At 60.0% G+C, this 54,521-nt stretch carries 62 protein-coding genes and 1 tRNA gene (1 of these 63 cut by a window edge); 32 read left to right on the plus strand and 31 right to left on the minus strand.

Annotated elements, in window-relative coordinates:
* The first annotated feature begins 268 nt into the window (after positions 1 to 268).
* The 4 genes from SYN9616_RS0109980 to SYN9616_RS0109995 all read left to right on the plus strand — a co-directional run bounded on the left by SYN9616_RS0109980 (position 269) and on the right by SYN9616_RS0109995 (position 2,384).
* Positions 269 to 532 (plus strand): hypothetical protein, encoded by a 264-nt coding sequence (locus tag SYN9616_RS0109980; RefSeq protein WP_028952946.1) that lies wholly within the window; start codon positions 269 to 271, stop codon positions 530 to 532.
* Positions 474 to 1,226, plus strand: a complete 753-nt coding sequence (locus tag SYN9616_RS0109985; RefSeq protein ID WP_028952947.1) for an ABC transporter ATP-binding protein — start codon at positions 474 to 476, stop codon at positions 1,224 to 1,226. The genes SYN9616_RS0109980 and SYN9616_RS0109985 overlap by 59 nt, the downstream gene beginning before the upstream one ends.
* A 16-nt stretch (positions 1,227 to 1,242) precedes the next feature.
* Positions 1,243 to 1,314, plus strand: a tRNA-Asn gene (locus SYN9616_RS0109990).
* A gap of 278 nt (positions 1,315 to 1,592) precedes the next feature.
* Positions 1,593 to 2,384 (plus strand): response regulator transcription factor, encoded by a 792-nt coding sequence (locus tag SYN9616_RS0109995; protein ID WP_028952948.1) that lies wholly within the window; start codon positions 1,593 to 1,595, stop codon positions 2,382 to 2,384.
* A 25-nt stretch (positions 2,385 to 2,409) separates the two neighbouring features.
* On the opposite strand, the gene SYN9616_RS0110000 is transcribed toward SYN9616_RS0109995, so the two are convergent.
* Genes SYN9616_RS0110000 through SYN9616_RS0110010 form a run of 3 tightly spaced genes read right to left on the minus strand, consistent with a single transcriptional unit; the run spans position 2,410 to position 6,268 of the window.
* A complete protein-coding gene (locus SYN9616_RS0110000; RefSeq protein ID WP_028952949.1) occupies positions 2,410 to 3,348 on the minus strand; it encodes a DNA polymerase III subunit delta' in 939 nt (312 codons plus the stop codon).
* Positions 3,345 to 3,974 (minus strand): dTMP kinase, encoded by a 630-nt coding sequence (gene tmk, locus SYN9616_RS0110005; protein WP_028952950.1) that lies wholly within the window; start codon positions 3,972 to 3,974, stop codon positions 3,345 to 3,347. The genes SYN9616_RS0110000 and tmk overlap by 4 nt, the downstream gene beginning before the upstream one ends.
* On the minus strand, positions 3,971 to 6,268 hold the full coding sequence (locus SYN9616_RS0110010; RefSeq protein WP_028952951.1) for a cation-translocating P-type ATPase: 2,298 nt from the start codon (positions 6,266 to 6,268) through the stop codon (positions 3,971 to 3,973). The genes tmk and SYN9616_RS0110010 overlap by 4 nt, the downstream gene beginning before the upstream one ends.
* A gap of 125 nt (positions 6,269 to 6,393) precedes the next feature.
* On the opposite strand from SYN9616_RS0110010, the gene SYN9616_RS0110015 reads away from it, so the two are divergent.
* Positions 6,394 to 6,864: a photosystem I assembly protein Ycf3 gene (locus SYN9616_RS0110015; protein ID WP_369791942.1), complete on the plus strand. Its 471-nt coding sequence runs from the start codon at positions 6,394 to 6,396 to the stop codon at positions 6,862 to 6,864.
* 103 nt (positions 6,865 to 6,967) lie between these two features.
* Here SYN9616_RS0110015 and SYN9616_RS0110020 read toward each other — a convergent pair whose 3' ends face one another.
* Both SYN9616_RS0110020 and radA read right to left on the minus strand, forming a co-directional pair.
* Positions 6,968 to 7,486 carry a hypothetical protein gene (locus SYN9616_RS0110020; RefSeq protein WP_028952953.1) on the minus strand — a complete coding sequence of 173 codons (519 nt, stop codon included), beginning with the start codon at positions 7,484 to 7,486 and terminating at the stop codon, positions 6,968 to 6,970.
* Positions 7,487 to 7,839: 353 nt separating this feature from the next.
* Positions 7,840 to 9,234, minus strand: a complete 1,395-nt coding sequence (radA, locus tag SYN9616_RS0110030; protein ID WP_028952954.1) for a DNA repair protein RadA — start codon at positions 9,232 to 9,234, stop codon at positions 7,840 to 7,842.
* 90 nt (positions 9,235 to 9,324) lie between these two features.
* On the opposite strand from radA, the gene rpaB reads away from it, so the two are divergent.
* From rpaB to SYN9616_RS0110055, 5 genes are read left to right on the plus strand one after another with little or no spacing between them, the layout of a single operon-like run.
* Complete coding sequence (gene rpaB, locus SYN9616_RS0110035) at positions 9,325 to 10,071, plus strand: response regulator transcription factor RpaB (RefSeq protein WP_028952955.1); 747 nt, start codon at positions 9,325 to 9,327, stop codon at positions 10,069 to 10,071.
* Positions 10,052 to 11,368 (plus strand): phosphate acyltransferase PlsX, encoded by a 1,317-nt coding sequence (gene plsX / locus SYN9616_RS0110040; RefSeq protein WP_028952956.1) that lies wholly within the window; start codon positions 10,052 to 10,054, stop codon positions 11,366 to 11,368. Before rpaB ends, plsX begins: the two co-directional genes overlap by 20 nt.
* Positions 11,369 to 11,395: 27 nt before the next feature.
* Entirely contained in the window at positions 11,396 to 12,415 is a 1,020-nt protein-coding gene (locus SYN9616_RS0110045; protein ID WP_028952957.1) for a beta-ketoacyl-ACP synthase III, read from the plus strand.
* Between the two features lie 28 nt (positions 12,416 to 12,443).
* Positions 12,444 to 13,337, plus strand: a complete 894-nt coding sequence (gene fabD / locus SYN9616_RS0110050; RefSeq protein ID WP_028952958.1) for an ACP S-malonyltransferase — start codon at positions 12,444 to 12,446, stop codon at positions 13,335 to 13,337.
* Positions 13,334 to 13,996, plus strand: coding sequence for a 1-acyl-sn-glycerol-3-phosphate acyltransferase (locus SYN9616_RS0110055; protein ID WP_028952959.1), 663 nt, complete (start codon positions 13,334 to 13,336; stop codon positions 13,994 to 13,996). The genes fabD and SYN9616_RS0110055 overlap by 4 nt, the downstream gene beginning before the upstream one ends.
* Here SYN9616_RS0110055 and SYN9616_RS0110060 read toward each other — a convergent pair.
* The 3 genes from SYN9616_RS0110060 to SYN9616_RS0110070 are packed head-to-tail and all read right to left on the minus strand — an operon-like array spanning position 13,959 to position 15,399.
* The gene (locus SYN9616_RS0110060; protein WP_028952960.1) at positions 13,959 to 14,534 is read right to left on the minus strand and encodes a YdcF family protein; all 576 of its coding nucleotides are present in this window, start codon (positions 14,532 to 14,534) and stop codon (positions 13,959 to 13,961) included. The two genes, SYN9616_RS0110055 and SYN9616_RS0110060, sit on opposite strands and share 38 nt — an antisense overlap.
* On the minus strand, positions 14,534 to 15,151 hold the full coding sequence (tsaB, locus tag SYN9616_RS0110065; protein ID WP_028952961.1) for a tRNA (adenosine(37)-N6)-threonylcarbamoyltransferase complex dimerization subunit type 1 TsaB: 618 nt from the start codon (positions 15,149 to 15,151) through the stop codon (positions 14,534 to 14,536). Before tsaB ends, SYN9616_RS0110060 begins: the two co-directional genes overlap by 1 nt.
* On the minus strand, positions 15,148 to 15,399 hold the full coding sequence (locus SYN9616_RS0110070; RefSeq protein WP_028952962.1) for a Ycf34 family protein: 252 nt from the start codon (positions 15,397 to 15,399) through the stop codon (positions 15,148 to 15,150). The genes tsaB and SYN9616_RS0110070 overlap by 4 nt, the downstream gene beginning before the upstream one ends.
* Here SYN9616_RS0110070 and SYN9616_RS0110075 point away from each other — a divergent pair.
* Together SYN9616_RS0110075 and SYN9616_RS0110080 are read left to right on the plus strand one after the other, a co-directional pair.
* On the plus strand, positions 15,392 to 16,624 hold the full coding sequence (locus SYN9616_RS0110075; RefSeq protein ID WP_369791929.1) for a CCA tRNA nucleotidyltransferase: 1,233 nt from the start codon (positions 15,392 to 15,394) through the stop codon (positions 16,622 to 16,624). The genes SYN9616_RS0110070 and SYN9616_RS0110075 overlap by 8 nt on opposite strands.
* Positions 16,625 to 16,688: 64 nt before the next feature.
* Positions 16,689 to 17,111 carry an RNA-binding protein gene (locus tag SYN9616_RS0110080; protein ID WP_028952964.1) on the plus strand — a complete coding sequence of 141 codons (423 nt, stop codon included), beginning with the start codon at positions 16,689 to 16,691 and terminating at the stop codon, positions 17,109 to 17,111.
* 35 nt (positions 17,112 to 17,146) lie between these two features.
* On the opposite strand, the gene SYN9616_RS0110085 is transcribed toward SYN9616_RS0110080, so the two are convergent.
* Together SYN9616_RS0110085 and pds are read right to left on the minus strand one after the other, a co-directional pair.
* A complete protein-coding gene (locus SYN9616_RS0110085) occupies positions 17,147 to 18,055 on the minus strand; it encodes a phytoene synthase (RefSeq protein ID WP_028952965.1) in 909 nt (302 codons plus the stop codon).
* Positions 18,056 to 18,058: 3 nt separating this feature from the next.
* Positions 18,059 to 19,477, minus strand: a complete 1,419-nt coding sequence (pds, locus tag SYN9616_RS0110090) for a 15-cis-phytoene desaturase (RefSeq protein WP_028952966.1) — start codon at positions 19,475 to 19,477, stop codon at positions 18,059 to 18,061.
* Between the two features lie 103 nt (positions 19,478 to 19,580).
* Here pds and SYN9616_RS0110095 point away from each other — a divergent pair, with 103 nt between their 5' ends.
* Both SYN9616_RS0110095 and SYN9616_RS0110100 read left to right on the plus strand, forming a co-directional pair.
* On the plus strand, positions 19,581 to 19,928 hold the full coding sequence (locus tag SYN9616_RS0110095; protein WP_028952967.1) for an NAD(P)H-quinone oxidoreductase subunit M: 348 nt from the start codon (positions 19,581 to 19,583) through the stop codon (positions 19,926 to 19,928).
* Positions 19,925 to 20,632 carry a DUF3172 domain-containing protein gene (locus SYN9616_RS0110100; protein WP_028952968.1) on the plus strand — a complete coding sequence of 236 codons (708 nt, stop codon included), beginning with the start codon at positions 19,925 to 19,927 and terminating at the stop codon, positions 20,630 to 20,632. Before SYN9616_RS0110095 ends, SYN9616_RS0110100 begins: the two co-directional genes overlap by 4 nt.
* On the opposite strand, the gene SYN9616_RS0110105 is transcribed toward SYN9616_RS0110100, so the two are convergent.
* Entirely contained in the window at positions 20,629 to 21,582 is a 954-nt protein-coding gene (locus SYN9616_RS0110105; protein ID WP_028952969.1) for a LysR family transcriptional regulator, read from the minus strand. The genes SYN9616_RS0110100 and SYN9616_RS0110105 overlap by 4 nt on opposite strands.
* Before the next feature lie 78 nt (positions 21,583 to 21,660).
* Here SYN9616_RS0110105 and SYN9616_RS0110110 point away from each other — a divergent pair, with 78 nt between their 5' ends.
* The 6 genes from SYN9616_RS0110110 (at position 21,661) to SYN9616_RS0110135 (ending at position 28,807) form a co-directional block, all read left to right on the plus strand.
* Positions 21,661 to 22,395, plus strand: a complete 735-nt coding sequence (locus tag SYN9616_RS0110110) for an NnrU family protein (RefSeq protein WP_028952970.1) — start codon at positions 21,661 to 21,663, stop codon at positions 22,393 to 22,395.
* 35 nt (positions 22,396 to 22,430) lie between these two features.
* Positions 22,431 to 24,440: an NAD(P)H-quinone oxidoreductase subunit 5 gene (locus SYN9616_RS0110115; protein ID WP_028952971.1), complete on the plus strand. Its 2,010-nt coding sequence runs from the start codon at positions 22,431 to 22,433 to the stop codon at positions 24,438 to 24,440.
* Positions 24,441 to 24,527: 87 nt separating this feature from the next.
* A complete protein-coding gene (locus SYN9616_RS0110120) occupies positions 24,528 to 26,162 on the plus strand; it encodes an NAD(P)H-quinone oxidoreductase subunit 4 (RefSeq protein ID WP_028952972.1) in 1,635 nt (544 codons plus the stop codon).
* Positions 26,163 to 26,243: 81 nt separating this feature from the next.
* A complete protein-coding gene (locus SYN9616_RS0110125) occupies positions 26,244 to 26,612 on the plus strand; it encodes a lipopolysaccharide assembly protein LapA domain-containing protein (protein WP_028952973.1) in 369 nt (122 codons plus the stop codon).
* 70 nt (positions 26,613 to 26,682) lie between these two features.
* Entirely contained in the window at positions 26,683 to 27,585 is a 903-nt protein-coding gene (locus SYN9616_RS0110130; protein WP_028952974.1) for a segregation/condensation protein A, read from the plus strand.
* Between the two features lie 43 nt (positions 27,586 to 27,628).
* Positions 27,629 to 28,807 (plus strand): NDP-sugar synthase, encoded by a 1,179-nt coding sequence (locus tag SYN9616_RS0110135; RefSeq protein WP_028952975.1) that lies wholly within the window; start codon positions 27,629 to 27,631, stop codon positions 28,805 to 28,807.
* On the opposite strand, the gene SYN9616_RS0110140 is transcribed toward SYN9616_RS0110135, so the two are convergent.
* Positions 28,788 to 29,681 (minus strand): methylenetetrahydrofolate reductase, encoded by an 894-nt coding sequence (locus SYN9616_RS0110140; RefSeq protein WP_028952976.1) that lies wholly within the window; start codon positions 29,679 to 29,681, stop codon positions 28,788 to 28,790. The genes SYN9616_RS0110135 and SYN9616_RS0110140 overlap by 20 nt on opposite strands.
* 82 nt (positions 29,682 to 29,763) lie before the next feature.
* Here SYN9616_RS0110140 and SYN9616_RS0110145 point away from each other — a divergent pair, with 82 nt between their 5' ends.
* Entirely contained in the window at positions 29,764 to 30,042 is a 279-nt protein-coding gene (locus tag SYN9616_RS0110145) for a LuxR C-terminal-related transcriptional regulator (RefSeq protein WP_028952977.1), read from the plus strand.
* Here the strand turns inward: SYN9616_RS0110145 and SYN9616_RS16560 are convergent.
* From SYN9616_RS16560 to SYN9616_RS0110190, 10 genes are all read right to left on the minus strand, one after another.
* On the minus strand, positions 29,999 to 30,151 hold the full coding sequence (locus SYN9616_RS16560) for a hypothetical protein (protein ID WP_232200313.1): 153 nt from the start codon (positions 30,149 to 30,151) through the stop codon (positions 29,999 to 30,001). The two genes, SYN9616_RS0110145 and SYN9616_RS16560, sit on opposite strands and share 44 nt — an antisense overlap.
* Before the next feature lie 95 nt (positions 30,152 to 30,246).
* Positions 30,247 to 30,753, minus strand: coding sequence for a CYTH domain-containing protein (locus SYN9616_RS0110150; RefSeq protein ID WP_028952978.1), 507 nt, complete (start codon positions 30,751 to 30,753; stop codon positions 30,247 to 30,249).
* 2 nt (positions 30,754 to 30,755) lie between these two features.
* Positions 30,756 to 31,706 carry an NAD(+) kinase gene (locus SYN9616_RS0110155; RefSeq protein WP_028952979.1) on the minus strand — a complete coding sequence of 317 codons (951 nt, stop codon included), beginning with the start codon at positions 31,704 to 31,706 and terminating at the stop codon, positions 30,756 to 30,758.
* 18 nt (positions 31,707 to 31,724) lie between these two features.
* Positions 31,725 to 32,054, minus strand: coding sequence for an NADH-quinone oxidoreductase subunit NuoK (nuoK, locus tag SYN9616_RS0110160; RefSeq protein ID WP_028952980.1), 330 nt, complete (start codon positions 32,052 to 32,054; stop codon positions 31,725 to 31,727).
* Between the two features lie 16 nt (positions 32,055 to 32,070).
* On the minus strand, positions 32,071 to 32,673 hold the full coding sequence (locus SYN9616_RS0110165; protein WP_028952981.1) for an NADH-quinone oxidoreductase subunit J: 603 nt from the start codon (positions 32,671 to 32,673) through the stop codon (positions 32,071 to 32,073).
* Positions 32,670 to 33,317: an NAD(P)H-quinone oxidoreductase subunit I gene (gene ndhI / locus SYN9616_RS0110170; RefSeq protein WP_028952982.1), complete on the minus strand. Its 648-nt coding sequence runs from the start codon at positions 33,315 to 33,317 to the stop codon at positions 32,670 to 32,672. The genes SYN9616_RS0110165 and ndhI overlap by 4 nt, the downstream gene beginning before the upstream one ends.
* Positions 33,318 to 33,390: 73 nt before the next feature.
* Complete coding sequence (nuoH, locus tag SYN9616_RS0110175) at positions 33,391 to 34,509, minus strand: NADH-quinone oxidoreductase subunit NuoH (protein WP_198015171.1); 1,119 nt, start codon at positions 34,507 to 34,509, stop codon at positions 33,391 to 33,393.
* A gap of 27 nt (positions 34,510 to 34,536) precedes the next feature.
* A complete protein-coding gene (locus tag SYN9616_RS0110180) occupies positions 34,537 to 35,727 on the minus strand; it encodes a citrate synthase (protein ID WP_028952984.1) in 1,191 nt (396 codons plus the stop codon).
* Between the two features lie 38 nt (positions 35,728 to 35,765).
* Positions 35,766 to 36,251, minus strand: a complete 486-nt coding sequence (sixA, locus tag SYN9616_RS0110185) for a phosphohistidine phosphatase SixA (RefSeq protein WP_028952985.1) — start codon at positions 36,249 to 36,251, stop codon at positions 35,766 to 35,768.
* Positions 36,229 to 37,818 (minus strand): DUF3352 domain-containing protein, encoded by a 1,590-nt coding sequence (locus SYN9616_RS0110190; protein WP_028952986.1) that lies wholly within the window; start codon positions 37,816 to 37,818, stop codon positions 36,229 to 36,231. The genes sixA and SYN9616_RS0110190 overlap by 23 nt, the downstream gene beginning before the upstream one ends.
* A gap of 53 nt (positions 37,819 to 37,871) precedes the next feature.
* Here SYN9616_RS0110190 and SYN9616_RS0110195 point away from each other — a divergent pair, with 53 nt between their 5' ends.
* Positions 37,872 to 38,225, plus strand: a complete 354-nt coding sequence (locus SYN9616_RS0110195) for a rhodanese-like domain-containing protein (RefSeq protein ID WP_028952987.1) — start codon at positions 37,872 to 37,874, stop codon at positions 38,223 to 38,225.
* Entirely contained in the window at positions 38,225 to 39,205 is a 981-nt protein-coding gene (hrcA, locus tag SYN9616_RS0110200) for a heat-inducible transcriptional repressor HrcA (RefSeq protein ID WP_028952988.1), read from the plus strand. The genes SYN9616_RS0110195 and hrcA overlap by 1 nt, the downstream gene beginning before the upstream one ends.
* A 25-nt stretch (positions 39,206 to 39,230) precedes the next feature.
* Here the strand turns inward: hrcA and trpB are convergent, their stop codons facing one another.
* A complete protein-coding gene (trpB, locus tag SYN9616_RS0110205) occupies positions 39,231 to 40,487 on the minus strand; it encodes a tryptophan synthase subunit beta (protein ID WP_028952989.1) in 1,257 nt (418 codons plus the stop codon).
* A gap of 21 nt (positions 40,488 to 40,508) precedes the next feature.
* Positions 40,509 to 41,468: a class I SAM-dependent methyltransferase gene (locus tag SYN9616_RS0110210; protein WP_028952990.1), complete on the minus strand. Its 960-nt coding sequence runs from the start codon at positions 41,466 to 41,468 to the stop codon at positions 40,509 to 40,511.
* Between the two features lie 28 nt (positions 41,469 to 41,496).
* On the opposite strand from SYN9616_RS0110210, the gene SYN9616_RS0110215 reads away from it, so the two are divergent.
* Both SYN9616_RS0110215 and cysC read left to right on the plus strand, forming a co-directional pair.
* Entirely contained in the window at positions 41,497 to 41,820 is a 324-nt protein-coding gene (locus tag SYN9616_RS0110215; protein WP_028952991.1) for a translation initiation factor, read from the plus strand.
* A 78-nt stretch (positions 41,821 to 41,898) separates the two neighbouring features.
* Entirely contained in the window at positions 41,899 to 42,519 is a 621-nt protein-coding gene (gene cysC / locus SYN9616_RS0110220) for an adenylyl-sulfate kinase (protein WP_028952992.1), read from the plus strand.
* Here the strand turns inward: cysC and SYN9616_RS0110225 are convergent.
* Positions 42,479 to 43,555, minus strand: a complete 1,077-nt coding sequence (locus SYN9616_RS0110225) for an AI-2E family transporter (RefSeq protein WP_028952993.1) — start codon at positions 43,553 to 43,555, stop codon at positions 42,479 to 42,481. The genes cysC and SYN9616_RS0110225 overlap by 41 nt on opposite strands.
* A 10-nt stretch (positions 43,556 to 43,565) precedes the next feature.
* The gene (gene purE / locus SYN9616_RS0110230) at positions 43,566 to 44,126 is read right to left on the minus strand and encodes a 5-(carboxyamino)imidazole ribonucleotide mutase (protein WP_232200318.1); all 561 of its coding nucleotides are present in this window, start codon (positions 44,124 to 44,126) and stop codon (positions 43,566 to 43,568) included.
* A gap of 56 nt (positions 44,127 to 44,182) precedes the next feature.
* On the opposite strand from purE, the gene SYN9616_RS0110235 reads away from it, so the two are divergent.
* The 3 genes from SYN9616_RS0110235 (at position 44,183) to SYN9616_RS0110245 (ending at position 46,490) form a co-directional block, all read left to right on the plus strand.
* Entirely contained in the window at positions 44,183 to 45,334 is a 1,152-nt protein-coding gene (locus SYN9616_RS0110235) for an N-acetylglucosamine-6-phosphate deacetylase (protein WP_028952995.1), read from the plus strand.
* Positions 45,335 to 45,361: 27 nt separating this feature from the next.
* A complete protein-coding gene (bchM, locus tag SYN9616_RS0110240; RefSeq protein WP_028952996.1) occupies positions 45,362 to 46,075 on the plus strand; it encodes a magnesium protoporphyrin IX methyltransferase in 714 nt (237 codons plus the stop codon).
* 178 nt (positions 46,076 to 46,253) lie between these two features.
* Complete coding sequence (locus tag SYN9616_RS0110245; protein WP_156918759.1) at positions 46,254 to 46,490, plus strand: S8 family serine peptidase; 237 nt, start codon at positions 46,254 to 46,256, stop codon at positions 46,488 to 46,490.
* Positions 46,491 to 46,587: 97 nt separating this feature from the next.
* Here the strand turns inward: SYN9616_RS0110245 and SYN9616_RS15675 are convergent, their stop codons facing one another.
* From SYN9616_RS15675 to SYN9616_RS0110260, 3 genes are read right to left on the minus strand one after another with little or no spacing between them, the layout of a single operon-like run.
* A complete protein-coding gene (locus SYN9616_RS15675) occupies positions 46,588 to 47,547 on the minus strand; it encodes an RNA pseudouridine synthase (protein ID WP_084218339.1) in 960 nt (319 codons plus the stop codon).
* Positions 47,544 to 48,275, minus strand: a complete 732-nt coding sequence (locus SYN9616_RS0110255; RefSeq protein ID WP_028952998.1) for a response regulator transcription factor — start codon at positions 48,273 to 48,275, stop codon at positions 47,544 to 47,546. The genes SYN9616_RS15675 and SYN9616_RS0110255 overlap by 4 nt, the downstream gene beginning before the upstream one ends.
* A gap of 39 nt (positions 48,276 to 48,314) precedes the next feature.
* Entirely contained in the window at positions 48,315 to 48,812 is a 498-nt protein-coding gene (locus tag SYN9616_RS0110260) for a hypothetical protein (RefSeq protein WP_369791943.1), read from the minus strand.
* 35 nt (positions 48,813 to 48,847) lie between these two features.
* Here SYN9616_RS0110260 and SYN9616_RS0110265 point away from each other — a divergent pair, with 35 nt between their 5' ends.
* Both SYN9616_RS0110265 and SYN9616_RS0110270 read left to right on the plus strand, forming a co-directional pair.
* Complete coding sequence (locus SYN9616_RS0110265; protein ID WP_255326795.1) at positions 48,848 to 50,026, plus strand: cysteine desulfurase family protein; 1,179 nt, start codon at positions 48,848 to 48,850, stop codon at positions 50,024 to 50,026.
* 33 nt (positions 50,027 to 50,059) lie between these two features.
* Positions 50,060 to 50,863, plus strand: coding sequence for a hypothetical protein (locus SYN9616_RS0110270; RefSeq protein ID WP_028953001.1), 804 nt, complete (start codon positions 50,060 to 50,062; stop codon positions 50,861 to 50,863).
* 4 nt (positions 50,864 to 50,867) lie between these two features.
* Here SYN9616_RS0110270 and SYN9616_RS0110275 read toward each other — a convergent pair whose 3' ends face one another.
* Together SYN9616_RS0110275 and rsmH are read right to left on the minus strand one after the other, a co-directional pair.
* Positions 50,868 to 51,377 carry a DUF456 family protein gene (locus SYN9616_RS0110275; protein WP_028953002.1) on the minus strand — a complete coding sequence of 170 codons (510 nt, stop codon included), beginning with the start codon at positions 51,375 to 51,377 and terminating at the stop codon, positions 50,868 to 50,870.
* Positions 51,367 to 52,266, minus strand: a complete 900-nt coding sequence (gene rsmH / locus SYN9616_RS0110280; RefSeq protein WP_037990945.1) for a 16S rRNA (cytosine(1402)-N(4))-methyltransferase RsmH — start codon at positions 52,264 to 52,266, stop codon at positions 51,367 to 51,369. Before rsmH ends, SYN9616_RS0110275 begins: the two co-directional genes overlap by 11 nt.
* Before the next feature lie 52 nt (positions 52,267 to 52,318).
* Here rsmH and SYN9616_RS0110285 point away from each other — a divergent pair, with 52 nt between their 5' ends.
* Together SYN9616_RS0110285 and SYN9616_RS0110290 are read left to right on the plus strand one after the other, a co-directional pair.
* Entirely contained in the window at positions 52,319 to 53,503 is a 1,185-nt protein-coding gene (locus SYN9616_RS0110285; protein ID WP_028953004.1) for an NAD(P)H-quinone oxidoreductase subunit H, read from the plus strand.
* Positions 53,504 to 53,589: 86 nt separating this feature from the next.
* On the plus strand, positions 53,590 to 54,521 hold the 5' portion of the coding sequence (locus SYN9616_RS0110290; protein WP_071991448.1) for a glycosyltransferase family 2 protein. The gene runs 271 nt beyond the window's last position; only the first 932 of its 1,203 coding nucleotides appear in the window; the start codon lies at positions 53,590 to 53,592; its stop codon lies beyond the right edge, outside the window.

The raw sequence follows: 54,521 nt of genomic DNA on the forward strand, positions 1-54,521 counted from the left end.
GAAGGATGCCGGACCAGCCGACAAAAACGAAGCGGTCGCGCTTGAGCCAGTCATCGAGGACGTCGAACCATCCCCGCTGTGGCGCGCGTCCTACAGCGATCGTCATGAGACGTGCTTCATGAAGCGTTACATCGTGAGCTTAGGGAGTGAATCGACCAATGGGGCGGCTCTCCGAACCTAGAGACGCAGGATGAGTAGAAATGCCCAGTTGAATCACGCCTCTATCTATCGTGCTCCGCGAAGATGGCCCTGCATTGATGAATCTGCCGTGTACATCGTCGAACTGGCCCTACGGATGAGCCCCGTTCCGGTGTCTGTACAACGCAAGGAAGCTGATGATGCCGAAGCGCTCTACCAGCAGATCCGCCAGGCGATCGAACAGAGCCAACCCCGACTCCTGGAGCTCACCTGCGAGAAGGTGGAAGGCAAGAAGGTCACGGTTCTGATCGGTGAGGTCCTGGCTGTTCAGCTTTATGAAAAAGCTTCAGCAACGGGCGGCAGCAAACGGCCTGGCTTTTCCGTTGATTCTTGATCAAGGCGGGGATGTTCGGGCAGGTGGAGAACTCAACCTCCAGCAGCTCTGCTACCGCTGGCCGAACGGCAACCAAGCCCTGCGGAACTGCAACCTGACCATCCCAAAACCAGGTCTCTGGATGCTGGTCGGCAGCAACGGCAGTGGCAAAAGCACGCTGTTTCGATTGATCTCCGGCCTGGTCCAACCGCAAAGCGGCTCGATCAGCACCCCTCACCGGGTGGCCATGGTGTTTCAGAACCCCGATCACCAGCTGCTGCTTCCAAGTTGCAGCTCGGACCTGCTGCTCGGCCTTACAAACTCCTCCACAAACAACAATCGAATCCGCTGCGTCGACGACCTGCTCGATCAACTGGGACTGAACGGTCTGGCGACGCGGCCGATTCATACCCTCAGTGGCGGCCAGAAACAACGACTGGCCATCGCTGGAGCTCTCGCAAGCGATGCCGGTCTTCTGCTGCTTGACGAACCCACCGCCCTGCTGGACCCCGAGAGTCAGCGCACGGTTCTCGATGCTGTCCACACGCTCTGCCAAAAGAGAGATCAGCCCCTAACGGCCCTCTGGATCACCCATCGCCTCGAGGAACTCGACCGGGCCGATGGAGCGGCGCGCATGCAGGACGGTCGGATCGAACCATGGCAGGACGGACCATCCCTGAGGAAGCGCTTGCAGTCCGGAAGGTCCGGCAGGTAAGTTCTCGAAGTCACATTCCTCGGTAGCTCAGCGGTAGAGCGGTCGACTGTTAATCGATTGGTCGCAGGTTCGAATCCCGCCCGGGGAGCTTCAAAACCACAGCATTAGCTGTGGCTTTTTTTTTGACAACCGAAGAAATTTGTGAATTCGGATGTCCGGAAGCGGAAGACTTCCTGAACAGCTCAAGGACGCGATTAAAGCCTGTTTCCGCGAATTCGACTGCGCGCCAGTGGATTACAGAAACGTCGAGACGACGTCACCATCCACACAAAATCTGCAGAGAGAAGAAAAGCTTGAGAGAATCCGTGCAGTGTTGAATCGTTGGCTCCCGCTCTCCGTTCTTCCTTTCACCCCGCCTTCTCATCGATGAAGCCCTGCATCCTGCTAATCGAAGACGACCGGGACATGAGAGACCTGGTGAGCGGCCACCTCGAGCACAGCGGTTTTGATGTTCAGCGCGCTGATGATGGGATCAAAGGCCAAGCTCTGGCGTTGCAATACACACCGGATCTGATCCTTCTCGATCTGATGCTTCCCAAAGTTGACGGTCTCACGCTCTGTCAACGACTGCGCCGTGATGAGCGCACAGCCAGCATTCCGATCCTGATGCTGACCGCTCTTGGCGGAACCAAGGACAAGGTGAGTGGTTTCAACTCCGGTGCTGACGATTACTTGACTAAACCCTTCGACCTCGAAGAACTTCAGGCACGCGTGAAAGCTCTGTTACGTCGCAGTGACAGAGCACCTGTTGGATCCAGCAATCACAACGAAATCCTCAGTTACGGCCCGCTCACCCTTGTCCCTGAACGCTTCGAAGCCATCTGGTTCGACAGCCCTGTTCGACTGACCCATCTCGAATTCGAACTCCTGCACTGTCTCCTGCAGCGTCATGGCCAGACCGTGGCACCGTCGCTGATTCTCAAAGAGGTCTGGGGATACGAACCGGATGACGACATCGAAACCATCCGGGTTCACGTTCGTCACCTGCGCACGAAACTCGAGCCGGATCCACGCAAGCCACGCTTCATCAAAACGGTATATGGAGCTGGCTACTGCCTGGAACTTCCCACAGGAGGCCAGCTTGATGGTCTTCAGGATGCGGTTGCCATGGCCCGGGAAGAACGGAACCTTCAGCAGGGCGATCGCGCCAGCGCCTGAGAGGCATTTTGGTTGAACTGATTCATCACTCAGTTCTCAAATCCAGCAACGCCACCTCCCAGGCCAGACGTGGTTGAACAAAGGAAAGGAGATGGCGTCTGAGGGTTTCCAGACGTCTTAAGGGCTGCTCACCAGCCCCTGAAGTCCAGAGCTGCTGTTGCCACCAGTCAATCAGCCAAAGCTGCTGCTCACCATCCAACGTCTCGCAGAGATCCCTAGCCAGAGCAAGAGCCTCCATGGGTTGATCTGGACGCTGCTTCAGACGCTGGGTGAGATCCTCGGGAAGCGCTGACCAACGCTGGCGATGATCCAGCAGGGCGCCTGGAGAGCCGGCAGCGAGCGCCAGGAGCTCTGGAGAGTCTTCAGCGAGAGCACCACATCGCTCCAGAACCTGATGCATGGCCGCTGAATCCAGTCGCAGGAATCGGATCAACTGGCAGCGGGAACGAATCGTGCTGAGCAAACGCTCGGGTGAGGCTGTGAGCAGGATCAGCAGTCCATGCCCCGGTTCCTCCAGGGTTTTGAGCAAGGCATTCGCTGCGGCTTCAGCCATGGCCTCAGCCGCCTCGATCACCACCATGCCGCGGGCGGACTCCACCGGTTGACGCGCCAGAAAGCGAGCCACTCCTCGAATCTGCTCCAGTCGCAACTGCGGTGGGGTACGGCGACTCACGCCGGCCTCCTCAGCCTCGGCCCTGGAGAGCAGACGTCCCTGATGCTGAAACGTCGGTTCCACCCAGAGCAGATCGGGATGATTGCGTTCGACAAGGCGACGGCGCTCCCGTGACGATGATCCGCCTGCCGCGAGAACCCCTTCTAGAAAGCGCAGGGCAGTCAGTCGACGCCCCACGCCATCTGGACCAGCAAAGAGATAAGCGGGAGCAAGGCGTTGCTGATCAAGAGCCGCCTCCAGAAGATCCACGGCAAGAGGCTGGCCGATCAGGTCCCCAAACAGTCCCGTCATCCGAAGCGCTGATGCAGGGATTGCTCGAGTGAACTGGTCACGTCAACGGATGCACGACTCGCATCGATCCGACACCAATCGCGCTGACCAGCCAACGTTTCGAAACCGGCGGCGACACGCTCAAGGAACGGCCGCCCCTCGGCTTCAATCCGATCGTCTTCAGACCCATGCCGTCGACGGATGCTATCTATGACGGGAAGAGCAAGCCAGAAGGTGAGATCTGGGACCAGACCAGCGGTGGCGATCCGCTCCAGCTGCTGGATCAGAGCGACATCGAGCCCCCGTCCATAACCCTGGTAAGCCAGGGTTGAACCGGAAAAGCGATCGCTCAGAACCCAGTCGCCACGGTCAAGAGCCGGACGAATCAAGGTGTCGACATGCTGTGCGCGGTCAGCGGCATAGAGCAACAACTCGGCCCTCGGGCAGGGAACCTGCTCATCGACGGTATGAAGCAGAAGCTGCCGAACCGCCTGCCCCAGAGCTGTTCCACCAGGCTCACGGGTGAGAACCAGGCCGGCACCGACGGGCATCAAACCACTGCCAGGCAACCAATCGGCAAGACGTCGAAGCTGCGTTGATTTGCCACAGCCATCGATCCCGTCGAGAACGATCAGACGACCCGTCATGCCGGGCGCAGAGCCAGAGCATTGACCACGACGGTGATCGAACTGAGCGCCATCAACAACGCCGCTAGAGGTGGTGACAGCAGCAGGCCATGGCTTGGCAGCAAGACGCCAGCGGCGATTGGAAGCGCAATCAGGTTGTAACCAAAGGCCCAGAACAGGTTCTGACGGACTTTCGCGAGGGTGCGTCGAGCCAACCGCAAGGCATCCGGAAGATTGTCAAGACGATCACCGAGAAGAACCATCCCTGCAGTGTCCTGGGCGATCTGGGTGCCAGTGCCGATGGCAATCCCGAGGTCTGCCGCCGCGAGGGCCGGGGCATCGTTGATGCCATCCCCCACCATCGCCACCGGCTGCTCAAGGCGAAGCTGCTCAAGTCGCGCCAGCTTCTGCTCCGGGCGCATCTGCCACCCGAGTTCCTCCTCGGAAAATCCAAGGCTCTGGCCGAGGCGGCGCACCGCTGACTCCCGATCACCACTGAACATCGCCAATTGCATGCCCTGGTCCCGCAATTGCTGCAGAGCCATGGACACATCGGAACGCAGTTGATCTTCAATCTCGACAAATCCGAGAATCTGGGTCCCCTCCGCAACCGCCACAACGGTGCCGCAAACCTCCTGATGCATTGAGGAATCGGCGGCATTCCAGACCAGTCCCTGGCTGGTCAACCACTCGGGACGGCCAACACACACCTCCAGATCACATCCCTCGACAACACCTCTCAGGCCTTCGCCGGCCACAGTGCGCACATCAGACACCGGAAGCAGGTCGATTTCACGGCGCTGGGCTTCCTGCAACAGGGCATAGGCCAAGGGATGTCGGCTGTTGCATTCCAAACTTGCGGCCAACCGGAGCAGATGATTCGGATCCGCAGCATGCACTGCGGTTACAAGAGGACGGCCGAGGGTCAGCGTGCCGGTCTTGTCGAAGACAACCTGCTTGACAGCTGCTGCCGTTTCAATGACATCACCACCGCGATAGAGCCAACCGCGGCGGGCCGCCAAACCCGTGGCAACGGTGATCACCGTCGGCGTCGCCAGACCCAGGGCACAGGGACAGGCCACAACCAACACGGCGATGGCGAGTTGGAGAGCGAGGCCGATGGGGGTCTCCGCACCGCTGCCCAGACCGGCGTGATGGCCATGGCCGTGAACCATGCCCGGTGACGAGGCATGCAGAACCTGAGGCCAGAGCTCAGCGCCGATCAGCCACCAGAACAAAAAGGCGGCGACGGCAAAGGCAATGACGCCGTAACAGAAACGGCCCGCCACGCGATCGGCGAGTCCCTGAATCGGAGCCCGTCGAGCCTGAGCCTGCTCCACCAAGCGGATGATCCTCGCCAGAGCGGTCTCGGAGCCCACCCTCGTGACCTCGATCACCAACGTCGACTCCAGATTGAGACTTCCCGACGCCAGCTCCTTTCCTGGCGCGGCATTGAAGGGAAGGGGCTCACCGGTGAGGCTCGACACATCCACGGCCGAGCATCCCTCCGTCACCACACCATCGACGGGGACGCGATCGCCGGCGAGGAGCTGAACGTGCTCCCCGGGACGCAAAGCACCAACGCGCACCTCACGGATGACACCATCCGCCATCAACAGCCGTGCCGTATCGGGCTGCAGCTGGGCCAGCTGCTGCAGCGCCTGACCGGTTCGAAAACGTGCCCGCTCCTCAAGGAAGCGACCGAGCAACACAAAGCCCAGCAGCATGACGGGCTCATTGAAAAAACAAGGCCAGCCAACGGACGGCCAGATCAGGGCTGCAAGGCTGGCCAGATAGGCGCTGCCAACCCCCAGTCCCACCAGCGTGTCCATGCTGGGCGCCGCAGCGCGGGCTGCTTTGAAGCCTCCGACCAGGATCGGGCGACCCGGCCCGATCAGCGCAACCGTCGCCAGGGTGGCGTGAAACGGCAGGCGACCGATCACAGGGAGAGAGAGATGGCCTGCCTCACTGAGGTGACCAAGGACAGACAGCAGCAGCAAGACAAGTGCCACCATCAACTGGCGCCACTGACGCCACCAGTTCAGCCCTTTGACATCCCCAGCAGCCACGGGGCTTGCAAGGGATTCGAGAGAGCGTTCACGGGCTGGGAACCCCCGATCGGCAAGCGCTTTCAGCACTGCTTCGACGCTCCCTTCTGAATCAGCGAGATCCAGCCAGGCGGCCCGACTCACCAGATTCACATCAGCCCTCTCGACACCAGGCTGCTCCAGCAAGGTGCGTTCCACGGAACGAACACAACCTCCGCACTTCATGCCCTCCACATCGAGGACAACCGTCTGAAGCACCGGGCTCACGAGCGAACCATGACTTCCTCAAGGCTAAGTCCGGCCACAACAGCGTCAGGATGGAGGTCAGCTAGCAATGCACCGTGCCTCGCAGCAACCGAAACGACAATTTCATCGACAAGAGCTTCACGGTAATGGCAGACCTCATCGTCAAGCTGCTGCCGATCAATGCCCGCTCCAAGGAGGCTTACGTCTATTACCGAGACGGATTGTCTGCCCAGAACGACGGGGACTACGCCGAGGCCCTGGAGAACTACGAAGAGAGCCTGAAGCTCGAGGACAACCCGACCGATCGAGGGGAAACCCTGAAAAACATGGCGATCATCTACATGTCCAACGGGGAGGAAGATCGAGCGATCGAGACCTATCTCAAGGCTTTGGAGGAAAACCCCAAGCAACCTTCATGCCTCAAAAACATGGGGCTGATCTTCGAGAAACGCGGACGAATTGCAGAAGAGGAGGGTCGACAGGACGATGCCGACCGCTGGCTGGACCAGGCAGCCGATGCCTGGACCCAGGCAGTTCGACTGAATCCTGGTGGTTACCTGGACATCGAAAACTGGTTGAAATCGAGCGGCCGCAGCAGCGTGGATGTTTACTTCTAACCAAATAGATCAGTAAAATCACTTTTAAAGCGATAATTTTTGAAGGCCGCAATAAAATTTTTGCCAAACTTGCAGATCGAGACCGACTGCAAGACCCCCGCGATTAAAGGCCCAGCTGCTTCAGACGACTTGGGTGATAAAGCCTTTTGTGATCCTCATAGATGTTCACGTCTTTCGGCGCTGTGCATATAAAACCGGACTCTCTTTGGTCATCCGCAAGATAAGACAAAATGAATAATTCCTGAGATCGCGGATCAAAGCTTTCGATTGCTTTCTCACGCTCTACAGACGAGACAAAGCCATAACCACCGTACTTCCAAAGCACATCAACATCATGATCATAATTAACATACCTGAGACCACCCAATGTCATACTCGGAATATTTAAAAAATAAACCCTCGATCCCTGATACATTAACACAATTTCCTCAAAATATAATTCGCTATAAAGCCCAATATCTGCATTTTTATCAAAGCGCAAATGCCATGAGCTAAGGGCACGAATTTTCGCATCAGGATCCGATGTCAATTCAGGCAGAACATCGACAGACCCATCAGCCTGTCTTAAATAACGGCACTCATACTGATAACTGGATTCCTGCACTGACAACTCCAAAAACATTCGATGCTCATCATTGGGCTTGATCGTTTTGAAGAGCCCAAGAATCCAGGTTCTAAGCCGAATATCGTCGTCAGTAAGAGGTGGATTAGCATCCAGATCAACGGGGGAACCTGCCGATCGGGCAGCCGAACCAAACCATGTAGCCGAACTGAATAGTCCAGATAAAAAAGAGCAAGATACAACACAAACATCTTAGAATGTTGTTGAAAAAACAACTTAATCGCAGCCACCAATCACTACACAAAACCCATGCTATTCAGCGCCTCGACATTCGCCCATGGACGCTGAGGCAGGACCATCAGATGGGTGAAGTCGGCCTCCAGATTCTGACTCGTGCGCACCAGAACAACTGATCATCCATCCGCCCTCACCTGCTCACCCAAAGCCAAGACCAACGCTTCACTGACACTCTCGGCCTCCAGCAAGGCCAGATCCAAACCTGCCGCCAGAGGTCCCAGACCACTGCCCTTGGGAACGACAGCGCGTTTGAACCCCAACCGCGCCGCTTCCTGGAGACGAAGCTCGAGCTGACCGACAGGGCGCAACTGGCCTCCCAGTCCCAGTTCACCAATCAGAACGGTGCCCGCCGGCAGGGTGAGATCGCGAAAACTGGCCACCACAGCCGCGGCCACGCCGAGATCGGCCGCCGGTTCCTCCACCTCCAATCCGCCGGCCACAGCCAAATAGCAGTCGAAACGTGACAACGGCAGACCCATGTGCTTTTCCAGCACGGCCAGGATCTGATGCAGACGATTGGTGCCGATCCCTGTGGCTGTGCGTCGCGGGCTGGCGTAGCTGGTGACGTTGACCAACGCCTGGAGATCAACCACCAACGAGCGGGTGCCCTCACAGGCAACGATTGTGGCCACCCCAGAGGCACGGGCATCACTGAGGAACAGTTCGCTGGGGTTGCCAACCTCAGCCAGTCCCCCTGCCTGCATCTCAAACAGACCCAGCTCATGGGTGGCACCGAAGCGGTTCTTCACCGCTCTCAGCAGCCGATGACTGGCAAAACGATCGCCCTCGAAGGTGAGCACCGCATCCACGAGATGCTCAAGCACTTTCGGCCCGGCCAGCATTCCTTCTTTGGTGACGTGACCCACCAACAACAGTGAGATGTTCTGGCGCTTGGCCAACCTTTGCAGCGCCGCCGCACATTCACGCACCTGACCAACCGACCCTGGAGCACTGGTCAGATTGGCGTCGTGCAACGCCTGAATGCTGTCGATGATCGCCACGGCTGGGCGGAGCGCCTCAAGCTCCTCAAGCACCAGTTCAAGATCGGTTTCAGCCAGCAACTGCAGCTCCGATGCCCCAGCGGCGAGCCGCTGCCAACGCAGTTTGACCTGCTGGGCTGATTCCTCGGCACTGACGTACAGCACCGAGCTCTGGGCCGCCATGGCCGATGCGCTCTGAAGCAACAAGGTGCTTTTGCCGATTCCTGGATCACCGCCCACCAACACCAGAGAACCGGGCACCAGACCGCCTCCGAGCACCCGGTCGAACTCCTCCGAGCCAGTCGCCATCCGCTGCAGTGGACGATCGTCCAGAGAGGCCATGGCGGTGGATCGCCGCGGAGCGGCTGCCTGGGCAGGATCTGGGCTCTCTCGACGGCGACGACCGTCCTCGCTGGGGATGGTCTGCTCCACCAACGTGTTCCAGCTGCCGCACTCCGGACAGCGTCCGAAGAACTGACGTGTCTTGGCACCACAGGCCTGACAGACGAAAAGGGAGCGGGAGCGGGGCACTGAGAACTATGAAGAAAGTTGCTGTTGAGTGAACAGAACGGGGGAACAACCTTTTATGTGTGGCGAGAAGCACTAAGCGCCACAGGCGTTATGACCACCACGGCTCCCTCTAAGGAAACAATCCTCGTGGTTGATGACGAGGCCTCGATCCGACGGATTTTGGAAACGAGGCTCTCGATGATCGGATACAACGTCGTTACCGCCTGCGATGGCACAGAAGCCCTGGAGCTATTCCCCCAGTGCGCTCCAGACCTGGTGGTGCTGGACGTGATGATGCCGAAGCTCGATGGCTATGGCGTCTGTCAGGAGCTGCGCAAGGAATCGGATGTACCGATCGTGATGCTCACCGCCCTCGGAGACGTGGCGGACCGGATCACCGGCCTGGAGCTCGGCGCCGACGATTACGTCGTTAAACCGTTCAGTCCGAAGGAACTGGAAGCCCGTATCCGCTGCGTGCTTCGCCGGGTGGAAAAGGAGCAGGTGGCAGGAATCCCCAACTCCGGCGTGATTCAGGTGTCGGATCTGCGCATCGACACCAATAAGCGGCAGGTGTTCCGTGGTGATGAACGGATCCGGCTCACCGGAATGGAGTTCAGCCTTCTGGAACTCCTGGTCAGCCGATCAGGCGAACCGTTCAACCGCGGAGAGATTCTCAAAGAGGTTTGGGGGTACACGCCGGAACGACATGTCGATACCCGCGTGGTTGATGTTCATATTTCACGTCTTCGCTCCAAACTGGAAGACGATCCGGCCAACCCCGAGCTGATCCTCACAGCCCGCGGCACCGGTTATCTGTTCCAGCGCATCATCGACTCCGTTGCCTCCGAAGGGTCCTGAGAACTCCCCGGCCGACTGGTCGCGGGGCAAAAACAGCCGGCCACGGGCCATTCGCCGCCTGGTGATCTGGTATCGGCGCAATGCCGCCGTGACCACGCTCGTCGATAGCGCCACCAGCTCGGCCACCGCGGCCGGCAATGTGGCCGGCAATGTGGCCGAAACGATGGTTTCGGGCGCGGGGACCGTCGCCAGCAGCGTTCTGCAACCGCTGGTGTTTGATCCCCTGCGCCGGCTTCAGGGCGGCAGCATCGACTCCATCGACGAGCGCGACAGGCTCTGGGTTGCCGTGGATGGCATGGGTGGTGACCATGCTCCGGGTTCCATCCTTGATGGCTGCCTGCAAGCGATTGAGCGACTACCGCTGAAGATCAAATTCATCGGCGAACGCGACAGGGTTCTGGCCGCCGCCGAGACACTGCAACTGCGTGATCAACTTCAAACGGCGATCGACAACGGTCACCTGGAACTGGTCGCCAGCGGTCCCTCGATCGGGATGAATGAAGAAGCGACAGCCGTCCGGCGCAAACGGGACGCCAGCATCAATGTCGCCATGGACCTGGTGAAGAAAGGCCAGGCTCTGGCGAGCTACTCGGCTGGCAACTCCGGAGCTGTGATGGCATCAGCCATCTTTCGACTGGGACGGCTCAAGGGAATCGATCGTCCCGCCATCGGGGCCCTTTTCCCGACCAAGGATCCCGGGCAGCCGGTGCTGGTGCTGGATGTGGGAGCCAACATGGACTGCAAGCCCGCCTACCTGCACCAGTTCGCATTGCTGGGCAACATCTACAGCCGTGACGTGCTGCAGGTGCGTCGCCCCCGCATCGGCCTGCTCAACATCGGTGAGGAGGAGTGCAAAGGGAATGACCTGGCTCTCCGCAGCTTTGAACTCCTGCGTGACGAAAAGCGTTTGCACTTCGCAGGCAACTGCGAAGGCAGAGATGTGCTGTCCGGGGAATTTGATGTTGTTGTCTGCGACGGATTCACCGGCAATGTTCTGCTCAAGTTCCTGGAATCCGTGGGCAGCGTGCTGCTTGGGGTCCTGCGGGCTGAGCTTCCTCGAGGACGTCGGGGCAAGGTGGGCTCGGCCTTCCTGCGCAGCAATCTCAAGCGCATTAAAAAGCGGCTGGACCATGCCGAGCATGGAGGCGCTCTGCTGTTGGGAGTGAATGGCATCTGCGTGATCGGCCATGGCAGCAGCAAATCCCTGTCGGTCGTCAGCGCTCTGCGACTGGCCCACTCCGCCGCCAGTCATGGCGTGATGGACGACTTGGCGGAATTGCAGAGTTGCTGTGGTTGACTGACGCCACACGTACCCATCTCCTCTTTGGTCGCGCAGCCGTTCAGGTCCGCTGGTGTGCTGCTGAGGGGCTGTGGCAGCGCCACCCCGTCCCGTTCGATCAGCAACGCTGACCTTGGCCAACGGGTCGAAACAAGCGACAGCTGGATCCGCAGCCGTACCGGAATCGCCGCGCGACGGGTGCTCGGGCCGTCGGAATCCCTAATTGATCTGTGCGCTGCGTCTGCATCCAGCGCCCTGACCATGGCGGGCTGGGAGCCCGACAGCCTCGACCTGATCCTGCTCGCCACCTCAACACCGGACGACCTGTTCGGATCCGCCCCACGACTCCAGAGTCGACTCGGTGCACATCGCGCTGTTGCCTTCGACCTCACCGCAGCCTGCAGCGGCTTCCTGTTCGCCTTGATCACCGCCGCTCAGTACCTGCGCAGCGGGGCCATGCGGCGGATCCTGGTGGTCGGTGCCGACCAGTTGAGCCGTTGGGTGGACTGGGATGACCGACGCTCCTGCGTTCTCTTCGGAGATGCCGCAGGTGCTCTGGTGATGGAAGCCTCCCCGGATGATCGGGACGACCTCAACGGCTTCCTGATGCGATCAGACGGCAGCCGTGGCGATGTTCTGAAACTGCCGCAGATCGACGAGCGGGCTCCCCTTGTGGGTGATGCAAGTCACCCGCAGGGAGGATTTCAACCGATTCAGATGAATGGCCAGGAGGTTTACAAATTCGCGGTTCGCGAGGTTCCTGGAATCCTGGACGAACTCCTGCAACAGGCCGATCTGGGAGCGGAACAGCTGGACTGGCTGCTGCTGCATCAGGCCAACCAACGCATCCTCGATGCTGTGGCTGAACGTTTCGCCGTCCCTTCAACCAAGGTGCTCAGCAACCTGGCGAACTACGGCAACACCTCAGCAGCGACGATTCCACTCATGCTCGATGAAGCGGTGCGGGACGGACGGATCCAGGCTGGCCATCGCATCGCCAGCAGTGGTTTTGGAGCCGGCCTGAGCTGGGGTGCGGCCCTGTTGCGCTGGAGCGGGCCGGCGTAACCTCCGGCACTTCTGCTGCTACGAACCGATGACGATCGCCTGGGTGTTCCCTGGTCAGGGATCTCAGAAGGTGGGGATGGCAGACCCGCTTATGGATCTCCCGACAGCGTTGGAACGCTTCAGCATCGCCTCGGAACTGCTTGGCAGGGACCTGCTGGCCATCTGCCGTGGCGTGGCCAGCAGCGCTGAAGTCAATGATCTCAACGACACCCGCAACACCCAGCCGGCCCTGTTCGTGACGGAGTCGCTGCTGGTGGACAGCCTGATCAACCAGGGGCGGGAGGCGGAGCTTCTGGCAGGGCACAGCCTCGGCGAGCTGGTGGCTCTCTACGCAGCCGGTGTTTTTGATCTGGAGACAGGTCTGAAGCTGATGAAAACCCGTTCTGAACTGATGGCCAAGGCGGGCGGTGGTGCCATGACGGCCGTGATCGGCTTCGATCGGAACCAGCTGAACGACCTGGTGGCCTCCAGCGAGGGTGTTCACATCGCCAACGACAACAGCGATGCCCAGGTTGTTCTCTCGGGTCAGCCCGATGCCCTGGACGGCATCTGCGCGAGCTTGCGCTGCAAACGTGCGATTCCTCTCGCTGTTTCAGGAGCCTTCCACTCCCCATTCATGCGTGATGCAGCCGATCGCTTTGCCAGCGAGCTGGACAAGGTTGCCTTCCAGGACGCCCGAATTCCGATCCTGAGCAACAGTGATCCAACGCCAAGCAGCAGCGGAGAGGTGCTGAAACAGCGCCTGAAGCAGCAGATGACCACCGGCGTGCGTTGGCGCGAAACGATGCAGCACTTCCAGGATGCAGGCGTCGAAACGCTGGTGGAGATCGGACCGGGCAACGTGCTGAGCGGCCTGGCCAAACGCTCGATGGCAAGCGTCACCCTGGCGCAAATCGCGAGTGCGGCGGACCTGGGGCTGTGAGCGAACCGCGTTCTGCCCTGGTCAGCCAGACCCCGAAACCGAGCCTGACGTACCAACTCGTGAGCAACTTACTGGTGTTCCCGGTCTTCCGAGGGCTGTTCCGGGGCTCGACCAGGGGGCTTGAGCATGTTCCGAGTCAGGGGCCGCTTGTGGTGGTGGCCAACCATGGCTCCCACCTCGATCCCCCACTGTTGGGCCATGCCCTCGGCAGGCCAGTGGCCTTCATGGCCAAGGCTGAACTCTTTGACGTGCCCATCCTTGGCGCAATCATTCGTGCCTGTGGGGCCTACCCCGTGCGCCGCGGCGCCAGTGACCGAGAAGCGATCCGCACCGCAACAGCAAAGCTTGAGGACGGCTGGGCCACAGGCGTGTTCCTCGATGGCACGCGTCAGGCGGATGGTCGGGTGAATCAGCCATTGCCCGGAGCCGCCCTGTTGGCGGCTCGTTCCGGTGCGCCCCTACTGCCTGTCGCCATCATCAACAGCCACCGTGCACTTGGCTCGGGCAGCTCCCTGCCTCGGCTGGTGCCAATCCAGCTGCGGGTCGGCGAACCTGTCCCCGCTCCGAGCGGCCGACGACGAGTCGATCTGGATGCCACCACTGCGGAACTGCAACGACGGATCAATTCCCTTCTGGATCAGGGACTGCTGCGTCCTTGAGATCACGACCGGTGATCACCCAGGCCACCGCCCGCAGCCAATCCCCCCAGCGTTTAACCCAAGTCTCCTCTCTGCAACTGGGCTTGCAGTCCACGGGGACGCCCGTGAGATGGATGCCGCGGCTTCCGGCCACCACCTGACCAACCGCCATCGATCGGGACAGGTGATCGGCACTGGTGACGAGCAGAACATGGCGCACATCGCGCTGCTGCAGCTCATCCACAAGGGACGTGAAATTGCCAAGCGTGTCCTGGGCCCTGTAGTCCAGCTGAACCCGCTGCGGTTCGAGCCCCTCTTCCTGCACCAGCCAGGTCGCGTACTCGCGATTGCTGCCGCCACTGATCAACAGGGGCAAATCCAATTCACCGGCGAGCTTGGCTCCCATCCGCTCGCGATCCACGTCACCACCCAGAACCAGCACAAGCTGCGGTGCACTGCGATCCAGCAATGCCTGGCGATAGGGCGCCAACGGACCCGAACTCACCATCCAGAACATCAGCCCGCCGCCGAGAAGAACGCCGGTTCGCACACCTGCCATCAGACCACTCCCACCGGCGAAGTGGGGTAGATCGGCAAGACGCTCTGCCAGGGGCAGGCCTGCCCGCGAGCGAGGGCCGTCTGCAGTCGATTCAGCAGACAGATCACATCCGCTTCGACATCGTCGTGCGCCTCCAGCACCATCGGACCAAGAGAACGACCTGGTTGGAGCAGGTGCGGGGGCTCCAGCTCCTCAACGGCGCCGTCGTTCAGCTGATATGCGCCGCCCACCACGCCGCGACGGGGGAGCTCTCGGGTGATCCAGAAACGATCACTGGGATCGGAGAGGCGCCCGCAGAGGCGTGCGGCCATCAGAGCAAAACTGCTGACGCCAACAAGAGGCACCCGAAGCTGCTGCGCAAGCGTGCGGGCCATCACCACCGTCAGCCTGGTCCCGGTGAACCCACCAGGGCCAGTCGCCACAGCGAGCCCTTGCAGGCCAGACCAACGCGGTGCTGGCAGGACGGATTCAACCCGCTTCAACAGCGTGTTTGAGAGGGCGCGACCGTCATCAAACACAGCTGGCTGAGGTAAATCGCCAACACTGGGATCCAGAACCGCCACGCCGAAACGTTCGGTTGAACTGTGAAGGGCCAACAGCAGGGAAGGGGCGCTCATCCCGGCACGGGTTCGCCTGGCCTCAACCTCAGCCAACGGCCATGATCCGGCGCAAAACTCTCACACCCGCGCACGTCCCACTCGATCCCTGCACCCCCTTCTGGCAGATCCAAAACGGACACATGAATCCGAGGAGAGGACGGCTGAAAATCGGGTGATTCATTGAGATGAACGGCCCCATGCTGGCGCTCGACCGCGTGATAGGCCTGACAGCGGTCGACCCAGCGGCAGTTCACGCAGATGCACATGCCTCCTGAAGCCGCTTCGTCCAACATTCTGGAACCAAGAGACGCGGCCAGCATTGTTTGGCAACGTCTGAACCCTGGGCAATGGCCATTGCGGCTGGAGGTCCTGCCCGATGGCACAGCCCTCGTCGGGGGCGCGGTGAGGGACGCTTTGCTCGATCGCCTGCCCAGCTGCCCCGATCTGGATCTGGTGGTCACCGGCAAAGCGTTGGCACTCACCCAACAGCTGGCGGCCTCGCTTGGTGGAACGGCCGTTGTCCTGGACGAGCGGAGGGACATTGGTCGCCTGGTGCTGCGCGGCTGGACCATCGACATCGCCCGACAGGAGGGCCAGAGCCTCCTGGAGGACCTTCGGAGACGGGACTACCGGCTCAATGCCATGGCCTTGCCGCTGCACCCCGGCGGAGAGCTTGTGGATCCCACCGGCGGCCTGCGGGATCTGCGGGAGGGCCGACTTGTCGCAGTCAGCGAAGACAACCTCAAGGACGATCCCCTGCGGCTGTTGCGAGGGCTGCGGCTGATGGCGGAGATGCGCCTCGCGTTGGACCCGCAGACCCAGATCTGGATCCGCTGCCACCGCAACCTTCTCGGCCAGTCGGCTCCGGAGCGGATCCTGGCTGAACTGGAACGGCTGGTGCGGGCGCCTCACGCTGATGGAGTTCTGCCGCTCCTTGAGGAACTGGAGCTTCTGACCACGTGGTCCGATCCCGCTGGCCAGCAACGGCCCATCCCCGGGATCAACGAGAGCGAAGGAATGACGCCTGATGAACGGGACCGAGCCCTGCCCCTGTCTCGTCTGATGCACATGCTGGGAGATCTGGGTCTGGAACAGCTGCGGGCAAGCCGACAGCTGCGTCAGCGCTGCCGAACCCTGCGTCGCTGGGTCCGTGATCTTCCGGCCGATCCCGAAACCCTCGATGAGACGAGCCGTTATCGGCTTCATTGCGAACTGGAGCAGGATCTGCCGGCCCTGATCCTTCACCTGTCGTCCAGCCAGCGGATGACCTGGATGCAGCGTTGGCGGGACCCGGATGATCCCTTGTTTCATCCAGTGGCCGCCGTCGATGGTTTAACCCTGCAGCGCGAATTGGGCATCAAACCCGGGCCGGCAGTTGGCCTTCTGCTGCAGCATCTGAAGCGAGAGAGGGCCTTCCTGCGCATCGGCAACCGTGCTTCATCCCTTAAGGAAGCGCAACGCTGGTGTGAGTCACACAGCGACCTGCTGTGATTAACTCTCTAGGTGTCAACGCTGACAGTCCGACACCGACAGATCGCAATCACCCCCTCCCTTCATGAGCATCCGCCTGTACATCGGCAACCTGCCGCAGACCTTCGACGAAAAGGAGCTGGATGCTCTGATTAAGAGCGCAGGGGAGGGAATTCGCTTCAAGGCGGTTCTCGATCGTGAAACCGGGAGCTGCCGCGGATTCGGGTTCGCCAATGTTGATGACCCGAAAGTTGCCGATGCCTTGATCGAGCAGCTGAACGGAAAAGATTTCGGCGGCAACGCGCTTCGGGTTGAACGCTCCGAACGCAAGGACAGCAGCGGCGGCAACCGTCGTGGTGGGGGTTCCGCTGGGCCACTGGTCGGTCGCAAGGCCGCGAACAAGGTTGTTCACAGCGATGCCCCTGCCGAGGAGGCACCTGACCCGCGCTGGGCTGGCGAACTCTCCAAGCTGAAGGATCTGCTGGCCAATCAGAAAACCCCGGTCTGAACCGGGCTTTTTTCAATCGATTTGAACCCGATCCCTTATCTGGACTGAGCCAGTACGAAGGATCGGGGAAGATCGGCGAATTTCGCCAGTTTGCTGACGTAGGCCCGGTGGTTGAAGACGTCGTAATCAATTCGCTCGATCGCGTCGAGAATTCCGCGATACAACCGCAGTGACGTCCAAACAGGCCAGCGGGCGTCCCTGGAGAGCCAGCGCACCCCTGCTTCCGAACGGGCAAACCATTCGCGGGCACGCTGAAGCTGGAAGCCCATGAGCTCGCGCCAGGCTGCGTTCAGGCGCCCCGCCATCAAGTCGTCCTCGCTGTATCCGAAGCGTTGTAGATCTTCCTGTGGCAGATAGATGCGCCCACGTCCTCGGTCCTCTCCGACATCCCGAAGGATGTTGGTGAGCTGATTGGCGATCCCCAGAGCCACAGCCGCATCTGAGGTGTCCGGTGCCGCACTCCAGGGAGCGGATGTGTAAGCGCCATCGACCCCCATCACGCCCTGGGTCATCAAACCCACGGTCCCTGCTACGCGATAGCAATACAAACGAAGGTCTTCGAAGCGGGGATAGCGGGTCCAGGTGAGGTCCATCCGCTGCCCCTCGATCATGTCGAGATAGGGCTGGATGTCCTGCGGAAATCGCTCGATCGTGTCGACCATCACCGCACCGAGATCGTCGTCCACATGGCCCGCAAACAGTGCACGGGTCTTGTCCTCCCAGCGATCGAGGCGGTCGGCCAACTCATCGATGGGCCGTGCCTGCGCTTCTGGGCTGTCCATCAGCTCGTCGGTGCGGCGGCACCACACGTAGATCGCCCAGATGGCACGCCGCTTGGCCAGCGGCAGCAGCAGGGTCCCCAGATAAAACGTCTTTGCCCACTCAGCTGTCTCGCGACGGCAGGCTTCGAAAGCTGCGTCGAGAGATCGAACTGCGAGGGTCATAAATCAGGCCGCAACGGGCTCGCTGACAGGGGTCGATGATGCCAGCTGATCGCGCTGCCGGTCCATTGCTTCAGCGCAGAGCTTGCCACTGAGCACAGCGCCTTCCATCGAAGCAAGGTAGCGCTGCATCGTGTAATCGCCCGCCAGGAAGAAGTTGCGGATCGGTGTGTCCTGGTCTGGACGCAGCTGCTGACAGCCAGGGGTCGTCTTGTAAACGGACAGCGGTGTTTTCACCACTTTGTACTTACGCAAGGTCGCAGGGTCGTCGCCGCCGAAGTGCATTGGAAACAGCTTGTGTAGCTCACCCATGGTGGCCTCGATGATGTCCTCGTCGCTGCGACCAATCCAGTCTTTTGCAGGGGCGAACACCAGCTCAAGCATGGAGCGATCAGGGTCTTCGTACTCCTTGCAGGTGATGCTCATGTCGGCATAGACGCTCAGCAGCGGCGAGCGGCTGAACAGCAAATGGTCGATATCGGTGAGTTTGCGGTCAAACCAGAGGTGAATGTTGATCACCGGCACTCCGCGCAGTCCATCGAGCTTGCGGAACACATCCATCTGCCTCCAAGGCTCTGGGAGAAGCAACTTGAACGGATCCACCGGCATAGCGCTGACGTAGGCATCGGCTGTGAGATCAAAACTCTCCTTCCCCTTCACGCCTCCGATGTGGAAAGCGGCAACAGAGCCGTCGGCATTGAGTTTGATTTCCCTCAAGGGACTGTCCAGGTGGACTTCCCCTCCCAGGGATTCAACGTGCCTGACCACCGGCTCACAAAGACGTTCCGGGGGAGCCCCATCGAGGAACGCCATCCGGGAGCCGTTCTTCTCCTGGAGGAAACGGTTGAGAGCAGTCAGCAACACCGTCGAGGAAATCTCATCGGGATCGATGAAATTCAACGCCTTGCTCATGGCGATGAACACCTCATCGTTGACGCGCTCGGGAATGTTGTGGATCCGCAGCCACTCCGTCCAGGAGTATTTGTCGCACTCTTCGACGTAGCCCTGCCCCCGGAGCATTGCGGGAACCAGTCCAAGACCGAAGCTGATCTTCTCCGGCCAGCTGAGCATGTCGTTGTTGCCCAGAATCGCTGCCACACCATTCACCGGAGCTGGCAGATCGGGGAAATCAAACCGGCTGTAAGTCCCTGGTTCCTCAGGCTGGTTGAAGATCATCGAGTGGCTCTTCCATTGCAGCCGGTCCTCGATATTCAGTTCTTTGAACAGCTGCAGCATGTTCGGGTAAGCCCCGAAAAAGATGTGCAGGCCGGTTTCATACCAATCGCCGTCCTCGTCCTTCCAGGCCGCAACCTTGCCGCCGAGGACATCCCGGGCCTCCACCACGATCGGCGTATGGCCGGCATCAGCCAGATATTTGGCACAGGAGAGACCTGCAAGACCGGCTCCGGCAATGGCAACACGCATGCGGCTAGACCAAAGATGAAACCAACCTTAAAAGGCTCGGATCCCGCGTCGTTGTGGATGGCTTCGTCTTCTCCTTAAAGTCGAGCCACTGTCCACCGGCGCCATGGCTGACACCCTGCTGAAGTGCACGACTCGCCACGTCCGCCTGTTCACGGCCCGAGTGGAGAACGAGGATCTGATCCCGGATCCTGATCAACTCACGTTGGATCTCGACCCGGACAACGAATTTCTCTGGACCGACAGCGCTGTTGTGTCCATCCAAACCCGGTTTAAAGAACTGGTGGAAGCCGGAGCCGGTGGAGAGCTCAGCGACTACAGCCTGCGGCGGATCGGTACGGAGCTGGAAGGGAGCATCCGGCAGCTGCTGCAAGCCGGAGAGCTCAGCTACAACCCGGATGGACGCGTGACCAATTACTCCATGGGCCTGCCTCGCACGCCGGAACTGCTGTGAACCGATCCCTCTACGGCAGAGGCCCACGGGACAGCCAGGGGCCACGAGACAGCCGGGGGCCTCGCGACAGCCGTGACCCTCGCAACAGCCGTGATCCTCGCGACAGCCGTGATCCTCGCGACAGCCGGTTCGAACGCTTCGAGCGAGACGAACGGAATCGACCTCCCTCCGGCGGCCGCCCGTCGGCCTCCGGAGGGGGCCCAGGAGGCGGACCGGGTTTCAGTTTCAACACCCTCACAGTTGCCGTTCTGGCAGGCGTGTTGATCGTCGGAATCGGGATCGGCAGTGCTGTAACCAGCACAACTGCAGGGGATCAGGGCAACATCGCCAGCAGTCAGCAGCTCGATATGTCGGTTCCTGATCCCGAGTTCTGCCAGCAGTGGGGCGCGAGCGCCTATGTGATGGACGTTGAGATGTACACAACGATGCGACCTGTTACCAGCTTCGTCACGCAGCCGGCTCTTCAGGCTGGCTGCGTGATTCGTCGTGAGAACTGGTCTGTGCTGCGCAGAGAGGGAGCGATCACTCCTGCCCAGGAAAAGGAATGCAAGCAGCGGATGAATACGTTCGCCTATATCGGCTCGATTCGCGACAAACCCATCGTGCGCTGTGTCTACCAAACCGACGTCAGCGAAAACAAATTCATCATGAAGGGAATTGCAGATGACACTGTCGGGGTCACACCGGAAGCCGACAGGTTCTAAGCGACCTGACCTTGTCGCAATGGGCTGTCTGGGCTAGCAAACACCGGCAGGACGTCCTGCCGGAATGCCGCTGATGCCCGTGAGCAGTAACGGGCTGGGTGGGTGATCAGCTTGAGCTGTCGACGAACCTGAAGATCCGCCACCACCGGGCGATGAATCGTTCCCGCCGCGAGCTCCCGCTCGACCGAGACAACAGGAACAAAGGCGGCGCCAAGTCCGGCCTGCACGGCATTTTTGATCGCTTCCAGGGAGTTCAACTCCATTTCGATGCGCAGACGCTGAATATCGAGACCGGAGCGGGCAAGCAGCTGATCCACCATCTTGCGCGTCGTTGATTGCGCATCCAGGCAGACAAAACCGAGCCTGTAGAGGTCTTCCTTGGTGAGCTCCACAAGCCTGGCCAGGGGATGCTTGACCGGCAGGACCAAAGCCAGCTCGTCGCTGGCATAGGGAACCACCTGCAGCAGTTCGTTCAGTTCCTGCGGCAGTTCCCCACCAATAATCGCCAGATCGATCTGTCCATTGGCAACGCTCCAGCCGGTACGCCGCGTGCTGTGCACCTGCAGCTGAACCGCGACATCGGGATATTTCTGGCGGAACAGACCGATCATGCGCGGCATCAGATAGGTGCCTGTGGTCTGACTTGCTCCAACAACCAGCGAACCACCTTTGAGGTTGTGCAGGTCTTCGAGTGCTCGACATGCCTCGTGACACTGGCTGAGGATGCGATCGCAGTAACTCAGCAGCAAATGGCCTGCCTCTGTGAGCTGCGCCTTCCGACCTCCTCGATCGAACAGGGAGACCTCCAGCTGCTTCTCCAGGTTCTGGATCTGGAGACTGACGGCTGGCTGCGTGACGTAGAGGCTGTCGGCAGCTTTCTTGAAACTGCCCTCGCTGACAATCGCTCGCAGAATGCGCAGCTGATCAAGCGTGAACGGCAGATCGGCCATGGTGACCTGCTCGCTCGCTGACGACTCAGCGACTGTAAGCGCCCCTCACGGAACAGAATCAACAGGCTTCACGGTTGGATGGCGATGTCGGATCAACACAGCAGTTTGGTGATGCTGCTGCTGCTGCTGTTGTTCGCAGTGATCCACAGTGGCGGTGCTGCCCTGAGAAGCCAGGCTGAAGCCCTGATCGGGGCCAGGGCCTGGCGCCTGATCTTTGCGACCGCGAGCATTCCATCAGCCGTGGTGGTGATCGGCTGGTTTCTGGCCCATCGCTATGACGGACTGCGGCTTTGGAACCTTCAAGGCGTACCAGGCATGGTGCCCCTGGTTTGGCTGGGAACAGCCATCAGCTTTCTGTTCCTTTATCCAGCCACGTACAACCTTCTGGAGATTCCAGCGGTGCTGAAACCGCAAGTGCGTCTTTACGCCACGGGGATCATCCGCATTTCACGGCATCCACAGGCGGTTGGTCAGATTCTGTGGTGCCTGACCCATGCGCTTTGGATTGGCAGCAGCTTCATGTTGGTGACCTGTATCGGACTGATTGCTCACCACCTCTTCGCTGTCTGGCATGGGGACCGACGCTTGCGCGCACGCTTCGGCGAAGCCTTTGAAGAGCTGCGATCAAGCACCTCAGTGGTGCCCTTCCAGGCCGTGCTCGATGGGCGACAAACACTGGTATGGCAGGAGTTTCTGCGACCAGCCCAGCTCGGAATCGCTGTTGCGGTGGCTGTTTTCTGGTGGTCCCATCGCTTCATCTCAAGTGCCGGTGCTCTGATGTTGCACTCCAGCCTCGAGAAACTGCTGAGCTGAGCTGCCTACACTCCGATTAACCCTGCCTGGAGCGGATGTCTTCGGCTGCTGAACTCGCTTGGCTGATCCCCCTGCTGCCGCTCCTTGGAGCGGTGATCACCGGTTTGGGACTGATCAGCTTCAATCGCACGATCAACCGACTGCGCAAACCGGTTGCCCTGCTGCTGATCTCCTGCGTCGGAGCTGCAGCGGTCATCAGTTATGCGGTGTTGGCAGGACAACTGGCTGGAGCTCCAGCTGTTGAACATCTGTTTGTCTGGGCGAGCGCCGGCAACTTCAGCCTGCCCATGGGCTACGTGGTGGATCCGCTGGCTGCAGTGATGCTGTCTCTGGTGACCACCGTCGCCCTGCTGGTGATGGTGTACTCCCACGGCTACATGGCCCACGACAAGGGTTATGTCCGTTTTTTCACCTATCTGGCGCTGTTCAGCAGCTCAATGCTGGGGCTGATTATCAGCCCGAACCTGCTTGAGATCTATGTGTTCTGGGAGCTGGTGGGCATGTGCTCCTATCTGCTGGTCGGCTTCTGGTACGACCGCGATGGTGCGGCCCACGCGGCCCAGAAGGCCTTTGTTGTGAACCGCGTCGGCGACTTCGGCCTTCTGCTCGGCATCCTTGGCCTGTTCTGGGCCACGGGCAGTTTCGATTTCCAGGGAATCGCAGACGGCCTGCAGCAAGCACTCAGCACCGGAGCGGTTCCGATGTGGGCGGCCCTGGCTCTCTGCATCCTGGTGTTTCTGGGACCGATGGCAAAGTCAGCCCAGTTCCCACTGCACGTGTGGTTGCCGGATGCAATGGAGGGCCCCACACCCATCTCTGCTCTGATCCACGCCGCCACGATGGTTGCGGCCGGGGTGTTTCTTGTGGCTCGCCTGGATCCCCTCTATGGATTGTTTCCCTCCATCCAGGCAATGATCGCCGTGGTGGGCACCATCACCTGCTTCCTGGGGGCGACGATCGCTCTCACCCAGATGGACCTGAAGAAGGGACTGGCCTACAGCACCGTGTCCCAGCTCGGCTACATGATGCTGGCGATGGGATGCGGTGCACCGGTGGCTGGCTTGTTCCACCTGGTGACCCACGCTTTTTTCAAAGCCATGCTCTTCCTTGGCTCGGGATCCGTCATCCATGCGATGGAAGAGGTGGTCGGCCATGAGCCGGCCCTTGCCCAGGACATGCGCCTAATGGGTGGTTTGCGCAAGAAGATGCCGATCACAGCCATCACGTTTCTGATCGGTTGCGTTGCGATTAGCGGAATTCCTCCCCTCGCTGGCTTCTGGAGCAAGGATGAAATTCTCGGGCAAGCGTTCAACAGCTTTCCCCTTCTCTGGCTGGTGGGCTTCATCACCGCTGGGATGACGGACTTCTATATGTTCCGCCTCTATTTCCTCACCTTTGAGGGAGAGTTCCGCGGGAATGACAAAGCCATGCAGACCCAGCTTCTGGTGTCTGCAGGCAAGAACCCCGATGAGCATCACGCCCACGGTGGCAGCGTGCATGAGTCGGCCTGGTCGATGACGGCTCCTCTCGCCGTTCTCGCAGTTCCCTCCGTCCTGATCGGGCTACTCGGCGCCCCCTGGAACAGTCGCTTCGCGGCCCTGCTCAATCCGGCCGAAGCGGTTGAGATGGCTGAGCATTTCAGCTGGGAGGAATTCCTGCCATTGGCTGGAGCATCCGTGGCGATCTCCGCAACTGGCATCACCATCGCCGTGCTGGCCTATGCCCTCCACAAACTCGACCTGGGCCAGCTGGTGGCGGCTCGTTTTCCAGTGATCAATGCCTTTCTCGCAAACAAGTGGTATCTCGACGCCATCAACGAGCGACTGTTCGTGAGAGGAAGCCGCAAACTTGCGCGTGAGGTGCTCGAAGTCGACGCCAAGGTCGTTGACGGAGTTGTAAACCTGACCGGTCTGCTGACCCTTGGAAGTGGCGAGGGCTTGAAGTACCTCGAAAACGGACGTGCCCAGTTCTATGCACTGATCGTGTTCGCAGGAGTGATCGGGCTGGTTGTGCTGTTCGGCGTCCTGGGTGGACCCATCGCTTGATCGAGCTTCTGTGTGTCATCGCCTATCGAGGTGATGACACACCGGCTGTGATTTCTACAGTCCAATCAGTGGAGTGCTGGGACAGCAGTGATCGAGTTTGCAGTCGCCGGGCTGACAGAGCCTGTGAACGCGACCGTTCCCTGGCTAAGCCTCTCAATTCTTTTCCCGATCGTGGGGGCTTTGCTGGTTCCGTTCATTCCGGATTCCGGGAATGGACGCCAGGTTCGCTGGTATTCACTCGGCATCACGTTGGTGACCTTTCTGATCACCGTTGCTGCCTACCTGAACGGCTATGACCCAAGCCTCAGCGGCCTGCAACTGGCCGAGCGCGTCAGCTGGCTGCCGGACCTCGGGCTGACATGGGCCGTTGGCGCCGACGGTTTGTCGATGCCCCTCATCCTGCTGACCAGTTTCATCACCACGCTGGCCTGCCTGGCGGCTTGGCCTGTGAGCTTCAAACCGAAGCTGTTCTACTTCCTGCTGCTGGCGATGGATGGCGGCCAGATCGCCGTCTTCGCCGTCCAGGACATGTTGTTGTTCTTCCTAGCCTGGGAGCTGGAACTGATCCCGGTCTATCTGCTGCTGGCCATCTGGGGAGGCAAGAAACGTCAGTACGCAGCGACGAAATTCATCATCTACACCGCTGGCAGCTCCCTGTTCATTCTTTTGGCCGCACTGGCGATGGGATTCTTCGGCGGCGGAACACCGAACTTCGAGTACACCACTCTCGCTGCCAAGGATTTCGGAACGGGCTTTCAGCTGCTCTGCTACGCCGCCCTGTTGATCGCCTTTGGCGTGAAATTGCCAATTGTTCCCCTGCATACCTGGCTCCCGGATGCTCACGGGGAAGCAACGGCGCCGGTTCACATGCTCCTCGCAGGCATCCTGCTGAAAATGGGCGGCTATGCCTTGCTGCGCTTCAACTGTGAATTGCTTCCAGCCGCACATTCACAGTTCGCACCGCTGTTGATTGTTCTTGGTGTCGTCAACATCATCTACGCGGCGCTCACCTCGTTCGCCCAAAGAAACCTGAAGCGCAAGATCGCCTACAGCTCCATCAGTCATATGGGCTTTGTGCTGATCGGCATCGGCAGTTTCAGTGCCCTTGGCACCAGTGGGGCCATGCTCCAGATGATCAGTCATGGACTGATCGGCGCCAGTTTGTTCTTCTTGGTGGGGGCCACCTACGACCGAACCCACACCCTCCAACTCGATGAAATGGGAGGCGTGGGCCAGAAGATGCGCGTGATGTTCGCCCTCTGGACCGTTTGCTCACTGGCATCGCTCGCCCTTCCCGGCATGAGTGGCTTCGTGAGTGAGCTGATGGTGTTTGCCGGCCTGGCCACAGACGAGGCTTACACCCTTCCGTTCCGCATCGTGATCTGTGGCCTCGCGGCCGTTGGTGTGGTGCTCACGCCGATTTATCTGCTTTCGATGCTGAGGGAGATCTTCTTCGGCAAAGAGCGCGCTGATCTTGTCTCCCACACCAACCTGGTGGATGCCGAGCCCCGCGAGGTATATATCATCGATTGCCTTCTCGTTCCGATCATCGGGATTGGTCTCTATCCCCGCCTGATGACCGACAGCTATCGCTCCTCGATCGAAGCCTTGGTGAGCAGGGATGTTGACGCCATGGAACGCATCAGTCGGCCGACCGCTCCGATCATCCGAAGTCAGCCGTCCGTGCCGGCCCTGCTCAAGGCCCCGGAGCTGCCTGGCTGATGAATAAGTGCGTGAGTTGAGCTGAACTGAGGGATCAGATCGGAAGAACTCCGTAAGTTCTTTCCGACCATCAGCACCCCCATGCGCCAGATCAATTTCGGCCTGATCTTTGCCTTTGGACTGTTGATGGTGTTCTTCACCCTGGAGAACACCACGGCGACAACGGTCCATCTCCTGCCAGGCGTTCAGCAGACCATGCCACTGGCTGGATTGCTACTTCTGGTTGCGGGTATCGGAGCGGTATCCGCCTGGTTCTTTGCTGCCTGGACCGGCATGCTCACCAATGTGGATCAACTCAGCAATGCCAGCGAGGTCGAGGCGCAGCAGGTCCAGATTCAAGAGCTGGAAAGCGATCTCAGCCGTTATCGCTCCACGGTGGAGACCCAGCTGGGCCTGCTACCTGCCACCACGGCGAGCAGCACTGAGCCAACGGATTCAGCTGACAATTGAGTTGGATCCCTGCTGCCGACTGGCATGGAGGGGTCGTGATCGATAGCTTTCGGCCAGTGAGAGACACCCCTTGCAACAGACGGGAGCGAGCGCTGGAGCTGATGTCGGCGCCCGTCTGGCCATCCGTCTGCTTCAAGATGCCGCTGAAAGTGGTGAACTCGACCCCTGGGATGTTGATGTCATCGCTGTCATTGACGGCTTTCTCGATCAGCTCAGCCAACGAATCGCCGTACCGAAACAGGTTGCCGCTGCCATCGCCGGCCGCGGAGGCAGTTACGAACGCGATCTCGCCGACAGCAGCGAAGCCTTTCTGGCGGCCTCCGTCCTCGTTGGACTGAAGGCGGAACTGCTTGAAGCCAGCGTTCTTCCCCCGGCACCGGAGATCGAAGAGGGCTTTGACGCTGAATTCGAGGATCAAGGTTGGTTGGATCCTGCCTTCGACCTGCCGCGACGTCCCGAGCGTCATCTGCAGCGCCGTCCTGTGGCACCGCCGCCATTACGGCGGCCGGTCACCCTTGGCGAGCTGATCGAACAGCTGGAATCGATCGCGGAGCAACTGGAATCCGATGAGCTCCAACAGAAACGGCGCCAGCGTCAGAAGCGCTACAGCGATCGTGAAGCCATCGCCCAGGTGGCCAACCTGGCTCACCGTGAAAAGCTGCCGGAAACAACCGCGGCCCTTGGTGTCTTTCTCAACGGCTGGGAAGAGGCCCTGAACTGGCTTGATTTCGAAGCTCTCGTGGACCAGTGGCGCGATGCCGCTGCAGCAGACCTCGACACCGATCGGGTTGGCGTGTTTTGGGCTCTGTTGTTTTTGTCCTCCCAGGGACGGGTGGAGCTGGAACAACTGGAGTGGCTACATGCCCCCTTACGGCTGCGCAGGATTCCGGCGGCCGGATCCGTAACGCAATTGCCGATCAGCAATCTCGACGTGCCAGCTTCAGTGCCGACCAGCGGCCCCGTGGCGGCCTGAAGCACGGTTTAATGTTCGACATCTTGTGGAGCCTGCAACGCCTATGAAGGCGATGATCCTTGCGGCTGGCAAAGGGACGAGGGTTCAGCCGATCACCCATGTGATCCCCAAACCCATGATTCCCATCCTGCAGAAGCCGGTGATGGAATTCCTCCTTGAGCTGCTCAAGGAGCACGGGTTCAAAGAAGTGATGGTGAATGTCTCTCACCTGGCCGAAGAAATTGAAAATTATTTTCGGGACGGTCAACGCTTTGGCGTGGAGATCGCTTACAGCTTTGAGGGCTGCATTGAAGATGGTGAGCTGATCGGCAACGCCCTGGGATCAGCTGGCGGACTGAAGAAGATTCAGGATTTTCAACACTTCTTCGACGACACCTTCGTCGTGATGTGCGGCGATGCTCTGATTGATCTGGACCTCACCGAAGCGGTGCGACGACATCGCGAGAAGGGTGCACTGGCCAGTCTGGTCACCAAGAGAGTTCCCAAAGATCAGGTGAGCAGCTACGGCGTTGTCGTGACTGACGATGAAGACAGAATCTCTCATTTCCAGGAAAAGCCGAAGGTTGATGAAGCCCTCAGCGACACGATCAACACGGGTATCTACATCTTCGAACCGGAAATTTTTGATCACATCCCTTCCGGTGTTTCGTTCGACATCGGCTCGGATCTGTTTCCGAAGTTGGCATCAATCGGTGCACCCTTTTATGCCATCCCCATGGATTTTGAATGGGTGGACATCGGCAAGGTTCCTGATTACTGGCAGGCCATCCGAAGTGTGCTTCTAGGGGATGTGCGTCAGGTTGAAATTCCAGGCAAGGAAGTTCGTCCTGGTGTTTACGCCGGTCTGAACGTCGCAGCGGATTGGAACAAGATCAATGTCACCGGCCCTGTGTACGTGGGTGGCATGACCAAAATCGAAGATGGAGCGACCATCATTGGGCCATCAATGATTGGCCCCAGCTGCCACATCTGTGAAGGGGCCGTGATTGATAACTCGATCATCTTTGACTACTCACGCATCGGCGCAGGGGTGCAATTGCTTGAGAAGCTTGTGTTCGGCCGCTACTGCGTTGGCAAGGATGGGGACCACTTCGATCTTCAAGAAGCGGCTCTGGACTGGCTGATCACCGATGCCCGCCGTCAGGACCTGGTGGAGCCCTCTCCACAGCAGAAAGCCATGGCAGAACTGCTGGGAACCGACCTCACCCCGGCAGCGAGCTGAAACCAGCCATCTCAAGAATCAGGGGAATTCTCTCCTCTGCCTTGATGGCCATGAGGTGCACTCCCTGAACAATGCCGGTGTAACGGCGCACCTGTTCAGAGGCAATCGCCACGCCTTCCTCGGCTGGATTTGGAGCGCCTTCCAAACGGGAGATCAACTCTTCAGGGATGCAGGCACCCGGCACCACACGGTTGATGAATCGTGCATTCTTCGCCGACTTCAGCAGAAACACGCCAGCGAGCACGGGTATCTCCATCGGCCCTGCCAGTTCCTTCTGAAAACGCTCCAGAGCCTGCGGATCCATCACCATCTGCGTCTGAACGAAGCGGGCGCCAGCCTCGCGTTTGCGCATCAGTCGTCGCTGCAGTCCGCTCCAGCTCCGGGATTGGGGATCGGCCGCACATCCAGCGAACAGCTCGGTCGCGCCATCTGCCAGTGAGCCCCCGTTGGGATCTTCGCCGCGATTGAAGGCGTCCACCTGACCCAGCAGCTTCACGGACTCGAACTCATTCACAGGGCGAGCCGTCTGCTGATCTCCGGCTTTGACCGGATCGCCCGTCAGGCAGAGAAGATTTCGGATCCCAAGCGCATGGGCTCCGAGCAGATCCGACTGAAGCGCGATGCGATTGCGATCGCGACATGCAAGTTGCCACACCGGCTCCAGGCCGGCATCGAGCAGCAACCGACACACGGCAAGGCTGCTCATCCGCATCACCGCCCGACTGCCATCGGTCACGTTGATGGCATGAACACGCCCACTCAGATCGGTTGCCATAGCCAAGGTATGGACAGGATCAGCCCCACGAGGCGGCATCACCTCCGCAGTGATCGCGGCTTTCCCTGCTTCTAAAACGCGCTGTAGCGCCGTCTTCAAACCCTGTTCCGTTTCGGCAATTCACTATGGAGGATCAATGTGGATTCGGGGCCTAGCATTGGCGCAAAGGGGCGTGTGGACCATGACATCCGCTGAATCGTCCGATCCCCTCAACATTTCCCTGTCCACCCGGGAAATCGAAATTATCGAATTGGTTGCTGAAGGCCTCACCAATCAGGAGATTGCTGACAAGCTCACCATCAGCAAGCGGACGGTGGATAACCACGTGAGCAACGTCTTCACCAAAACCGGTTCAAAGAATCGCGTGGCGCTGTTGAACTGGGCGATGGACAACGGCAGGATCTGCCGCGATGGATTCAACTGCTGCGCCCTCCCCGAGGCTGAGCACCACGAACCCTGATGGCCGCTGGCTCCGGCAGGGTCTGCAATGAGCTGGGGGAGAGCGGAATCTCAAACAGCGCGGCGTAATCCAGACAAGCCTCAAGGCTGTTGCCCACGAATCGGAGCATGCCTTCTCTGTCGTAGAGACCGACCATGGCCAAAAGCCGCGAGGACTGAGTTCCTGTAAATCTAAAGGAAATCGAAAGACGGATCCACTGTTGTGTCAGAGCAGGCCAAAACGACGACGCTCCTGCGCTGACCAGCTAGTTAGCGGCTGAGAAGCCAGGACGGCATTGGCCCAGCGGGACTCCCCGGTCAGCTCCTTGCCGCACCAGTTCGGCAACCTGAGGGCCCGATCAGCTCGGTCCAGTTCAACCTCCGCCAGAACCAACGGAGCATTATTGCCGGAAAAGCAATCCACCACCCAGTCACCACCCTCGAGCTCAAGGGCGTAACGGGTCTTCTCAAGGCGGTGGGGGGCCAGCGCCCAGAGAGCTTCCGCGTCATCAGCTGGGATCGAATATTCGAACTCATGGCGGGCGATGCCACTGGAATCTGCGGCGGCCTTCAACGTGAGCCAGGCCAAGCCATCGCTCTTCATCCGAATGCGCACTGTGATTCCCTCAGCACTCGAGGCCAGATATCCCTGGCGCAGCGTCTGCGGTGGTCCTGCAAGCGATCTCCAATCGTCACCCGTGACCAGAAAGCGGCGCTCGATCTCCAGTGCCATGTCTAGTTCGGGGAGGGCTGACTTGCCGTGAGACTGCTGGCCCAGTGCAGTTTGTGGGCGAGGGTGCGGTAGTACGAAGGGCTCTGATTCAGCAGAACCATCAGGGCATGGTGACGGGCCTGCTGCACCACACAACATTCGCCAGGCTCCATCACGGTGCAGCCAACACCGTCCTTCCACAGCTTGATGCGGTGATCAGCATCACCCAGGGGCCAGATCACCAACCTGGCTCGGGGGGGCACAACGAGCGTTCGGCTTGAAAGGCTCATCGGGCAAATCGGAGCCACCACCATTGCCTCGATCCCTGGATGGAGGATCGGTCCTCCAGCCGCCAGGGCATAACCGGTGGATCCTGTCGGAGTGGAGAGGATCAGTCCATCACCACGCATCTGATCGACAACCTCACCATCGATCTCCAGCTCGAGCGTGCATGTGGGAGAAATCTCATCGCGATAGGCCCTCAGATAGAAGTCGTTGAGAGCCCAGTGATGTTCTTCGTCGTCCTCAATATCCGGTTGCTGAAGCAACGCCGGTGAATCAGCCCGTTCCTCAGCAGATCGACGATCCACCATCGCCTGCAGCATCAAACGGCGTTCAATCGCAAATTGGTCATTCAGCAATCGCTGCCAGATTTCATCACCTTGCAACACACGTTTGTCGTGGGTCAGAAAACCCAGATGCCCGCCGACATTGATGCTGAGGATAGGAATGTCATGAACAGCAAGATGGCGAGCAGCACCAAGAACTGTTCCATCCCCTCCGAGAACCACAGCCAGATCCGGCATGGAGTCCTCATTGGCCAGCAGACCGGGGAAGGGATTCACCCGGGCCCCTGACATGGCTGTGACCACGTGGATACCGAGGTTCTGAAGCTCAGCAGCACATTGACGTGCTTCTCTCTGGGCCGGCTGGCTTTCGGCCCGGTAGATCACCCAGACCCGCTCAAGACGCATGGACCCGTTGGATGGCGATTACCAGCGGAGCAGGTTGAACTGTTCCATATCAACCGTAACTCGGTTGCGGTAAAGCGACAGCAGGATGGCGAGCCCAACCGCTGCCTCAGCTGCAGCCACAGTGATCACAAACACGGCAAACACCTGACCTCGGATGAGATCGCCATCCACGTATGAGGAAAAGGCCATGAGGTTGATATTCACACCATTGAGCATCAGTTCGATACTCATCAACACCCGAACAGCGTTGCGACTGTTGATCAAACCCCAGACACCGATGCAGAACAACAGCGCCGCCAGGAGCAGGTATGCCTGAAGGGAAGGAAGTCCGGAAACAAAGTCGTTCATCGATCGAGGCAGGGGCTCAGGAGGGGCGGCGGTCGAGCAGGAGAGGCGTACGGGCTTTTTCAATCAGGCCCTGATCAGCGGCTTCTCCGGTGGCCACATCCGTGGCCAGCACATCGCGACGGGCGAGAACTATGGCGCCAATCATGGCCATCAGCAGGAGAACCGAAGCGACTTCGAAAGGAAGCAGGTAATCCGTGAACAGGTGCTCACCGATCCTGGCCGTGGCCTCCTCTCCAACAACCGGAGGACCGGGCAAGGACCATGGGGTCGTGACGATGACGCGCACGAGCAGGGCTAAGAGCCCAAAGCAGACACCTGCAGAAACGAAACGCCGAAGATTGAGACGATCAATCGCTTTGAGATCCTCGCGTTTGTTCACAAGCATGATCGCGAACAGGATCAGAACGTTGATGGCTCCCACGTAGACGAGCACCTGAGCTGCCGCAACGAAACTGGCATTCAGGAGCAGGTAGAGCCCAGCCACTGCCATGAACACGCCGCCCAGCAGAAACGCTGAGTAGACGATGTTGCTGAGCAGAACAACACCGAGGGCTCCAGCCACGACGACGGCAGAGAGCACCACGAAACAAATGAGCTCAGTGGTTCCAGCGATGGTCATCCCTCAGCCTCCTCCGCTTGATCGGCTGATTGTCCTGCATCCTCAGACCTGGATGGTTTGGGTGGTTCCAGAGTTTCAAGCACTTGCGCCGGCAGTTTCCCGGCCCGAGGCCGATCCGGAGCCACACCGTGTGGTGACATCTCTCCGGCAGGCAGGTAAGCCAGCTCTCTCAGGGGGCGAACCGATGGATCCGTGGTGACGCTGGTGGGCAGGCGACCAAGAGCGACATTGTCGTAATTGAGGCTGTGACGATCGAAGGCTGCCAACTCGTACTCCTCGGTCATCGAGAGGCAGTTTGTTGGGCAATACTCCACGCAATTTCCGCAGAAAATGCAAACGCCGAAGTCGATCGAATAGTTCCGCAGCTCCTTTTTCTTCGTGGCCTTGTTCATCACCCAATCAACCACCGGAAGGTTGATGGGACAGACGCGAACACAGACCTCACAGGCGATGCACTTATCGAACTCGTAGTGAATCCGTCCGCGATAACGCTCGGAAGGAATGAGCTTCTCGTAGGGATACTGCACCGTGACCGGACGGCGCTTCATGTGATCGAAGGTGACCGAAAAGCCCTGGGCGAGATTGCGCGCGGCATCGACCGCATCGCGCGTGTAATCACCGACCTGTCTGAGAAATCCGAACATGGACTTTGGAGACGTGGAGGAGGAACGTCAGGAACCTGCGCCCATGATGACGGCACAGAGGCTGGCGAGAGGGTCAGCCGCCAAAAGCAACTGGGAATGCCAGCTTTAACGCTGCCGTCACCAGCAGGTTGACCAGCGACAGAGGCAAGAGAAATTTCCAGCCGAGATCAAGCAACTGGTCGATGCGCACACGGGGAGTACTCCAGCGCAGGAGGATGGCCACAAACACCAGCAGATAGGCCTTCAGCACGGTCATCACAATGCCAACGGACCCTGTGATCACCTGCACAACTGGGGCATCGATGGGCTGACCAAGCCAGCCGGCGAGCCACTCCACTGGAATCGGGAACCCCCATCCACCCAGATAGAGGACCGACACCAACACGGCCGAGAGCACGAGGTTGATGTAACCGGCGAGGTAGAAGAGGGCGAATTTCATGCCGGCGTACTCGGTCTGGTAACCGGCCACCAGTTCCTCCTCCGCCTCAGGAAGGTCGAACGGCAGGCGCTCACATTCGGCCAGTGCGCAGATCCAGAAGATCAGAAAACCCACCGGCTGCCGCCAGATGTTCCAGCTCAGGATGCCGGCACCGGTCTGCTGGCCAACGATGTCAACCGTGCTGAGTGAGTTGCTCATCATCACGATTGCCAGCACCGCAAGAGCCAGAGGAATTTCGTAGCTGATCGACTGGGCAGCGGCCCTCAGGCCTCCCAGCAGGGAATATTTGTTGTTCGAGGCATATCCACTCATCAACAATCCGATCGGTTGGATGCTGCTGAAAGCGATCCACAGAAAGATTCCGACTCCGACATTGCTGATCAACAGGTTCTGACCGAACGGAATGATCAGCCAGGACACAATCACCGGGACGACCACTAGGACCGGGCCCAGAGTGAACAGCAGGCTGTCAGCCCTGGCCGGAATGATGTCTTCCTTGACCAACAGCTTGAGACCATCGGCCAGGGGCTGAAGAATGCCGAGAGCACCGGCATATTCAGGACCGATGCGCTGCTGAACAGCAGCGGAAATCTTGCGTTCCAGCCAAACCGACACCAGAACACCGACCACGGCGGCGACCAGCACCAAAAGCATCGGCAGGGGCAGCCAGAGCAGGCGTGCTGCCTGAGCAGACAGTCCAAGTCCCTGCATGGCCTGGCTGAAGCTCAGTTCGAGGTCCAGTCCCGGGCTCACCATTGCGTTGCCTGAAGTTCCTGCAACTTAAGCGGCCGAAGCCTGGGGACGCTCATTGATGGGGATCCAAGCGCGAGGTTCGGAACCCGAATAGATCTGGGACGGACGGAAGATGCGGTTCGCACCCAACTGCTCACGCCAGTGAGCAAGCCAGCCGGCCACCCTCGAGATGGCAAAAACAGGGGTGAACAGATCCCTTGGAATGCCCAGCTTTCGATAAACCAAACCCGAATAGAAGTCGACATTCGGATAGATCCCCTTGGCACCAAGACGGGATTCCGCCTCCTGCTCGAGGGCACGGGCGACGTCGTACAACGCATCGTGTCCGAAGCGGGCAAACATTTCCTCGGCAAGTGATTGCAGGATGACCGCACGGGGATCCTTCACCTTGTATTCACGGTGACCGAAGCCCATGATCTTGCGCTTTGCCGCAATGGCTTCGTCGAGATAAGCGCCCGCATTGGCGGGAGAACCGATCTGCTCGAGCATCGCCAGAACATCCTCATTGGCGCCGCCATGGAGAGGTCCGGCCAGGGTGCCAACGGCGGAAGCCACAACCGCATAAGGATCGGTGAGGGTGCTGGCGGTGACCCGGGCACTGAAGGTGCTGGCATTGAGGCTGTGCTCCGCATGGAGGATCAGACAGCGATCAAAAATCCTTGCGGCCAGCGGATCCGGTTCACGCTCGGTGAGCATGTACAGGAAATTGGCCGAGTAGGCGAGATCATCCCTGGGTTGAATCGGGTCTTGGCCTTTCCGTATCAGCTGGAAGGCCGCCACCATCGTCGGGATCTTCGCGATCAGACGCACAACGGCGTCATAGATGTACTGCGGGTCATCGATCGCTCGGCGCGAATAAAACAACCCAAGCGAGGCGGCGCTGGACTGCAGGGCATCCATCGGATGTCCCGTCGCCGGGAAGCACTTCATCATGTCCCGCACCCGGAAACTGACGCGCCGGTGCATCTGCACCTGATGCTCAAAGTCAGCGAGCTGGTCCCGGGTTGGCAGTTCACCCCAGATCAGCAGGAAGGCGGTCTCAAGGAAGCTGCTGTTGGTCGCCAGCTCAGCAATGGGAAACCCTCGATACGTGAGCAGGCCCTCCTGTCCCTCGATATCGCAGATCGCCGATTGGGTGGCAGGGACCCCATCGAGACCTGGCCTGAGTTCGATTCCAGTGCGCGCATGGCGCAGTTCGCCTGACTGCTGTTGAGCCACCGCCCTGTTACCTCTAAAGAAAACCTAGGCCGGACGGTTCAGGCCTTCACGGGATCGAGCAGCAAGGCCGGGCGCAGCAAAGCCTGCAGCTCCCAATGGCAATCAAAACCATGCACGTGGATCAGGCCGGCCTTCTTCAGGGCAATGGCTCTGGATGGCAGCCCGAGCAGGTCGGAGGCCAGCCAACTCAGATCTGGTTCATGGCCGACCAAACAAACCCGTCCCGTGAGCTGGCGAACCAACGCGAGGACGTCTCCACCGGGCAGGAGAGCCTGATGAAGCTCAAGCATCGGCGCCAGACCAGCACCCACAGCAATCTGAGCCGTTTCCAAAGCGCGTTGGTAAGGACTGGTGATCAGACGATCGACCTGCACACCGCGCTGGACAAGGGCACTGGCCACAGCATGCGCGCGGCGCTGGCCCCTGGCGGTCAGCGCCCTGTCTGGATGATCGAGCCCATCAAGACGCTCCTCAGCAATCCCATGACGCAACAACAGCAGGTCAACCGAGTTCGAGGCGGGCATGCAGGGGCAGCACCGGTTCCTGCTCATCTTGACCAGCGGATTCAGCTGCAAGCACAAGGCCGCGCACCCTGGACTGCAGGGGCTGACCAGCCAGAGCCTGGAGCGTGATCCAGGGGCGCCAGCGGGCCATCAGCCGCTGGGCCGGGTCCGAATCCAACAGCAGAACCTGCGTCGGCGCATGATCCAGCTTGAGCTGCTGCAACTGCTGCAGCCTTGGTTGCAAGCCTCGATGGTCTTGGCGTCCCTGCAGAGCCTCAAGCGTTTCCCCCCACCAGTGACGTCCGGCCTCCTGGGCCATTGCCACAGCCAGCTGGGCCTGCAAGCCGTCGCCATTGCCGCGCTGGCGCACCAGGCGAGTCCAAACCTGCAGCTTTTCCTCATCGCCAGCGAGCTGGGAACGGGCGAGACCATCCGCCTCGAGATCGGCTTTGACCGCGTCCAAATCAGGATGCCCGGAACGACTGGCAAGCAACCAGCCCGCCTCCTGCTGGAGCCACAGCAGAGGACCGTCATCGCGACCGATGATCGACTCCAGCGCTGATTGGTTGTTGAGCTGCGTCCTCAGCAGCGGACCAAACCATTGACTGAAGGGGTGGGACTCATCGAGGGCCAGCAAGCGCGCTGGATCCTGCAACGAGGCCAGCCACGCTGCGCGACCACCGGCATCGGAGGCGAGATCCTGTAGCGGCGCCCAGGGAGGCATCTCCCATCGATCCCGGAACCGCAGCCTGGCCTCCACCGCCAAATCCGTGCCCTGGGGCTGTAACGCCGCAACCAATCCTGTGAGATCTCGGCGCTCGGCGAGAACAGGTGGCAACTGAAGCCAGTTCTGCAGAGCTCGGGGTGACGCCGTCAGCAGCGCAACCCCATCGCCAAGAGCAGACAGCTCCTGCTGCAGCCTGGCATCGCCAAGTTGATGCTGATCCTGCAGCTGAGAAACATCTAAGGCGGTCTCCAACACGCCGCGGCCAGAAGCGAGCAGGAGCAGATCGTCATCAATCAGGGCCGTCGCCAGCGGCTGGGGCTCGCGGCCGAGAAGAGCACCACGGCCACTGATCAGGCCCATGCCCCGATAGCGACTCACCTGCAGGTCCGTACCGGCCAGGCTGCGCGTCTGCCAGAAACGCTGCAGGAAACGTCTGGCCCCATCACTGTCCCGGCTGGTGAGCGCCAGCACCCAACCGGGCGACCCACCAGAATCGCCGGGGTCAATGAGCGTGAGACTCAGTTCCGGCCCCAGCCATGCCGCCAGCTCCCGATCGAAATCAAGGCCTGCCAGAGCGAACACCCCATCCCGCCAACGGCGTGCGGCATCTCGGGATGCGCGGCGCTCCGATGGCTGTGACACCGCCTGCACGTAGGCCGGCAGACGCACGGGATCAGCCAGCCAGTGCAGCGAAAGATCCGCCTCCCTGGGGACAAAGCGCGCCGCACGCGGCAACTCCAGAGGCTGGCTGGCCAGTCGCAGGGGACTGCGCCGATCCACTCCCCAAAGCAGGGCGAGCGCAAGCAGCAGCAGCGCCAACAACACCCCTGCGATGACTGTGAGGAATGAGCGGGCCTTCATGGGCCAGCGGAGCGTTCTTCGCTCATCTTTGTCCATCGCCGCAGAATGGCGCCATGCACAGCACGGATCCACGCTCGATCTCAGCTCCTGAGCTGCATCGCTGGCTCGAGGCGGAAGGCATGCCACCCCGGCTCATCGACGTACGGGAGGACAGCGAATTAGAGGTTGCACCCTTCCCGGGAGACGTTCTGCATCTGCCTCTGAGTCGCTCCAGCGACTGGATGGATACGGTTCTGGGCGAACTGCAGACCGACCGGGCGGTGGTGGTGCTGTGCCATGCCGGAATCCGCAGCCGACATTTCGGACTGTGGCTGCTTGCACAGAATGGCGCACTGGAGGTGTGGAATCTTGAGGGTGGAATTGATGCCTGGAGTCTCCAGGTCGATCCCGCAGTTCCCCGGTACTGATGAAGCCCCTGTCTACAAGACAACAAGAGGTGCTGCAGGCCACCGTGCATCACTACGTGGACACGATCGAACCCGTGGGCAGTCGCACCCTGGTTCAGCGCTTCGGGCTGAAGGCAAGCTCAGCGACGGTTCGTTCCGCGATGGGTGCCCTGGAGCAGCGGGGACTGCTCACGCAACCTCATACATCAGCGGGGCGAGTCCCGAGCCCACTGGGCTACCGCCATTACGTGGATTGCCTGCTGCCTGAACCCGGCGTTGCCGTGCAACATCTCGAACGGGAGCTCACAGGCCTCAGCCTGCGCTGGGCAGCGCTGGATGATCTGCTTCTGCAGCTGGCGCGGCGACTCACCGATTTCACCGGCCTGATGAGTTTGATCACGCGGCCGGGAGGCACCCAGGCTCAGCTGGAAGCGATCCGACTTGTTTCCAGTGGCGATCGCCTGCTGGTGATGCTGGTTGAGGACAGCGGACGCGCGAGCCATCTCAACCTTCGTCTCCCCCATGGCGCCGAAGACGAACTCAAAGCGGTGGAGCGCTGGATCGATCAGCAACTCGCCGACGGTGGCCTGAACTGGAATTCACTGCCTCCCCACCTGCAGAGAAGTGGGGATGTGCTGCGCAGCGCCCTCGATCAATCCAGCTCGGTGACGAATACGGAGCAACCCACCGTGGTGCACGGCCTATCGCGTTTGTTGGCCGAGCCTGAATTTCAGACGGTTCAGGAGCTCAGGCCCCTGATGGAGTTGATCGATGAACGCCCGGGCGCGCTTGTTGGGGCAGGGCAGCAGGCCAGGGTCTGGATCGGCGATGAACATCCCCAAACCGCCATGCAGCCCTGCGCCGTTGTGCAGGCTCCCTACCGCTGCGGCAGCGACGGGATTGGACAGGTCGCTCTGATCGGACCGATGCGCATGGCTTACGCCACGGCCCGAGCCGCCGTGCAACGGGTGGCCAGACACCTGGAAATACTGCTCGGCTGAGAAGCAGGCAAAGACCGTTGGCCCCTCAGAGCTGGTCGCCGAGCTTGTCAGCGACGGTGTTGACGTCCTTGTCACCCCGGCCGGAACAGTTGATCACGATCTCGCTCCCATCAGGAAGGCTGGGACAGAGGGTTTCGAGCCAGGCGAATGCGTGGGCCGTCTCAAGGGCAGGGATGATTCCCTCGAGCTCACTGACCTTCCTCAGCGCATCAAGGGCTTGCTGGTCCGTCACGGCAGAGTATTCAGCGCGCCCGATCTCGCGGAGGTAACTGTGCTCGGGGCCAACACCCGGGTAATCCAGTCCGGCGCTGATGGAATGTGCTTCCTGGACCTGTCCATCACCGTCCTGGAGCAACAGGCTCATGGCGCCATGCAGAACGCCGACACGCCCCTCCGTGATGGTGGCTGCATGGCGACCGGTGTCCACCCCATCACCCGCGGCCTCAACGCCAATCAAACGAACGTCGGTGTCCTGGACGAAGGGATGGAACAGGCCCATGGCGTTGGATCCACCGCCAACGCAAGCCAGCAACACATCCGGCAAGCGTCCGAACGCCTCTTGGCACTGCTGTTTCGTTTCCTGACCAATCACCGCGTGAAAGTCACGCACCAGCATTGGGTAGGGGTGGGGACCGGCCACCGAGCCGAGGATGTAGTGGGTGCTCTCAACATTGGTGACCCAGTCGCGGATCGCCTCGCTGGTGGCGTCCTTGAGGGTTGCCGTGCCAGCGGTGACAGGCTGCACCGTCGCCCCGAGCAACCGCATCCGAAACACATTGAGGGCCTGACGGCGCATGTCCTCTGCACCCATGTAGATCACGCACTCCAGACCGAATCGAGCGCAGACGGTGGCGGTAGCGACGCCGTGCTGGCCGGCGCCGGTCTCGGCGATGATCCGCTTCTTGCCCATGCGCAGGGCCAGCAACGCCTGGCCGAGGGCGTTGTTGATCTTGTGGGCACCGGTGTGATTGAGATCCTCACGCTTCAGCCAGATGCGCGGGCCCCCATCGGCCCGGCGGAAGTGAGCTGTGAGCCGTTCCGCCTCGTACAGAGGCGTGGCTCGTCCCACATAGTTTCTGAGCAGATGGTCAAGCTCTGCTGTGAAACCAGGGTCTTTCCAGGCCTCGGCCGCTGCCTGTTCCAGCTCGGCAAGGGCGGGCATCAGGGTTTCCGGCACGTATTGCCCGCCGTAGCGCCCGAATCGGCCGTGGGCGCCTGGACGCGCTGCCGGTTGCAGACTGACTGGATCCGGGCTGGTGCCGGTCGGCAGGGTGCTGGTCACTGAGCCAAGAGCAGCGTCGGCTTAGCGTAAGCAGGCAATCACGCGATGCCGCGGGTCACAGGCGCTTACCTGCAAATGCTGAAATCCTGCGTGCTTGAGAGCCAGCGGCATGTCGAGGCGGAAATAGTCCTCGATATACGGCTCAGTGCTCTTGAGCAGGGTTGCCACCGCCGCCGGCAGTTTTTGCAGCACGGAGGAGGCGGGATCCTGATCCACCATCACCAGAGCACCTCCCGGGCGCAGCAACCGAGCCGCTTCCGCCAGCACGGCATGGGTGGCCTGCTGAGGCAACTCATGGCAGACGAACTGAAGGCTGATCAGATCCAGGGAACCGGCCTGCAACGCCGTGTCCTCAGCTGCAGCGTGACGCCACTCCGCAACCAGCCCGCCCGCGTCCCTCACCTTGGCCACAGCGAGCATCTCCGGTGAAAGATCAAGGCCGATCACCTCAGGCCTGGGCAGCCCGTTCTGATCAGCACGGCGGTTCAACCAATGGGTCAGAGCCAGCGTGCTGACGCCAACGGAACAACCCAGGTCCACCACCCGCTGTAAAGGGCCAGTCAGCAGCGGCTCCACAGCGTTGTGGATGGCATCACGGAGACGTTTTTGGGCCTGTGCGGGGCTGTGGTCAGCCTCCGGCCACACCCGCAGGGCCATCGCATCGGTGGCCTGCTCCGCTTCAGCTGCAGCCTGCCAGCAGAGATTGCCCTGCTCATAGGCATGGAATCGCACCTTGTAGTAGTCAGGCGGACTCAGCCCGGGGGTGGCGCTGGAGCACACCAGAGGCTCGGCCGCGAGTCGGAGTTCGCTGCGCCGTTTCCGCCATGGAATGCCGTTGCGCTCAGCGGTGCGGATGATCAGTTGGCGGGCCTGAAAAAACAAAGGCCGACGCAACAGGCCAATCCCGATCAACAGCTCGATCACCCGGCCGAGGCCACGGCTCGAATCTGCCCAGCGGGGAGTGGCCACAACATCGGTCATCGAGGATGGAGAGGATTGCAACAGGCAGATGCCGAAAGGAGGCTGGCAGGAGTTCTCCAGCAACGAAAGTCTGCAACGTCCGGCCCCGACGTCTGCGGCGACGCCGAAGCCTCAGCAAATGGTGAGGGTGCAGCCGACGCGCGGCGGCAAGGGCGGCAAAACGGTGACCGTGATTCGAGGTCTGGAACTGGATGTGGCGGGCATGAAGGCCCTGCTGAAAAAGCTGAAGACCAAGATCGGCAGTGGCGGCAGTGCCAAAGACGGTGTGATCGAACTACAGGGCGATCAGGTGGATCTGGCACTGTCACTGCTCAGCGATGAGGGCTACAGGCCAAAACGCGCTGGTGGGTGATCGACCGGGTTGGGTGATCGACCGGGTTGGGTGATCGACCGGGTTGGGTGACAATGGCGGGCACTTCCGCCCGTGGTCATGACCTCAACCGCCCCCAAGGCCACCAACATCGTCTGGCATGAGGCCTCTGTCGATCGGGTGGCACGGGCAGAGCAGCGAGGTCATCGCAGCGCCATCCTCTGGTTCACGGGACTGTCTGGCTCCGGCAAAAGCACCCTGGCCAACGCCGTCAACGCAGCACTGTTCCAACGCGGACTAGCCACCTATGTGCTGGATGGCGACAACATCCGCCATGGGCTCTGCAAGGACCTCGGCTTCTCCGATGCCGACCGGGAGGAGAACATTCGCCGCATTGGCGAGGTGGCCAAGCTGTTTCTCGATTCTGGCGTGATCGTTCTCACAGCCTTCGTCTCCCCGTTTCGCGCCGATCGTGACAAGGCCAGGGCTCTGGTGGCAGACGGTGACTTCATCGAAATCCATTGCGCTGCGGATCTGAGCGTTTGCGAATCACGGGATCCGAAAGGGCTGTATGCCAAGGCCCGCAGCGGTGCCATCAAGGAATTCACGGGGATCTCGAGTCCCTACGAAGCACCTGAAAACCCTGAACTGAAGGTCAACACGGGCGATCAGGATCTCGACGCTTCGGTGGACACCGTGATCAAGGCGCTTGAGGAACGGGGGGTGATTCCTGCTCGCTGAAATCCTCTCGGGCTGCATCGGCCAGGGTCTTGATGCAGCTCGCCACCGGGACGGCCAGCAACAGGCCCAAAAGATCTCCGACGCCAAAAATCCCCCCGAACCTTGCTCCAAGCGGCAATGCGATCAGCAGCCAGGCGGGCTGAAGCCCAACGATGCTGCCCATCAGGCGTGGCTGAATCACCTGATCCACAATCTGGCCAACGGTGATGGCGGCTGCTAACAGGACGAATCCGGTTTGCAGATCCTGAACCGCAAGGATCGCGCTGACGAAAACGATGGTCAGTGCGCTGGCGTAAGGGATCAAAGTGGTGAATCCGATCAACACTGCAAACAGCACGCCGTAAGGGATCTGCAGCAGGCTGAAGACCAACAGCTGACCTCCACTGAGGATCAGAGCCAGGAGCACCTGGCCGGCGAAATAACCACGAAACGTGCGATCCAGGGTGTTGGTAACCAGCCCACGCCAACGCAGGGGCAACCAGAGCGCCAGGCCAGCCGTGATCGAGTCGCCACCCAGCAGCAGAAAAACGGCCAGGACAAGAACAATCACCAGATTGATCGTTGTTCCGACGGTGGCACCGAGGATGCCAAGAAGTCGCTGACTGATCTGGGTTGCCACTCGGCTGAACTGGGTGATCAGATCACTGCTGAGGTCAGCAAAATCGGTGGGCAAGCCATGATTCACGGCCCAGTCCTGCCCCTTGTTCACCAGCTGTTCTGCGGCGCTGAGCAGGGCTGGTGAGGCACTGATCAACTGGCTGAGCTGTTCCACAAGCAGCGGCACCAGCTCAACAGCTGCCAGCACCAGCAAACCGATGGTGAGCAGAACCACCAAGGCGATCGCCAGCCCGCGCTGCACGCCGCGCGCGATCAGCCAGCGGCAGGGAAGATCGAGCAGAAACGCGATCAGAGCAGCGGTGAGGAACAGTCCCGGAAAGGGCGCGAACTGAACCAGCACTCGCTTGATCACGAAGGCGTTGAGGCCCAGCACAGGCAACAACAGTCCCAGGCGCAGCCAGGAAGGCCAGATCGGCATCAGCAGCGAATCAAGAGCGGTGGTGAGGCGATGTCATGGTGTCGAGATAGGTCGTGCTGCCCAGCTCCACCAGGCGGGAATCCTTGGCGACGACTGCATCGTGAAGGCTCCTGCGGTGTTGCGCCAGCCGCATGGCGAGCTCCTGATCGCTGGTCGCCAGGATCTGCGCCGCCAGCAGCCCTGCATTCAGACCTCCACCAATGGCGACTGTCGCAACAGGGATGCCCCCAGGCATCTGCACGATCGAGTGCAGCGAATCCACTCCGGACAAAGCTTTCGTCGTCACCGGCACCCCGATCACCGGCAAGGTGGTGAGGGCGGCAACCATGCCCGGTAGATGAGCAGCACCGCCAGCGCCGGCAATGATCACGCGGATTCCTTGATCTCTGGCCTGTTCCGCGAAGGCCACCATCTCAAGAGGGGTGCGGTGGGCTGAGAGGACGCGTACCTCCACCGCAACGCCGAGATCCCGCAAGATTGCTGCAGCAGGCTCCATGGTTGGCAGATCGGAATCGCTGCCCATCACCACGGCCACACGAACCGATGCTGAGGTCATCGCGGCTCTGGTCATGACAGGTTCCAGCGAGACTGTCATCGTCCCGCACCAGGCCAACGCGGCCAGACCCGATGCGACGGATCACCGATGTGCGTCTGCCGGCCCCCGAGCCAGGGGCATCCGATTCACTCCACTGGCTGCAACTGAACAGCCGCGGGATCATCATCGACATCGAGCCGACCGCAGGCGACGAATCACTTGCTGGTGAGTCCTGGGACGGTGACTGGGTCAGCCCGCGCGGGATCGATCTGCAAATCAATGGCGGGCTGGGCCTGGCCTTTCCGGAACTGAAGAGCAACGATCTGCCGCGCCTGATCGAGCTGCTCGATCGGCTGTGGGCGGATGGTGTTGAAGCCATCGCACCAACGTTGGTGACCTGTGCGCTCGAGCCACTGCGGGAAGCACTCAGCGTCCTGCATCTGGCCAGAACTCAGCATCAGGCCGGTCGCTGTCGCTTGCTGGGAGCCCATCTGGAAGGTCCATTTCTGGCAGAAGCCCGTCGCGGCGCACATCCGCTGGCGCATCTGGCCGAACCGAGCCTCCCGGCACTGAGGAAACGCATCAGAGGCTTTGAAGAGGAGATCGCCCTGATGACCCTGGCTCCAGAGCTGGAGGGCGCCGATGCGGTGATCGCTGAGCTGCAGGACCACAGTGTGCTGGTGGCGCTGGGACACAGCGCTGCCAAGGCAGATGAGGCCAATAGAGCCTTCTCGCAAGGAGTGGGAATGATCACCCATGCCTTCAACGCGATGCCCGGTCTTCACCACAGAGCGCCGGGACCTTTGGGAGAAGCCTGCCGCCGAGGTGGGATTGCCCTCGGGCTAATCGCCGATGGCGTGCATGTGGCACCCACGATGGCTGTGCTGCTGCAGCGCCTTGCACCGGAGCAGATCGTGCTGGTGAGCGATGCCCTGGCCCCTTACGGCCTGGCGGATGGCGAACACCGCTGGGACGAACGGGTGCTGCTGGTGCAGAACGGCACCTGCCGCCTGGAGGATGGAACCCTTGCGGGGGTGACGCTGCCGCTGCTCGAAGGCGTGAAGCGGCTGGCCAGCTGGAGTGATCGCCCCGGCGCAGCCATCTGGAGTGCCACGGTCGCCCCAAGACAGACGATCGGCCTGGCGAACGGCTTGCGCGACAGCCTGATCGGCCAGTCGCTGAACTCGCTGCTGCGCTGGTCACAGAGCAGCTCTGGCAACTTGACCTGGCAGAGCGCTGTTTAGGATCCCGCCGACCCAAATCCACCCCCCATGGCCTCTGATCAGCTGCTTGAGCAGAAACAGGCTGAGAAACAGGAGGTGAAGGGCTACTTCGAAACCACCGGCTTTGATCGCTGGAACCGCATCTACAGCGAAAGCGACGATGTGAACAAGGTTCAGCGCAACATCCGTATCGGTCATCAGAAGACCGTGGATGAAGTGCTGGCCTGGATCAAAGAGAGCGATGAACTCAACGAGGTGAGCTTCTGCGATGCCGGCTGCGGTGTTGGCAGCCTCAGCCTGCCGCTGGCTGCCATGGGCGCTGGATCAGTCAGTGCCAGCGATATTTCCGAAGCCATGGCCCAGGAGGCGGAGCGCCGGGCCCGCGAGGCTGGCCTCGACATGTCGAAATTGAACTTCTTCGCCAGCGACCTGGAAAGCCTGAGCGGCTCGTTCCACACGGTGTGCTGCCTGGACGTGTTCATTCATTACCCCCAGCAACCGGCCGAGGAGATGGTGAAACACCTCTGTGGTCTCACCGAAGAGCGTCTGATCGTGAGCTTTGCGCCCTACACGCCGCTGCTGGCGCTGCTGAAGGGCATCGGCCAGCTCTTTCCAGGCCCCAGCAAGACCACCCGGGCCTACACACTCAAGGAAGAAGGCATTGTGAGCGCCGCCGAAGCCTGCGGCTTCAAGCTGGTGCGCCGCAGCCTGAACAAAGCACCCTTTTATTTCTCCCGCCTGATCGAGTTCCGCAAAGCCTGAAGCGCGAGCTCAATCAACACGTTCGAACAATCCAGAGCACACATTTGATATCAAGAGACAAAAATTGTCTTTGCAATTATATCTTGACGTGACATGACAGCCATGGATCAAACAAGAAAAATATTCGCATCATGCAAAAGCAAATCCGCGTCCAATTCGACGAGTAGACCGCCCGTTTTTGGCCGCCCCCATGGTGTCTGGATCTGCGGCAATGATCTGGAGTGCAAAACCATCATTGGGGGCTAATGACGTGAAACACATCCTGCTCAAATCTGCAGATAAACTGGACACCCTGAAGCCCTTTGTGAAAGGTGGGAACAGCTTGCACCTCTATAAAGCAATGTTGATGGCACATGAAGATGACCTTGATGCTGCTTCTGAAGATATGCCATTTTGTGTCCCCGAAAGTCTCTGAATGCAATCCGCATATTTGACATCAACATTCAATGCGACCGTTTGATATTGCAAGGGAGGAATGAATCAGGTCCAGCTGTCTCTGAGTTCGACAATGTTCAATCCACCCCGCACACGTTCAACGACGAAGCAGGCCAAACAAACGGGCTGAAACCAACCGGTGGAGGGCAAGCCAATGTGAGGCCAGCCCCCTCAAACCGCCAGGCATGCAACCGATACCCCCCATCACCGGGTGTTGCTGTTGTTGAAATCCCCTGGTTGAGCAAATACAACGGATCGCCGAGCAAAGGGCTGCCCAGCTGGGCCAGATGAATACGAATTTGATGAGGTCGTCCCGTGGTGATCGTCACCTTCAAACGATCACCATCAGCGCTCCTCTCCAGCAACCTCAATTCGGATCGGGCAGAGAGCCGCTTCCGAATCGCCTCTGCCGTCATGGGTTCCGGCCCCCAGATCCAGCCCAGCAGTGGATGCTGCCGCTCGACAACATCTGTTTCCACCACAAGCGTGTTGCCCGGTTCGAGCCCCACAACCCGCTGGGTCCAGGCCTGATAGACCTTGCAGCAATTCCCCTCCGGCCGGAAAAGCCGCGACAGTGCTGCCCGCGTTTTCGCTTGCCGCGCACAGAGCTGTAGCCCTGAGGTGAAGCGCCCCAGACGGTGCACGGGCTGCGCACCCACCGGCTCCAACAGTGACGTGAGCGTGTGGCGCAGAAAGCCACCCCCCGGCATCACCGGCAAACCCGAGGGCTTGTTGATCACGAGCAGGTCGCCATCGTCGTGAATCGTCTCCCACTGATCGGGAATGGCCGGCTCCAACCAGGGAGCACGCCGCCAGAGAATCGATTCACCCCCTCGCAACAACCGATCAACCTCAAGGCGCTGGCCATCGCAATCCAGCTCACCGTTGACGATCCGCTCAAGCCACAACTCCGCAGGGGAGTGGCGATAACGGCTGGCCAGCCAGTCGCTCAAGACGATGTCAGCCTCAGCCGTTGGCACCCTGTCGTGATAGGTCCAGCCCTGATTCAGGGCCGCCTCACGCCAGCCCGTTTTCAAGTCACCAGACGGTGTTCAAGGGCGTAGCGCACCAGCTCCGTGCGGCTGGAGGTGCCGGTTTTGTTGAACAAGCGGCTCACGTATTTCTCCACATTGCGGATCGACGTCTCCAGCTGACGGGCGATCTCCTTGTTCATCAACCCTTCGGCCACCAGCTGCAGGACACTGGCCTCCCGCGGCGTGAAGCTGTGCACCACCGGCTCCTTGGAGGGCAGGGCTTCGGCCTGGGCCAGGAGTGAGCGGATTTCAGTGATCTGCTTCGCCATCTGACCCATATCCGTGTCAGCGAAACGGGCCGCTTCCTGCAGTAAGCGCTGCTGGCGCTGAGCCACATTGCGCACTCTTGCCACCAGCTCATCGGGATCGAACGGCTTGGGGATGTAGTCGTCAACGCCAGCGAGGTAGCCCTGGGTGCGGTCCGCCGTCATGCCTTTGGCGGTGAGGAAGATCACCGGCGTGCCACCGAGCCGTTCATCCGCTCTCAACTTCTTGAGCAGGCCATAGCCATCCAGGCGCGGCATCATCACATCGCTGATCACGAGATCGGGCAGCATCTGCTGGGCTTTGACAAAACCCTCCTCACCATCAACCGCTGTGGTGACTTCAAAGCCTTCGTCTTCCAGATAAGCCTGCACTGCTGTGCGCAGCCCAGGTTCGTCATCGACAAGCAGCAATCGGGGAGCCGGTGCTTCCTGTTCGTCTGTTGTTGGAATCGGCGCGTCGCTCATCGCTGCAGTCGCTCTGGCCGCAATGTATGCAGGGCAGACTCAGGGAGCCAGTGCGGGTAACAGCTCCTGGCGTTCGGGAATCAGGGTGCTGTAGCCCAACGACAAGGCTTTTTCACGCAACGTGGCTGGATCGGTTCCTGCCATCTCCGGTACACAGGCTGCCCACCAGACGAGGTGATCCTCGCGGTTGGACGCATTCACCGAGCCGCCGGGATTCACGGTGTTCACATAAACAGCGTTGAGCGTGCGTTTCACCCGCAGAGGGGATTGAAGACTGCAGCTCACCGACTCTGAGTAGATGTTGAGATCTGCCGGAGACTCTTCCCAGATCTGATAACTGCGCAAGTCCGGATCCGTTTTCCCTCGCTTGATGGCATAGATGCCGATGACCAGATTCCCTCCCGCATCCGGTTTCTCAATCAGGATCTGCAGATCGCTGGGCCTGGAATTCCGCATCTGCTCAAGAACGTCCTTGCGATCAATCGCCTGCAGAGGATCAGCGTTCAACACCACCGGAAGCACGGCAACCGCGGCCATCAGCAGGTTGGACCTCAGGGAGCGCATTCGCATCTGTGCAGAAACCTTCGCACCATGGTGGCAAGAACATCTCCTGTGAACTGACTCGCGCACCCCTCGCTTTCGATTACCAGGCGACCACCCCCTGCGCTGAGGAGGTGGTTGAGGCGATGGCGCCCTACTGGAGCGATCACTGGGGAACCCCCTCCAGCCGGCAGCATCGGCTGGGTCTGACCGCCTCCGCCGCCGTCAGCGTGGCGCGCAAACAGCTGGCGGAATGCCTGGCGATCACTCCGGAGCGGATCGTTTTCACCAGTGGAGCCACAGAGGCCAACAACCTGGCATTGCTCGGCCGGGCTCGTGCCTGTGGCCGTGGCCATCTGATCAGCGTTGCCAGCGAACATCACGCCGTGCTCGATCCGCTGCGGCAACTGGAACGCGAGGGGTTCAGCGTCAGCCTGCTACAGCCCGGGCGCGATGGACTCCTCGACCCGAAACAGCTCGAGGACGCGGTCAGCAGCGACACGATCCTCGTGAGCGTGATGGCAGCCAACAATGAAATCGGCGTTCTGCAGCCGCTCAGCGCTCTAGCGGCGATCTGCCAGGCCAACAACATTGCCTTTCACTGCGATGCGGCCCAGGCCTTTGGGCACATTCCCCTGCAACCGGATGCCCTGGGACTGGACCTGGTGAGCCTGAGCGCCCACAAGCTGTATGGCCCCAAAGGCATCGGCGCCCTGATCGTCAAGGACGGCATCAGCCTCACCCCGCTGCAGTGGGGGGGAGGACAGGAGCAAGATCTGCGTGCTGGAACGGTGCCGACACCCTTGGTTGTGGGCTTTGCAGCGGCCGCCCGCCTGGCTCTGGCCGATCAGGAGTCCCGTGCTGTGCGACTGCGCGGCCTGCGTGATCGACTCTGGGCAGGCTTGAAGCAGAACCTTCCGCAGATTCAACTGAACGGCCCCCTCGAGCCACGTTTGCCGCACAACCTCAACATCACGGCGCCTGGCATCAACGGCAGCCGCCTGCATCGCGCCCTGCGACCTCAACTGCAATGCAGCAGCGGCTCTGCCTGCAGCCGTGGAGAACCATCCCATGTCCTAAGAGCGATTGGCCGCTCCACTAAGGACGCAGAAGCGTCTCTGCGCCTCAGCCTTGGACGGACGACCACGGCCGGCGAGATCGATGAAGCAATCCAACTGATCACATCGGCCATCCATGCGCTGAGTCCCTGAACTCACTAATTTCCAGCTGATTGATCCCCTGCAATGACCGCCACATCAGCACCTTCACTGGATGTTGGCCTTGCGATCCGAGACGGGTGGCAGGCGTTCTGTCGCGCACCCTGGCCGTTCGTCGGCTTCATCGTCCTGACGGGGATTCTGTCCCAGCTGGCAACGCTGATTCCAGGCATTGGCTGGGTGGCGTCGATCGTCATCAATCTCTGGGGAGGCGTGGGACTGATCCGAGGCTCCTGGATCGCACTTGAGGGCCGCACACTGCGGTTCGCCGATCTGACGGGCTGGGACGGACGGGCTGTCCTGCGCCTGTTCACGCGCCAACTGGTGCTGGGTCTGCTGATCAGCCTGATCGTGCTGGTGATGATCAGCCTCGCTTTCGTCGCGTCCGGTGGGCCAGCGATGCTTGTGGAGCTGGTCGACAAACTCGTCGCGCTGACCCCCGATGAGGAGCTGATGACAGAGGAGCTTCTGTCATCCAGCTCGATGCTCGGTGAGCGCCTGGTGACAAGCCCGTTGGCCGGTCTGTCTTTTCTGATCGGAGGGGTGCTGCTCTTCTACCTCCAGGTCAACCAAGCCTTCCTTGGATTCATCGCACTGCTGGAAGGACGTGGACCGATCAGCACCATCCAGCGTGGACGTGCTGTGGTGGACGGCCAGTGGTGGCAGGTGCTGGGTCTGCTGATCCTGGAAACGCTGATCCTGTTCATCGGCTTCGTCCTGGTTCTGGTTGGTCTGCTGGCTGCCGTTCCGCTGACGTTCTGCATCAGCGGCGCGGCCTACCGCCAACTGTTCGGGACAGAGGATCAGGCCGGACTGCTCAACGGACAGTGATCAATCAACTGAAAGTGAGAATCACGAATCCTGTGACCCCGATCAAGGCCAGCAGCACCTGAGCGACCTGGCTCACCAGCAAGGCCACCACCACGGCCAAACCCACCCTGGCCGCCTGATTCAATCTGGCGGCCCAGGCCAGATCCGGAGCCCGGGAACGCAGGGACCAGGCTTCCACGAGGGCTGCGCCAAGCCAGGGAGCCAGAAGTAGTCCCAGGCCACCTGAGAACACTCCGATCAACACGCCTACACCGGCACCCAGCAGCGCCCAGCGACTTGCCTGCTGATTCGCCGTCGCCAGACTCACCGCCAGAACGTCGGCCATCAATCCCAGGCCGAAGATCAGAAGCGCCAGCAACAAGGAAGGCCATCCGGCACTCCACCCCACCTGAAGGCACCAGAGGCCAGCGCCCAAAGGGAGCCAGAGCAACCCTGGCAACACGGGCACGATGACTCCGGGAACAGCCAGAAGCTGCAGGCCGAGCGCCAGCCACCAAATCAGTTCAGGCGTCATCTGGCCTGCGCCGTGCAAGCCGCCATTTCGCACTGCGACTGCGCGGATTGCTCTGTTGCTCCTCTTCAGAGGCGACCAGTGGCTTACGCGTGATGCGCTCCAGGCGCTGATCCTCAACAAAGGCCTGCTTTACCCGACGGTCCTCCAGTGAGTGGAAACTGATGATCCCCAGCAGCCCATGGGGCCCCAGCCAATCCGGAGCGCGCTGCAGCAGACGCTCCAGCACCTCCAGTTCCCTGTTGACGGCAATGCGCAGCGCTTGAAACGTCCGCGTTGCCGGGTGGATCCGTCCACGTCGAGCCTTCGGTGGATAGCAACCGGCAACGGCATAGGCGAGGTCTGCCGTTCCGGCATAGGAACCCTGGAAGGCCAGATCAGATTTGATGCGTCGAGCGATTCGGCGCGACAGCCTCTCCTCGCCATAGCCATAAATCAAATCGGCGAGAGCTGACTCCTCCAGCCGCTCAATCAGTTCGCCAGCGGTTTCGCCCCCTCCAGCTGGGTTCATGCGCATGTCCAGGGGACCATCCAGCCGAAAGCTGAAGCCACGTTCAGCCTGATCCAGTTGAGGGCTGCTCACCCCAAGATCCACAAGAACCATCACAGCCGGTTCATTCGGGGTGAAATCAGCAAAATTCGTTGCCGTGATCTGAATCCGATCCGAAAACGGCGCCAAGCGATCCACGGCCGCAGCTCGTGCGGCTGGATCCTGATCAAGCCCCACCAACCTCAGCTGGGGATGACGTTCCAGCAGTAAGGCGCTGTGGCCTCCTCCTCCGAGGGTGGCGTCGATGAGGACTCCATCCTGGCTCGGCAAAGCCTCGGCAGCCTGCAAGACGACGTTCGCCAGCACCGACAAGTGACAGAACTCAGACGAGATCGACAACAGCTGCCTGGGGTGGACTCCTTAAGATTGGTTCATCGCTGAGCCCATCGGTCCCATGACGCAGCTGGAAACGCGTACGGAGCCGATGGTGGTCAACTTCGGCCCCCATCACCCCTCCATGCACGGAGTGCTGAGGCTGGTGGTGACTCTGGATGGAGAAGACGTTGTCGATTGCGAACCGGTGATCGGGTATCTCCATCGCGGCATGGAGAAGATCGCCGAGAACCGGACGAACGTGATGTTCGTGCCCTACGTGAGTCGCATGGATTATGCGGCCGGCATGTTTTACGAAGCGGTCGTGGTCAATGCGCCCGAACGACTGGCGGACATCCCGGTGCCGAAGCGGGCCAGTTACATCCGCGTTCTGATGCTGGAGCTCAACCGGATTGCCAACCATCTGCTGTGGCTCGGCCCGTTTCTTGCGGACGTTGGTGCCCAGACCCCTTTCTTCTACATCTTCCGGGAACGGGAGATGATCTATGACCTCTGGGAAGCCGCCACGGGTCAGCGCCTGATCAACAACAACTACTTCAGAATCGGCGGGGTCGCAGCAGATCTGCCCTGGGGTTGGCTTGAGAAATGTCGGGACTTCTGCGATTGGTTTGGCCCAAAAATTGATGAGTACGAAAAGTTGATTACCAACAACCCGATCTTCCGTCGCAGGATTGAGGGTCTTGGCACGATTGTTAAGCAGGACGCCATCAACTGGAGTCTGTCCGGTCCGATGCTTCGGGCCTCTGGGGTCCCCTGGGATCTACGCAAAGTTGATCATTACGAGTGCTACGACGACTTCGATTGGGATGTCGCTACGGCGACAGAAGGTGATTGCTACGCCCGTTACAGGGTGCGCATCGAGGAAATGCGTCAGTCGGTGAAAATCCTGCGCCAGGCATGCGACATGATTCCCGGGGGGCCCACTGAAAATCTAGAAGCCAAACGTCTCAACGAAGGCAAAGGCAGTGAAGCTGCAGGCTTTGACTATCAATACGTTGCCAAGAAAGTGGCTCCTACGTTCAAGATTCCCGATGGAGAGCTTTATACGCGGCTGGAATCAGGCAAAGGAGAGATCGGCATCTTCATTCAGGGCAACAACGATGTGACCCCTTGGCGTTTCAAGATACGAGCCGCTGACAGCAACAATCTTCAGATCCTTCCACATATCCTCAAGGGCCACAAGGTTGCAGACATTATGGCCATTCTTGGCTCAATCGATGTGATCATGGGATCAGTCGACCGCTAATCAATAGCTTAATTAGACAGAAGATAAAATTGAATAGCCATCAACATTGTTGCTCTTCAAAAAGCCCTTATATTTAAGAATAAGGATTGAAAATTATTCTTATTAATTGTCTTATTTTTGGGTCGATCCTCTGGCTACTGAGGACAATAATTATTTTACTGCTCGCCCGCGAACAGAAGCAAAGGACTAAAAATCGGCTCATCACTTCAACTCTATTTCTGCCTGAATCGACTTATCCATCCGTCAGCATTCTGATTCCCGCCCTCAACGAAGCACAGACCATTGCTCGGTGCATGCTGTCATGCATCGCATGCAGCTATCACAACAAAGAAATTCTTGTCATTGATGATGGATCAACAGATGAGACCAGCCGTGAAGCTGGAATCATTCAATCGAGCCATCCCGCAAACAGAATCAAGGTGTTCAAACTAAGGCACAATAAAGGAAAAACTGCAGCACTTAATTACGCCCTTTCCCAGGCAACTAGTGATCTGATTGTGACTCTGGACGCCGACACAATCTTTTCAGAGAAAAATTCTCTACATACCTTTCTAAGCCCTCTGATCCATCTGAAGAATTGTTCTGGCACAACCGCCAATCTTCATGTTCGTCATCCCCATGAACCACTTGGCATGGTTCAGAGGATCGAATACACAAAAGTGCTCAACAGCAGCAAGCGCGCACAAAGCCTGTTGAGATCGATTCTGATTCTTCCTGGAGCGATGAGCGCCTTTCGCCATCAAGCCCTTGCAGCGATTGGAGGTTTCTCTGCGAGCACTCTGGCGGAAGATGCTGACGCCACGATGCAACTTCTCAGGCAAGGTCATCTCCTGACCTTTCAAGCCAATTGCATTGGGGTAACAGAAGGTCCCCACACCCTGATCGATCTCCTTCGCCAACGGTTGCGTTGGCGCGTCGGGCAATTGGAGTGCCTGATCAAGCACTCTCGTTTGCTGCTGGCCTCTCCAGCAACCACGTTCTTTTACATCGATATGGGTGTGATGAATACGATTTCAGC

Source organism: Synechococcus sp. CC9616 (assembly GCF_000515235.1).
GTDB lineage: Bacteria > Cyanobacteriota > Cyanobacteriia > PCC-6307 > Cyanobiaceae > Parasynechococcus.

Excerpts from the sequence above, each read along its gene's own strand:
- SYN9616_RS0109985 (WP_028952947.1), top strand. The coding sequence starts at position 474 with ATGAAAAAGCTTCAGCAACGGGCGGCAGCAAACGGCCTGGCTTTTCCG.
- SYN9616_RS0109995 (WP_028952948.1), top strand. The coding sequence starts at position 1,593 with ATGAAGCCCTGCATCCTGCTAATCGAAGACGACCGGGACATGAGAGAC.
- SYN9616_RS0110000 (WP_028952949.1), bottom strand. The coding sequence starts at position 3,348 with ATGACGGGACTGTTTGGGGACCTGATCGGCCAGCCTCTTGCCGTGGAT.
- tmk (WP_028952950.1), bottom strand. The coding sequence starts at position 3,974 with ATGACGGGTCGTCTGATCGTTCTCGACGGGATCGATGGCTGTGGCAAA.
- SYN9616_RS0110015 (WP_369791942.1), top strand. The coding sequence starts at position 6,394 with ATGGCAGACCTCATCGTCAAGCTGCTGCCGATCAATGCCCGCTCCAAG.
- SYN9616_RS0110020 (WP_028952953.1), bottom strand. The coding sequence starts at position 7,486 with ATGTTTTTGGAGTTGTCAGTGCAGGAATCCAGTTATCAGTATGAGTGC.
- rpaB (WP_028952955.1), top strand. The coding sequence starts at position 9,325 with ATGACCACCACGGCTCCCTCTAAGGAAACAATCCTCGTGGTTGATGAC.
- fabD (WP_028952958.1), top strand. The coding sequence starts at position 12,444 with ATGACGATCGCCTGGGTGTTCCCTGGTCAGGGATCTCAGAAGGTGGGG.
- SYN9616_RS0110060 (WP_028952960.1), bottom strand. The coding sequence starts at position 14,534 with ATGGCAGGTGTGCGAACCGGCGTTCTTCTCGGCGGCGGGCTGATGTTC.
- tsaB (WP_028952961.1), bottom strand. The coding sequence starts at position 15,151 with ATGAGCGCCCCTTCCCTGCTGTTGGCCCTTCACAGTTCAACCGAACGT.
- SYN9616_RS0110075 (WP_369791929.1), top strand. The coding sequence starts at position 15,392 with ATGCACATGCCTCCTGAAGCCGCTTCGTCCAACATTCTGGAACCAAGA.
- SYN9616_RS0110070 (WP_028952962.1), bottom strand. The coding sequence starts at position 15,399 with ATGTGCATCTGCGTGAACTGCCGCTGGGTCGACCGCTGTCAGGCCTAT.
- SYN9616_RS0110080 (WP_028952964.1), top strand. The coding sequence starts at position 16,689 with ATGAGCATCCGCCTGTACATCGGCAACCTGCCGCAGACCTTCGACGAA.
- SYN9616_RS0110085 (WP_028952965.1), bottom strand. The coding sequence starts at position 18,055 with ATGACCCTCGCAGTTCGATCTCTCGACGCAGCTTTCGAAGCCTGCCGT.
- pds (WP_028952966.1), bottom strand. The coding sequence starts at position 19,477 with ATGCGTGTTGCCATTGCCGGAGCCGGTCTTGCAGGTCTCTCCTGTGCC.
- SYN9616_RS0110095 (WP_028952967.1), top strand. The coding sequence starts at position 19,581 with ATGGCTGACACCCTGCTGAAGTGCACGACTCGCCACGTCCGCCTGTTC.
- SYN9616_RS0110105 (WP_028952969.1), bottom strand. The coding sequence starts at position 21,582 with ATGGCCGATCTGCCGTTCACGCTTGATCAGCTGCGCATTCTGCGAGCG.
- SYN9616_RS0110110 (WP_028952970.1), top strand. The coding sequence starts at position 21,661 with ATGGCGATGTCGGATCAACACAGCAGTTTGGTGATGCTGCTGCTGCTG.
- SYN9616_RS0110115 (WP_028952971.1), top strand. The coding sequence starts at position 22,431 with ATGTCTTCGGCTGCTGAACTCGCTTGGCTGATCCCCCTGCTGCCGCTC.
- SYN9616_RS0110125 (WP_028952973.1), top strand. The coding sequence starts at position 26,244 with ATGCGCCAGATCAATTTCGGCCTGATCTTTGCCTTTGGACTGTTGATG.
- SYN9616_RS0110135 (WP_028952975.1), top strand. The coding sequence starts at position 27,629 with ATGAAGGCGATGATCCTTGCGGCTGGCAAAGGGACGAGGGTTCAGCCG.
- SYN9616_RS0110145 (WP_028952977.1), top strand. The coding sequence starts at position 29,764 with ATGACATCCGCTGAATCGTCCGATCCCCTCAACATTTCCCTGTCCACC.
- SYN9616_RS16560 (WP_232200313.1), bottom strand. The coding sequence starts at position 30,151 with ATGCTCCGATTCGTGGGCAACAGCCTTGAGGCTTGTCTGGATTACGCC.
- SYN9616_RS0110150 (WP_028952978.1), bottom strand. The coding sequence starts at position 30,753 with ATGGCACTGGAGATCGAGCGCCGCTTTCTGGTCACGGGTGACGATTGG.
- SYN9616_RS0110155 (WP_028952979.1), bottom strand. The coding sequence starts at position 31,706 with ATGCGTCTTGAGCGGGTCTGGGTGATCTACCGGGCCGAAAGCCAGCCG.
- nuoK (WP_028952980.1), bottom strand. The coding sequence starts at position 32,054 with ATGAACGACTTTGTTTCCGGACTTCCTTCCCTTCAGGCATACCTGCTC.
- SYN9616_RS0110165 (WP_028952981.1), bottom strand. The coding sequence starts at position 32,673 with ATGACCATCGCTGGAACCACTGAGCTCATTTGTTTCGTGGTGCTCTCT.
- ndhI (WP_028952982.1), bottom strand. The coding sequence starts at position 33,317 with ATGTTCGGATTTCTCAGACAGGTCGGTGATTACACGCGCGATGCGGTC.
- sixA (WP_028952985.1), bottom strand. The coding sequence starts at position 36,251 with ATGCCCGCCTCGAACTCGGTTGACCTGCTGTTGTTGCGTCATGGGATT.
- SYN9616_RS0110190 (WP_028952986.1), bottom strand. The coding sequence starts at position 37,818 with ATGAAGGCCCGCTCATTCCTCACAGTCATCGCAGGGGTGTTGTTGGCG.
- SYN9616_RS0110195 (WP_028952987.1), top strand. The coding sequence starts at position 37,872 with ATGCACAGCACGGATCCACGCTCGATCTCAGCTCCTGAGCTGCATCGC.
- hrcA (WP_028952988.1), top strand. The coding sequence starts at position 38,225 with ATGAAGCCCCTGTCTACAAGACAACAAGAGGTGCTGCAGGCCACCGTG.
- SYN9616_RS0110210 (WP_028952990.1), bottom strand. The coding sequence starts at position 41,468 with ATGACCGATGTTGTGGCCACTCCCCGCTGGGCAGATTCGAGCCGTGGC.
- SYN9616_RS0110215 (WP_028952991.1), top strand. The coding sequence starts at position 41,497 with ATGCCGAAAGGAGGCTGGCAGGAGTTCTCCAGCAACGAAAGTCTGCAA.
- cysC (WP_028952992.1), top strand. The coding sequence starts at position 41,899 with ATGACCTCAACCGCCCCCAAGGCCACCAACATCGTCTGGCATGAGGCC.
- SYN9616_RS0110225 (WP_028952993.1), bottom strand. The coding sequence starts at position 43,555 with ATGCCGATCTGGCCTTCCTGGCTGCGCCTGGGACTGTTGTTGCCTGTG.
- purE (WP_232200318.1), bottom strand. The coding sequence starts at position 44,126 with ATGACCAGAGCCGCGATGACCTCAGCATCGGTTCGTGTGGCCGTGGTG.
- SYN9616_RS0110235 (WP_028952995.1), top strand. The coding sequence starts at position 44,183 with ATGCGACGGATCACCGATGTGCGTCTGCCGGCCCCCGAGCCAGGGGCA.
- bchM (WP_028952996.1), top strand. The coding sequence starts at position 45,362 with ATGGCCTCTGATCAGCTGCTTGAGCAGAAACAGGCTGAGAAACAGGAG.
- SYN9616_RS0110255 (WP_028952998.1), bottom strand. The coding sequence starts at position 48,275 with ATGAGCGACGCGCCGATTCCAACAACAGACGAACAGGAAGCACCGGCT.
- SYN9616_RS0110260 (WP_369791943.1), bottom strand. The coding sequence starts at position 48,812 with ATGGCCGCGGTTGCCGTGCTTCCGGTGGTGTTGAACGCTGATCCTCTG.
- SYN9616_RS0110270 (WP_028953001.1), top strand. The coding sequence starts at position 50,060 with ATGACCGCCACATCAGCACCTTCACTGGATGTTGGCCTTGCGATCCGA.
- SYN9616_RS0110275 (WP_028953002.1), bottom strand. The coding sequence starts at position 51,377 with ATGACGCCTGAACTGATTTGGTGGCTGGCGCTCGGCCTGCAGCTTCTG.
- SYN9616_RS0110285 (WP_028953004.1), top strand. The coding sequence starts at position 52,319 with ATGACGCAGCTGGAAACGCGTACGGAGCCGATGGTGGTCAACTTCGGC.